At 71.6% G+C, this 57,143-nt stretch carries 50 protein-coding genes and 1 pseudogene (2 of these 51 running past the window's edge); 17 read left to right on the top strand and 34 right to left on the bottom strand.

Translation table 11 applies throughout. The features are described 5' to 3' along the window. From ACFYO9_RS29625 to ACFYO9_RS29595, 7 genes are all read right to left on the bottom strand, one after another. Positions 1-1,273, bottom strand: the 5' portion of a protein-coding gene (locus ACFYO9_RS29625) for a glycoside hydrolase family 95 protein (RefSeq protein WP_358778132.1). Its footprint begins 1,139 nt before the window's first position; the window shows 1,273 of its 2,412 coding nt (coding positions 1-1,273); it begins with the start codon at positions 1,271-1,273; its stop codon lies off the left edge, out of view. A gap of 178 nt (positions 1,274-1,451) precedes the next feature. Further along, complete coding sequence (locus ACFYO9_RS29620; protein ID WP_355809099.1) at positions 1,452-1,952, bottom strand: hypothetical protein; 501 nt, start codon at positions 1,950-1,952, stop codon at positions 1,452-1,454. A gap of 259 nt (positions 1,953-2,211) precedes the next feature. Next, positions 2,212-2,454: a DUF397 domain-containing protein gene (locus tag ACFYO9_RS29615; RefSeq protein ID WP_355809102.1), complete on the bottom strand. Its 243-nt coding sequence runs from the start codon at positions 2,452-2,454 to the stop codon at positions 2,212-2,214. Between the two features lie 109 nt (positions 2,455-2,563). After that, positions 2,564-3,730 (bottom strand): thiolase domain-containing protein, encoded by a 1,167-nt coding sequence (locus ACFYO9_RS29610; protein ID WP_358778133.1) that lies wholly within the window; start codon positions 3,728-3,730, stop codon positions 2,564-2,566. An 8-nt stretch (positions 3,731-3,738) separates the two neighbouring features. Next, the gene (locus tag ACFYO9_RS29605; protein ID WP_358778050.1) at positions 3,739-4,818 is read right to left on the bottom strand and encodes a thiolase domain-containing protein; all 1,080 of its coding nucleotides are present in this window, start codon (positions 4,816-4,818) and stop codon (positions 3,739-3,741) included. Then, entirely contained in the window at positions 4,818-5,777 is a 960-nt protein-coding gene (locus ACFYO9_RS29600; protein ID WP_358778051.1) for an OB-fold domain-containing protein, read from the bottom strand. The genes ACFYO9_RS29605 and ACFYO9_RS29600 overlap by 1 nt, the downstream gene beginning before the upstream one ends. A gap of 96 nt (positions 5,778-5,873) precedes the next feature. Further along, entirely contained in the window at positions 5,874-6,674 is an 801-nt protein-coding gene (locus tag ACFYO9_RS29595) for a crotonase/enoyl-CoA hydratase family protein (RefSeq protein WP_358778052.1), read from the bottom strand. A 264-nt stretch (positions 6,675-6,938) separates the two neighbouring features. Here ACFYO9_RS29595 and ACFYO9_RS29590 point away from each other — a divergent pair, with 264 nt between their 5' ends. From ACFYO9_RS29590 to ACFYO9_RS29580, 3 genes are all read left to right on the top strand, one after another. Beyond that, positions 6,939-8,552, top strand: a complete 1,614-nt coding sequence (locus tag ACFYO9_RS29590; RefSeq protein WP_358778134.1) for an acyl-CoA synthetase — start codon at positions 6,939-6,941, stop codon at positions 8,550-8,552. Positions 8,553-8,687: 135 nt separating this feature from the next. Beyond that, complete coding sequence (locus tag ACFYO9_RS29585) at positions 8,688-9,287, top strand: hypothetical protein (protein ID WP_358778053.1); 600 nt, start codon at positions 8,688-8,690, stop codon at positions 9,285-9,287. A 326-nt stretch (positions 9,288-9,613) separates the two neighbouring features. Then, a complete protein-coding gene (locus tag ACFYO9_RS29580; RefSeq protein ID WP_358778054.1) occupies positions 9,614-10,567 on the top strand; it encodes a hypothetical protein in 954 nt (317 codons plus the stop codon). 135 nt (positions 10,568-10,702) lie between these two features. Here the strand turns inward: ACFYO9_RS29580 and ACFYO9_RS29575 are convergent, their stop codons facing one another. Beyond that, on the bottom strand, positions 10,703-11,602 hold the full coding sequence (locus ACFYO9_RS29575; protein WP_358778135.1) for a LysR family transcriptional regulator: 900 nt from the start codon (positions 11,600-11,602) through the stop codon (positions 10,703-10,705). Positions 11,603-11,739: 137 nt separating this feature from the next. Beyond that, positions 11,740-13,242, bottom strand: a complete 1,503-nt coding sequence (locus ACFYO9_RS29570; protein WP_388666695.1) for a PLP-dependent aminotransferase family protein — start codon at positions 13,240-13,242, stop codon at positions 11,740-11,742. 136 nt (positions 13,243-13,378) lie between these two features. Here ACFYO9_RS29570 and ACFYO9_RS29565 point away from each other — a divergent pair, with 136 nt between their 5' ends. Further along, positions 13,379-14,029: a hypothetical protein gene (locus ACFYO9_RS29565; protein WP_358778055.1), complete on the top strand. Its 651-nt coding sequence runs from the start codon at positions 13,379-13,381 to the stop codon at positions 14,027-14,029. Here ACFYO9_RS29565 and ACFYO9_RS29560 read toward each other — a convergent pair. After that, the gene (locus tag ACFYO9_RS29560) at positions 14,012-14,650 is read right to left on the bottom strand and encodes a chorismate mutase (RefSeq protein ID WP_358778056.1); all 639 of its coding nucleotides are present in this window, start codon (positions 14,648-14,650) and stop codon (positions 14,012-14,014) included. The two genes, ACFYO9_RS29565 and ACFYO9_RS29560, sit on opposite strands and share 18 nt — an antisense overlap. 162 nt (positions 14,651-14,812) lie before the next feature. Continuing rightward, positions 14,813-15,658, bottom strand: a complete 846-nt coding sequence (locus tag ACFYO9_RS29555; RefSeq protein WP_358778057.1) for an alpha/beta hydrolase — start codon at positions 15,656-15,658, stop codon at positions 14,813-14,815. 209 nt (positions 15,659-15,867) lie between these two features. On the opposite strand from ACFYO9_RS29555, the gene paaK reads away from it, so the two are divergent. Continuing rightward, a complete protein-coding gene (gene paaK, locus ACFYO9_RS29550; protein ID WP_358778137.1) occupies positions 15,868-17,166 on the top strand; it encodes a phenylacetate--CoA ligase PaaK in 1,299 nt (432 codons plus the stop codon). 122 nt (positions 17,167-17,288) lie between these two features. Here the strand turns inward: paaK and ACFYO9_RS29545 are convergent, their stop codons facing one another. After that, on the bottom strand, positions 17,289-18,110 hold the full coding sequence (locus ACFYO9_RS29545; protein ID WP_358778058.1) for an ANTAR domain-containing protein: 822 nt from the start codon (positions 18,108-18,110) through the stop codon (positions 17,289-17,291). A 129-nt stretch (positions 18,111-18,239) separates the two neighbouring features. Between ACFYO9_RS29545 and ACFYO9_RS29540 the strand changes: the two genes are divergently transcribed. Beyond that, positions 18,240-18,644, top strand: a complete 405-nt coding sequence (locus tag ACFYO9_RS29540; protein WP_358778059.1) for a helix-turn-helix domain-containing protein — start codon at positions 18,240-18,242, stop codon at positions 18,642-18,644. A 106-nt stretch (positions 18,645-18,750) separates the two neighbouring features. Here the strand turns inward: ACFYO9_RS29540 and ACFYO9_RS29535 are convergent, their stop codons facing one another. Then, positions 18,751-20,268: an acyl-CoA synthetase gene (locus tag ACFYO9_RS29535; protein WP_358778060.1), complete on the bottom strand. Its 1,518-nt coding sequence runs from the start codon at positions 20,266-20,268 to the stop codon at positions 18,751-18,753. A 117-nt stretch (positions 20,269-20,385) separates the two neighbouring features. On the opposite strand from ACFYO9_RS29535, the gene ACFYO9_RS29530 reads away from it, so the two are divergent. After that, complete coding sequence (locus ACFYO9_RS29530) at positions 20,386-22,794, top strand: penicillin acylase family protein (RefSeq protein WP_358778061.1); 2,409 nt, start codon at positions 20,386-20,388, stop codon at positions 22,792-22,794. A gap of 78 nt (positions 22,795-22,872) precedes the next feature. On the opposite strand, the gene ACFYO9_RS29525 is transcribed toward ACFYO9_RS29530, so the two are convergent. From ACFYO9_RS29525 to ACFYO9_RS29480, 10 genes are all read right to left on the bottom strand, one after another. Beyond that, the gene (locus ACFYO9_RS29525; RefSeq protein ID WP_358778062.1) at positions 22,873-24,423 is read right to left on the bottom strand and encodes an acyl-CoA synthetase; all 1,551 of its coding nucleotides are present in this window, start codon (positions 24,421-24,423) and stop codon (positions 22,873-22,875) included. After that, on the bottom strand, positions 24,420-25,547 hold the full coding sequence (locus ACFYO9_RS29520; protein WP_358778063.1) for a nitronate monooxygenase family protein: 1,128 nt from the start codon (positions 25,545-25,547) through the stop codon (positions 24,420-24,422). The genes ACFYO9_RS29525 and ACFYO9_RS29520 overlap by 4 nt, the downstream gene beginning before the upstream one ends. 116 nt (positions 25,548-25,663) lie before the next feature. Beyond that, positions 25,664-26,860 carry an MFS transporter gene (locus ACFYO9_RS29515; protein ID WP_358778064.1) on the bottom strand — a complete coding sequence of 399 codons (1,197 nt, stop codon included), beginning with the start codon at positions 26,858-26,860 and terminating at the stop codon, positions 25,664-25,666. An 80-nt stretch (positions 26,861-26,940) separates the two neighbouring features. Further along, positions 26,941-27,879 (bottom strand): MerR family transcriptional regulator, encoded by a 939-nt coding sequence (locus ACFYO9_RS29510; RefSeq protein WP_358778065.1) that lies wholly within the window; start codon positions 27,877-27,879, stop codon positions 26,941-26,943. Between the two features lie 60 nt (positions 27,880-27,939). Next, a complete protein-coding gene (locus ACFYO9_RS29505) occupies positions 27,940-29,514 on the bottom strand; it encodes an NAD(P)/FAD-dependent oxidoreductase (RefSeq protein WP_358778066.1) in 1,575 nt (524 codons plus the stop codon). A 251-nt stretch (positions 29,515-29,765) separates the two neighbouring features. Then, positions 29,766-32,003, bottom strand: coding sequence for a tetratricopeptide repeat protein (locus tag ACFYO9_RS29500; RefSeq protein ID WP_358778067.1), 2,238 nt, complete (start codon positions 32,001-32,003; stop codon positions 29,766-29,768). Then, a complete protein-coding gene (locus tag ACFYO9_RS29495; RefSeq protein ID WP_358778068.1) occupies positions 31,985-32,971 on the bottom strand; it encodes an oxygenase MpaB family protein in 987 nt (328 codons plus the stop codon). Before ACFYO9_RS29495 ends, ACFYO9_RS29500 begins: the two co-directional genes overlap by 19 nt. Positions 32,972-33,098: 127 nt before the next feature. Beyond that, positions 33,099-33,836 (bottom strand): hypothetical protein, encoded by a 738-nt coding sequence (locus ACFYO9_RS29490; RefSeq protein ID WP_358778069.1) that lies wholly within the window; start codon positions 33,834-33,836, stop codon positions 33,099-33,101. Positions 33,837-34,036: 200 nt separating this feature from the next. Further along, on the bottom strand, positions 34,037-35,236 hold the full coding sequence (locus tag ACFYO9_RS29485) for an acyl-CoA dehydrogenase family protein (RefSeq protein ID WP_358778070.1): 1,200 nt from the start codon (positions 35,234-35,236) through the stop codon (positions 34,037-34,039). 204 nt (positions 35,237-35,440) lie between these two features. Then, complete coding sequence (locus ACFYO9_RS29480; protein ID WP_355809165.1) at positions 35,441-35,992, bottom strand: GNAT family protein; 552 nt, start codon at positions 35,990-35,992, stop codon at positions 35,441-35,443. A 123-nt stretch (positions 35,993-36,115) separates the two neighbouring features. On the opposite strand from ACFYO9_RS29480, the gene ACFYO9_RS29475 reads away from it, so the two are divergent. Continuing rightward, positions 36,116-36,805 (top strand): YoaK family protein, encoded by a 690-nt coding sequence (locus tag ACFYO9_RS29475; protein ID WP_358778071.1) that lies wholly within the window; start codon positions 36,116-36,118, stop codon positions 36,803-36,805. 278 nt (positions 36,806-37,083) lie between these two features. Here the strand turns inward: ACFYO9_RS29475 and ACFYO9_RS29470 are convergent, their stop codons facing one another. The 3 genes from ACFYO9_RS29470 to pstS all read right to left on the bottom strand — a co-directional run bounded on the left by ACFYO9_RS29470 (position 37,084) and on the right by pstS (position 39,445). Next, positions 37,084-37,437, bottom strand: a complete 354-nt coding sequence (locus ACFYO9_RS29470; protein ID WP_358778138.1) for a helix-turn-helix domain-containing protein — start codon at positions 37,435-37,437, stop codon at positions 37,084-37,086. Positions 37,438-37,825: 388 nt separating this feature from the next. Beyond that, entirely contained in the window at positions 37,826-38,125 is a 300-nt protein-coding gene (locus ACFYO9_RS29465; protein WP_358778072.1) for an SCO0607 family lipoprotein, read from the bottom strand. A 153-nt stretch (positions 38,126-38,278) separates the two neighbouring features. Continuing rightward, positions 38,279-39,445 carry a phosphate ABC transporter substrate-binding protein PstS gene (gene pstS, locus ACFYO9_RS29460; RefSeq protein ID WP_358778073.1) on the bottom strand — a complete coding sequence of 389 codons (1,167 nt, stop codon included), beginning with the start codon at positions 39,443-39,445 and terminating at the stop codon, positions 38,279-38,281. 359 nt (positions 39,446-39,804) lie between these two features. Between pstS and ACFYO9_RS29455 the strand changes: the two genes are divergently transcribed. Further along, positions 39,805-41,058, top strand: coding sequence for an MFS transporter (locus ACFYO9_RS29455; protein ID WP_358778074.1), 1,254 nt, complete (start codon positions 39,805-39,807; stop codon positions 41,056-41,058). Positions 41,059-41,084: 26 nt separating this feature from the next. On the opposite strand, the gene ACFYO9_RS29450 is transcribed toward ACFYO9_RS29455, so the two are convergent. The 7 genes and pseudogenes from ACFYO9_RS29450 to ACFYO9_RS29420 all read right to left on the bottom strand — a co-directional run bounded on the left by ACFYO9_RS29450 (position 41,085) and on the right by ACFYO9_RS29420 (position 49,546). Next, positions 41,085-41,837: an SDR family oxidoreductase gene (locus tag ACFYO9_RS29450; protein WP_358778075.1), complete on the bottom strand. Its 753-nt coding sequence runs from the start codon at positions 41,835-41,837 to the stop codon at positions 41,085-41,087. Beyond that, a complete protein-coding gene (locus ACFYO9_RS29445) occupies positions 41,834-43,054 on the bottom strand; it encodes an acyl-CoA dehydrogenase family protein (protein ID WP_358778076.1) in 1,221 nt (406 codons plus the stop codon). Before ACFYO9_RS29445 ends, ACFYO9_RS29450 begins: the two co-directional genes overlap by 4 nt. A 32-nt stretch (positions 43,055-43,086) precedes the next feature. Beyond that, on the bottom strand, positions 43,087-43,725 hold the full coding sequence (locus tag ACFYO9_RS29440; protein WP_358778077.1) for an HAD family phosphatase: 639 nt from the start codon (positions 43,723-43,725) through the stop codon (positions 43,087-43,089). Between the two features lie 165 nt (positions 43,726-43,890). Beyond that, a complete protein-coding gene (gene car / locus ACFYO9_RS29435) occupies positions 43,891-46,983 on the bottom strand; it encodes a carboxylic acid reductase (protein ID WP_355809187.1) in 3,093 nt (1,030 codons plus the stop codon). Between the two features lie 55 nt (positions 46,984-47,038). Continuing rightward, positions 47,039-47,272 (bottom strand): annotated as a pseudogene (locus ACFYO9_RS29430) (hypothetical protein); the annotation flags it as partial. A 271-nt stretch (positions 47,273-47,543) separates the two neighbouring features. After that, a complete protein-coding gene (locus tag ACFYO9_RS29425) occupies positions 47,544-48,788 on the bottom strand; it encodes an MFS transporter (RefSeq protein WP_355809189.1) in 1,245 nt (414 codons plus the stop codon). Next, positions 48,785-49,546 carry an FCD domain-containing protein gene (locus ACFYO9_RS29420; protein WP_358778078.1) on the bottom strand — a complete coding sequence of 254 codons (762 nt, stop codon included), beginning with the start codon at positions 49,544-49,546 and terminating at the stop codon, positions 48,785-48,787. The genes ACFYO9_RS29425 and ACFYO9_RS29420 overlap by 4 nt, the downstream gene beginning before the upstream one ends. Before the next feature lie 163 nt (positions 49,547-49,709). On the opposite strand from ACFYO9_RS29420, the gene ACFYO9_RS29415 reads away from it, so the two are divergent. The 6 genes from ACFYO9_RS29415 (at position 49,710) to pgl (ending at position 54,630) form a co-directional block, all read left to right on the top strand. Then, positions 49,710-50,660: an alpha/beta hydrolase gene (locus tag ACFYO9_RS29415; protein WP_358778079.1), complete on the top strand. Its 951-nt coding sequence runs from the start codon at positions 49,710-49,712 to the stop codon at positions 50,658-50,660. 54 nt (positions 50,661-50,714) lie between these two features. Continuing rightward, positions 50,715-51,371, top strand: a complete 657-nt coding sequence (locus ACFYO9_RS29410) for a TetR/AcrR family transcriptional regulator (RefSeq protein WP_355809199.1) — start codon at positions 50,715-50,717, stop codon at positions 51,369-51,371. Positions 51,372-51,471: 100 nt separating this feature from the next. Beyond that, positions 51,472-51,948 (top strand): GNAT family N-acetyltransferase, encoded by a 477-nt coding sequence (locus ACFYO9_RS29405; RefSeq protein WP_358778080.1) that lies wholly within the window; start codon positions 51,472-51,474, stop codon positions 51,946-51,948. Positions 51,949-52,049: 101 nt separating this feature from the next. Continuing rightward, on the top strand, positions 52,050-52,652 hold the full coding sequence (locus tag ACFYO9_RS29400; protein WP_358778081.1) for a nitroreductase family protein: 603 nt from the start codon (positions 52,050-52,052) through the stop codon (positions 52,650-52,652). Positions 52,653-52,888: 236 nt separating this feature from the next. Then, positions 52,889-53,551 carry a hypothetical protein gene (locus ACFYO9_RS29395; RefSeq protein WP_358778082.1) on the top strand — a complete coding sequence of 221 codons (663 nt, stop codon included), beginning with the start codon at positions 52,889-52,891 and terminating at the stop codon, positions 53,549-53,551. Positions 53,552-53,859: 308 nt separating this feature from the next. Then, positions 53,860-54,630: a 6-phosphogluconolactonase gene (gene pgl, locus ACFYO9_RS29390; protein ID WP_358778139.1), complete on the top strand. Its 771-nt coding sequence runs from the start codon at positions 53,860-53,862 to the stop codon at positions 54,628-54,630. Between the two features lie 16 nt (positions 54,631-54,646). Here pgl and ACFYO9_RS29385 read toward each other — a convergent pair whose 3' ends face one another. After that, positions 54,647-55,642 (bottom strand): LysR family transcriptional regulator, encoded by a 996-nt coding sequence (locus ACFYO9_RS29385; RefSeq protein WP_358778083.1) that lies wholly within the window; start codon positions 55,640-55,642, stop codon positions 54,647-54,649. Between the two features lie 205 nt (positions 55,643-55,847). On the opposite strand from ACFYO9_RS29385, the gene ACFYO9_RS29380 reads away from it, so the two are divergent. Further along, the gene (locus ACFYO9_RS29380) at positions 55,848-56,273 is read left to right on the top strand and encodes a hypothetical protein (protein WP_355809212.1); all 426 of its coding nucleotides are present in this window, start codon (positions 55,848-55,850) and stop codon (positions 56,271-56,273) included. 412 nt (positions 56,274-56,685) lie between these two features. Beyond that, on the top strand, positions 56,686-57,143 hold the 5' portion of the coding sequence (locus tag ACFYO9_RS29375; RefSeq protein ID WP_355809215.1) for a hypothetical protein. 346 nt of this gene lie beyond the right edge of the window; 458 of the gene's 804 nt are visible here — the first part of the coding sequence; it begins with the start codon at positions 56,686-56,688; its stop codon lies off the right edge, out of view.

Below are 57,143 nucleotides of genomic sequence, written 5' to 3'. Positions count from 1 at the left end.
GGTTGGCGGCCTCGGCGAGCCAGTAGTTCATCTGGAGGTTGATGTTGGTGTGGTAGTCGGCCGACCAGGGCGGGGTGGTGCTGTTGTTCCAGACGCCCTGGAGGTTGGCGGGCAGCGAGCCGGCGCGCGACGAGGCGATCAGGAGGTAGCGGCCGTACTGGAAGAAGAGCGCCTCCAGCGCCCGGTCGGCGGCGGCACCCGCCTCCGGACCCGCCTCGGCGGCCCCCGCCCCGTACTCCTTGAGCAGCCGGTCCGTGGGGACGTCGTCGGGCAGCGCCTGCCCGATGTCCAGGGCGACGCGACCGAACAGGGCGCGGTGGTCGCGCAGATGGCGGGCGCGCAACGCGGCGTGGCCCGTCGCTACGGCCTTGTCGACGGTGCGGGTGACGGCGGCGTGCGGGTCCGCGCCCCGGTAGTCAGGGTAGGTGTCGGCGTAGTCCGTGCCCGCCGCGAGGACGAACCACACCTGGTCGGCGCCGGTGACCGTGACGCGTCCGTCGTCGTGCGCGACGCGCGTCCCGCCCCGATGCACCACGCGCAGTTGGGCCTCGAACTTCAGGGCGTTGTCGGCGAGTTCGCCCCGCACGGTGATCCGGTCGCCGTGCGCGGTCGCGGTGAAGTCAGCGCGCGGCGAGGAGTAGCGGAACGTGCAGGTGAGTTGGGCGGGCCGGTCGGCGGAGAGGCGGCCGACGATCACCCCGTCGGGGTACGAGGCGAAGAACTCCCTGTGGTGGCCTGTCTGTTCCTGGCGGTACGTGACGGTCGCGAGGCCCCGTTCCAGGTCGAGGGCGCGGCGGTACGAGGCGTCGGGCGCCGCCGGGGCGCCGGGCACGTCGATGTGGAGGTCGCCGAAGGTCTGGTGGGCGCCGTAGCCGCGGCGCGGCTGACCGAGCCGCGCGGCCACCTCGTCGGGGGTCAGCCTGCCTCGCGCGTCGAGCTCATCGCGGACGGCGTCGAGGGCGCCGGGCCGGGGCGCGCGCCAGTTGCCGAAGTCGTAGCCGTCCCGGGCACCGGGGCCGCCGGTCCACAGGGTCTTCTCGTTGAACTGGAGACGTTCGGAGGTCAGGGTGCCGAAGACCATGGCGCCGAGTGCACCGTTGCCGATGGGCAGGGCCTCACGCTCCCAGTCCTCGGCGGGCTTCCCGTACCAGAGCGTCAATTCATCGGAGGTGTCGCGCCTCCCCGTTTCGGCAGCAGCCGAGGCGGGACCGGCGCCCGCGAGCGTGCCACCGCCCGCGGCCAGCGCCGCAGCACCGCCGAGCGCGGACTTCATGGTGGTCCTGCGCGTGATCCTCTGGATCCCCTGAGTCATGACCGGTCACGTTAAAAGTCCGATGACTGGCTGGCAAGGGCACGACACAAAACTGCCCCGATCCGTGCAGGGATCGGGGCAGCGCGTGGGCGGAGGTGCGGTTGCGCCGGGGCGGTCCCCGACGCGCGTGCGGTGCGGCTCAGCCCTGCTGGAAGAGCTCGGCCGGCAGCGGCTTCAACAGCGCGTACAGGTCGTCGGTGATCGGGCGGTCCCAGGCGGCGATGGTCACCAGGACGTTGTCACTGCGGTCGAACTGCACGCAGGAGATCCGGCTCTCGGAGAGCTTGAGGCGACGCACGATGAGGAGGTTGTCCCCCTGCATCACCGGCAGGTCCTCGGACGAGACGACGGTGACCTCTTCGTCGTTCTCCAGCGCCAGGAGCAGCTGGGCCACCTCGAAGGGGACCTCGCCCTCGGCGGTCTCGCGCGCGGGCGAGCCCTCGGGGAGGTTGCCGATGATCATCGCGGGGCCGCGGCCGCCGAACAGGTCGTACCGCAGGAAGACGCCCTGGCAGCTGCCGTCGGGGGCGGGCAGCAGGCCCGCGCCGAGATTGCCGGGCCAGTCACCGGGGTCCATGGCCAGGACGTCGAAGTCCGGGCCCGCGGGAGTGGCGGAGCTGCGGCGGCGGAGGAAGGACATGCGCCCATGGTACGTGGCCTTCGGCCTTTCCCGACGCGGGGGCGGGGCGCCCCGCGGACCACCGGGCACCGCGCGACCAGCCACGAAGCGCCGACGGCGGGCACGGCGGCGACGGCGTGCGGACGGCCACCTCACCGGCACGGCCCGTCCGGCACCGCGTCGGTGCCGGACGGGCCGTGCGTCGTACGTTGCCGTGCGTCTCACGCGGCCGTGCGTCTTCCGTAGCTGTGCGTCGTACGTACGGGAAGCGCGCGCCCTCCTACGTCAGGTCGAACTCGCCCGTGCGGGCGCCGTGGACGAAGGCTCCCCACTCCGCCGGAGTGAAGATGAGGGAAGGGCTCTCGGGGCGCCGACCGTTGCGCATCGCGACGAAGCCCTCGACGAAGGCGATCTCCACATCGCCCCGCCCCTCGCTGCTCGATCGCCAGTCCGCCGTGCTGAGGTCGAGCTCCGGCTTGTCCCAGCCCGCGAGTGGATGGTGCTGAATGGTGCTGTCGGCCACGTCCGTGCTCCTCCCGAATGCGTCGTCCGGCGCCAGCCTAGCTTTCGCTCCGGGCGCCGGACAGGCCGCGACGGCAGGACCTCGGCCGCCCCCGGTGGGCCGGGCGCCGTCAGGTGGTGGGTGGTTCGGCGCCGACCAGCCACATGGCGAAGAACTGCGAGCCGCCTCCATAGGCGTGCCCCAGCGCCCTTCGGGCGCCCTCGACTTGGTGCTCCCCCGCCTGACCGCGCACCTGGAGCGCCGCCTCGGCGAAGCGGATCATCCCGGAGGCGCCGATGGGATTGGTCGACAGGACGCCGCCGGACATGTTCACCGGGAGGTCGCCGTCGAGTTCCGTCACGCCGGACTCGGTGAGCTTCCACCCCTCGCCCTCCGCCGCGAAGCCGAGGTTCTCCAGCCACATCGGCTCGTACCAGGAGAACGGCACATACATCTCGACGGCGTCGATCTCCCGGCGCGGGTCCGCGATGCCGGCCTGCCGGTAGACGTCGGCGGCGCAGTCCTTGCCCGCCTGCGGGGACACGAAGTCCTTGCCCGCGAAGAGGGTCGGCTCGCTGCGCATCGCCCCACCGTGCATCCAGGCCGGCGGCCGGGGTGAACGGGCCGCGCCCGCACGGTCGGTGAGGACCATCGCGCAGGCGCCGTCGGAGGACGGGCAGGTCTCCGAGTAGCGGATCGGGTCCCACAGCATCGGTGACGCCTGCACCTTCTCCAGGGTGATGTCCTGCTCGTGGAGGTGGGCGAAGGGGTTCTTCAGGGCGTTGCGGCGGTCCTTGTACGCGACGAGCGAGCCGACCGTGTCGGGCGCGCCGGTGCGCCGCATGTAGGCGCGCACGTGCGGGGCGAAGAATCCGCCCGCGCCCGCGAGCAGCGGCTGCTGAAAGGGGATGGGCAGGGAGAGGCCCCACATCGCGTTCGATTCCGACTGTTTTTCGAAGGCGAGGGTCAGGACGGTGCCGTGGACGCGGCCCGCGACCAGGTTGGCGGCGACCAGCGTGGTGGAGCCGCCGACGGAGCCCGCCGTGTGGACGCGGAGCATGGGTTTGCCGACGGCGCCGAGGGCGTCCGCGAGGTACAGCTCCGGCATCATGACGCCCTCGAAGAAGTCCGGGGCCTTGCCGATGACGACGGCGTCGATGTCCGCCCACGTCAACTCGGCGTCCGTCAGGGCGGCTTGGGCGGCCTCGCGGACCAGGCCCGCGATCGACACGTCCCGTCGCGCGGCCACGTGCCTGGTCTGGCCGATCCCGACGACGGCCACGGGCTCCTTGCCCACCGGACTGCTCATCGTGCGTCTCCTTCCAGGACGGCGACCAGGTTCTGCTGGAGGCAGGGCCCGGAGGTGGCGTGCGCGACGGCCCGGTCCGAGGCGCCCCGGTGGATGCGGGCGGCGGCCTCGCCGAGCCGGATGAGTCCCGCCGCCATGACGGGGTTGGCGGCGAGGGCGCCGCCGGAGGGGTTGACCGCCACGTCGTCGCCGAGCTCCAGGGCCTTGCGCAGGACGACTTCCTGGGAGGTGAACGGGGCGTGCAACTCCGCGGTGTCCACGGGGCGTTCGAAGACTCCGGCGCGTTCGGCGGCCAGCCGCGTCGAGGGCGAGTCGGTGAGGTCCCGGACGCCCAGAGTGTGTGCCTCGATGCGGTGGTCGATGCCCCGGATCCAGGCCGGGCGCCCGCACAACTCCCTGGCCCGGTCTCCCGCGGCCAGGATCACGGCGGCGGCTCCGTCACCGATGGGCGGGCAGTCCCCGGTGCGCAGGGGGCGGACGGCGTACTCGCCCTGGGCGACCGAACCGCGCAGCTGTGCATGGGAGTTGCTCTCCGCGTCGGCACGGCTGCGGCGCGCGACCCCGGCCAGCGCGGGCTCGTCCGTCTCGCCCGCGTCGATCAGGGCCTGCGCCTGGAGGGCGGCGAGCGCCACGGAGTCCGGCCAGAGCGGGGCCACGTAGTACGGGTCGAGCTGGCGGGTCAGCACGTCGCGCACGGAGCCGGGCGAGGACTTGCCGTAGGAGTAGACGAGCGCGGTGTCGGCCTCGCCGGTCTGCAGCTTCACCCATGCCTCGTACAGCGCCCAGGCGCCGTCCATCTCGACGTGCGACTCGGAGATCGGCGGCCAGGCGCCCACCCCGTCGAGCGCCATGGTGAACGAGAAGGCGCGCCCGGCGAGGTAGTCGGACGAGCCGGAGCAGGTGAACCCGATGTCGCTGGTCTTGAGGCCGGTGGCGGCGAGGACCTCGTGCAGCACCGGCATGAGCATCTCGACCTCGGAGAGCTCGTCGGTGGTCCGCAGGTGGTCGCTCTGCCCGAAGGCGACGACGGCGACGTCGCGGGCGGGTCGCATCACGGTCGGCTTGCGGGGCGCCATCACACCAGCTCCTTGTACGTGTCGTAGTCGGCGTCGGGCTCACCCGTGGGCCGGTAGTGGTCGGGGTAGCGGCCGCCCTCGGTCCACACGGGTTCGACGCGCAGGCCCATGCGGACCTCGTCGTAGGGGATGCCCGCGATGCGTGCGTGCAGGGCGAGGTCGGCGCCGTCGAGCGCGATGTGCGCGTAGACGTAGGGCACTTCGATGTCGAGGTTCTTCGCCTTGATGTTGACGATGCAGTACGTGGTGACGGTGCCGCGCGGTCCGACCTCGACCCGCTCCACCGTGCCGACCCCGCAGGTGGGGCAGGCGCCGCGCGGCGGGACGTACACCTTGCGGCAGGAGGGGCAGCGCTCGCCGACGGTCTTCTGCTCGGAGAGGGCGTGGATGTAGGCGCTCTGGGCGCGGCCGGGCGAGTACGTGTAGTCGAGCCGGGCGGCGGCGACGATCCCGGTGACGGGGTCGGTGAACTCCCCGCTGTGCGGCACCATTTCGGCGTGGGCGCCATCTTCCTCGTACGGTTCGAAGCAGGCGATGTCGGTGATGGCGCCGACGCGTTCGGCGGCCCAGCGGACGCGGACGCGCATCCCGGTGCGGACGGCGTCGGGGCCCGGGGCGTCCAGTGCGTGGAGCAGCGCGGTGTCGGCGCCGTCGAACCGCACCAGGACCCAGGCGAAGGGGGTGTCGAGGGGCTGGCCGCGGCGGGGTTCGTGGTTCCAGGCCCAGGTGGTGACGGTGCCGGTGGGGGCGACCTCCACCAGGTCGCGTATCTCTTCGGCGGTCACCGGGTCGTACTCGACGGGCGGCACGAGGGTGCGTCCGTCGCCGGTCCTGACCCCGAGCAGGGTGCGCTCGCGCAGCCCGGTGAGGAAGGCGCTCTGCACGGGCCCGAGGGAACGGGTGAAGGGGAACTCGACGACCAGAGGGGCACGCAGGACTTCGGGGGAGGCGGATGCCATGACCGGGACTCCGTTTCGAGCGACGACGGGGCGCCCCTGCACGGGGCGTGGGAAACCGCACGGCCGGATACGGCGGCCCCGCGGTCGAGGGGAGGACTACTGGCGCCGGAACACGGGGGCGCGTTTCTCCGCGAAGGCCCGGGAGCCCTCCTTGGCGTCGGCCGTGTCGAACACGGGCCACCCCCGCTTCAGTTCGGCCGCGAGGCCCTCCGTCTCCGTCAGCTCCGCGGCCTCGTACACGGACGCCTTGACCGCCTCCACGGCCAGCGGCCCGCACGCGTTGATCTGCTCGGCGATGACCAGCGCCTTCTCCAGGGCCGTGCCGTCCGGCACGACGTGTCCGACGAGACCGACGGCGGCCGCCTCCGCCGCCGAGTAGGGCCGTCCGGTGAGCAGCATCTCCAGGGCGTGTGTACGCGGGATCTGCCGGGGCAGCCGCACGGTCGACCCGCCGATGGGGAAGAGCCCTCGCCGGACCTCGAAGAGCCCGAAGGTGGCCGACTCACCGGCGACCCGGATGTCCGTGCCCTGCAGGATCTCCGTCCCGCCGGCCACGCAGTGGCCCTCGACGGCGGCGATGACGGGCTTGCGGGGGCGGTGGTGGCGCAGCATCGCCTTCCAGTGCAGATCGGGGTCGGCCGCGAGGCGGTCCCGGTACTGCTCGCCCTCCATGCCCTTGCCCGCGAGGGCCTTGAGGTCCATGCCGGCACAGAACGCGCCGCCCGCGCCGGTGAGCACGATGGAGCGGACCTCGTCGTCCTCGTCTGCCGCGAGCCACCCGTCGTAGAGGCCCACGAGCATCGCGAGGGACAGCGCGTTCTTCGCCTCGGGCCTGTTCAGTGTGAGTACCAGTGTGGCGCCCTCGCGCCGCACGGAGAGGTGTTCCGTCCCACCCATGTGCCGTGCTCCCTCCATCGACGGCCACCGCGCGGGCGGCCTGTCGCCTCCGGACCTGGAACAGGTTGCAGTAGCCGGGGAGCCAGTTCAATAGTTTTCTGACACCTAGTCAGTTTTCCTCCGTGGGGCCCCTTCCCACTTGGGGGCCGCTCTGGTCTGATGACCGCCAAGCCGGACGACCCGACGAAGGCCGCCGAGGCCAACCGGCCCGACGAACCGCCGGGCCGGACGTCGCCGTGGGGCACCGGGGTCAGGAGGAGTGCGGTGGAGTACAACCTTGCCGACCTGTTCGAGTCGGTCGTCGACGTGGTCCCCGACCGTGAGGCGCTCGTCTACATCGACCATCCCGGCACCGGCGCCGAGCACCGGCTGACGTATGCCGCGCTCGACACGGCCGCCAACCGCATCGCCCACCACCTCATCGACAGCGGCCTCAGGCCCGGCGAACACCTGGGCCTGCACCTGTACAACGGCGTCGAGTACCTGCAAACCGTCCTCGGCTGCCTGAAGGCACGCCTTGTGCCCGTCAATGTCAACTACCGTTACGTCGAGGAGGAGTTGGTCTACCTCTACCGCGACGCGGACCTCGCGGCGCTCGTGTTCGACGCCGAGTTCACCGGGCGCGTGGCGGCGGCGCTGCCGCGCACGGAGAAGCTGCGGCACCTGATACGGGTGGGGGCGCCTCCCGCGGACGCTCCCCCGCTCGACGTGGTGGCCTTCGCCGACGCGGAGGCGGCGGGCTCGCCCGAGCGGGGCTTCGGCCGGCGCTCCGGCAACGACCTGTTCATCATCTACACCGGCGGCACGACGGGTATGCCGAAGGGGGTGATGTGGCGTCAGGAGGACCTGTTCTTCGCGGGGCTCTTCGGCGGCGAGCCCACCGGTGAGCCGGTGAAGCGCCCCGAGGAGCTGGCCGAACGGGTCGCGGCGGGCGGCCCCGGCCTCACCTTCTTCCCCGCTCCCCCACTGATGCACGGCACGTCGACGCTGACGTCGTTCATCGCCTTCAACTACGGGCAGCGGGTGGCCCTGCACCGCAAGTACGTCCCCGAGGAGATGCTGCGCACGATCGAGAAGGAGAAGGTGTCCAGCGTCTCACTGGTCGGCGACGCGATGCTGCGGCCACTCATCGACGCGCTGCGCGGCCCGCTCAAGGGCACGGATCTGTCATCCCTGTTCAGCGTCTCCTCGTCCGGGGCGATCATGTCCGAGACGGTCCGCGCCCAGTTCCAGGAGCTGGTGCCGAACGTGCTGCTCCTGAACAACTTCGGCTCGTCCGAGTCGGGTTCCAACGGCCGGGCGACGGACGACTCGGGCCCGGAGAAGGGCTTCCGCCTGGAGGTCAACGAGCGTACGCAGGTGGTGGATCCGGCAACGTACGAGCCCGTCCCGGTGGGCGAGCCGGGTCGGCTTGCCCAGCGCGGCCACGTACCGCTCGGCTACTACAACGACCCGGCGAAGACCGCGGAGACCTTCTTCCAGAAGGGCGAGGAGCGCTGGGTGCTGCTCGGTGACATGGCGACGGTCGACGAGACCGGCATCGTCACCGTGCTCGGGCGCGGTTCGCAGTGCATCAACACGGGCGGCGAGAAGGTGTACCCGGAGGAGGTCGAGCAAGCCCTCAAGTCCCATCCGGACGTGTACGACGCGCTGGTGGCCGGGGTGCCCGACGAGCGGTGGGGCAGCCGGGTGGCGGCGATCGTCCAACTCCGTACCAGAGCCTCGGCGTTGGACCTGTCGGCGATACAGTCGCACTGCCGTGAGCGGCTCGCGGGCTACAAGATCCCGCGCGCCGTGGTCTTCACGGACCACATCCAGCGCTCACCGAGCGGCAAGGCGGACTATCGGTGGGCCAAGAGGGTGGCGGCTGCGGGGTAGGTGGGCAGCGTTCGTCAGCTCGGCCTCCCCTAGGTGCCAGAAGCTATGCCATGTGCCGCGAGGTGCGTGGTGCTGACGTGCATGCCTGCAACCGCAGTCCGCGAGCTGCTTTACGCTCACTGAATGGGCCTCTGCATGGAACTCCTGATCGTCGACTGCGCGTACATAGAAGCGGTGTCGGCCGAGCTGCGGGCCGACCTGGTGGAAACCGCTGCGTTCGGCAGTGACGACGCGAGAGGGGCGAACCATTCGGAGGGATGGACCTGGCCTGATGCCGCGAACGGCCCCTGGTACGCACGTTACGAGTTCCGTAACACCCTCACCTCGTACAAGCCGCATTTCTGGGCCGGTGAACGCTGGGACAAAATGCGAGGATTCACCCGGCCCGAGCTCCGCACGGCCTTCGATGAGTTCAGCGCTCCACTGTTCTGGGGCGAGTACAACTGGGAGTTCGCGCAGCCTCCGTTCACCCCCGCCGTATCTGGACGGGAGAACCACTGGTGCCCAGAGGCCATGCGATGGCTCCTCCCCGAAGACGTGGCCGCCCTTCGCCACTTCTGGACTCAGGTTGAGCCCGGCCTGCCGTCCCTACGTGAACCCTTCGAGCAGCACGTCGCCGAGCCCACGGGGCAGACCAGCGACTTCTTGTCGTTTGCTGCGCTCGTCACCGAGTGGGGGGCGGTGGTCACCGAGGCTGCAGGGCGCGGCTGGGGCATCATCGGCCTGAAATGCTGACATAGACCCGAGCAGCGCAAGCGACCCCGCCCGTATGGCGGCCGAACAGCCGGACTCATTCGCGCGCACCCGGCTGGCGAGGAAGGTTGTCCCCCCGACAGATGCCGCCGAACTGCTCTGGCTAGTTGGACTGCAGTTCTTGCATGCCGGCGCACCGGCCAGCTGCACCCAGCATGCGCAGCACCACGTGCGCTGCCTTATGAGAACCGGCTGCACATATCCTTCGGCGGCTCATGAACGCCCGTAGGATCATGCGCGCGGCGTCTGAGAGCGATAAAGGATCGCGCCTCCATCGCCGTTCAGCTGTACGGGGGAAGGGATGGCGGATGAGACTGCGCATCGGGGCGGCGACCCTGCTGATGCTGAGCGTTGGGGTGGCGGGGTGTGGGTCCCCGGATCCAGCCCCCGAACCCACGGCGACCTCCAGCGCCCCGGCGGTGCAGGTCGAGTTGGAGACAGCGGGGTCTATGTCGGTCGCCGCGCCCGGGTACTTGCGCGGCACGGTGACCAACCGGATGGCCGCCGGGCGGCAGGTCACCGTGAAGGTCCAGTTCACCGTCCACCGAGGTGACGAACGCAAGCTCACCGTGGCCCGCCACGACATCTCCGCCACCGGCTGGACGCCGGTGGCGCTGACCGGCCATCCAGACTGGGTCAACTCGTTGGTGACCGGTACTTACCAGCTGGCGCTGCGCAAAGGCTCGAACCGGTTCAAGCTACGGGTCACTCCGAGGTTCAAGACCACACAGGCAAACCAGGACCTCCCCGTCTCGGTGTCCCTGCTCGACGCCACAGGGAAGACCTTGTCCGAGCACAGCGTCTCTCCCTCGCTGGACCTGGTCCACATGAGGGCCTCGCCAATGACCGAAACGCTGCGGCGCGGCAGGGAGTGGAACGAGACCACCATCACCCTGACCAATACGTCGACGACGGATTACCGCGCCATGACCGTGCGGACCTTCCAGTCCTGCTATGGGCCGAACGGCAGCGACTGCCCCAAGTCGTCGTTCAAGCTGCAGTGGTTCATCGACGGTCAGTGGCGCCCGGTGCGTACCTATATTCCTCCGCGCAAGCCTGGCGTCAATGTTGCCAAGATGACCGTGCTGACCCGGGTGGCGCAGCCGGTCGGTGCCACCCGGACGTTCCGGCTGAGAATCGCCGCGACCTCCACCGCACACCTCGACAGCAACGGCGACCTGCACGTCGGCGCGGACAGCGGACCGACCGGCGAAGAACCGTGGGCATCCGAAGGTACTTCCTCCGAGTTCACCATCCGCTAGGCCGTTGCTGAGGGTTCATGTCCCCCTTGAACACGGCGTACGGCACCATCGCCGAGTTCCTGCTGTACGACTTCAGCTGGTGCCACCAAGCCCTCACCAGCTACACATCTCGCTCCACGCGTACCCCGACAAGTCCTAGGCGGCGGACCCCGCCCCCAGCACCGCGGCCGCCACGTGGTCGCGGAACCACCGGTGTCCCGGATCCGAGGAGTTGCGCGGATGCCACGCCATGCCGAGCTCGACCGGGTCGAGGTCCAGCGGGATCGGGAACGTGCGCAGGCCGAGGGCCGAGATGGTGTCCGTGAGCCAGTCCTCCAGGGTCAGTGTGACGAGGTCGGTGTTCCTGGCGAGGACCATCGCACTGGTGTGGCTCGGCACGACGACCGCGGTCCTGCGGCGCAGGCCGAGCTCCGCGAGGGCGCCGTCGATGGGGCCCTGGCGTTTGCCGAGCCGCGAGATGCCGATGTGGTCGGCGGCGGCGAAGCGGCGCGCGTCGATCGGGCCGTCGAAGAGCGGGTGACCGCTGCGGGCGACGGCCACCACCCTCGTCGTCACGAGCCGCTGGGTCCGGATCTCCGGATCCAGATGCGTCAGCGAGCCCAGTTCGACGTCCAGCCAGCCCTGGCGCAGCGCGGGGCCGCCCTCCACCGACTCCGGCAGGAAGACCACGTCCACGTGTGGGGCCTCGGCGTGGATCCGGTCGGTCAGCGTTCCCGCGAGTCCCGCCAGGAGGAGGTCGGTGGCCTGCACGGTGAAGGTCCGTTGGAGCCGGCCCGCGGCGAACCCCGCCCCGGGGCGCAGCAAGTCGTCGCAACCGCGCAGTAGTTCGCCGACCTCACCCCGCAGCTCCAGGGCGCGCGGGGTGGGGACCATGCGCTGCCCGGCGCGGACGAGCAGCGGGTCGCCGACGGCGCGGCGCAGGCGGCCCAGCATGCGGCTGACGGCGGCGGGTGACGTTCCGAGCCGCTCGGCGGCGCGGGTCACACTGTTCTCCTGGAGCAGGGCGTCGAGCACGCGCAGCAGGTTGAGGTCCAGTGCCAATTGCGAGCTCCTGAGCTGCGTCGTCACGCTTACGTTCGGGTCATGAGGTCGGTCGATGGCGATTTTGGCACTGCCTCTGGCCACCCAGTGACTCGGCCCTGCCTCAGGCCACCCAGTGACTCGGCCCTGCCTCACGCCACCCAGTGCGACCGCGCACCGCCGCCCCGTGTCCGCACCGGGTCGTCGGCGAGTGCGGCGGCCATCCGGCGCACCGCCTCGCGCAGGGTGTCCGGCGGGATGGTGTACGGGATGCGGAGCCGTTGCTCGAAGACGCCCGGGTCGGTTGCGAAGCAGGAGCCGCTCTCGATCCGTACCCCGTGGTCGAGCGCCCGCTCGGCCAGCGCCGAGCCGATCGGCTCGCCCAGGTCCACCCAGAGCGAGAGGCCGCCGGGCGGCAGGTGCCAGCTCCAGCCCGGGAGGTGTTCGGCCAGGGCGGCGGTGAGCGCGGCGCGCCCCGCCCGTAGCTGCTCCAGCCGGCGGGGCAGCAGGTCGTCCGCCCGGTCAAGGAGGTCGAGGGCCAGGAGTTGGTCGAGGACGGAGCCGCCCATGTCGGTGGCGACGCGCTGCCCCGCGAGTTCGGTGACGAGCCGGGCGGGCGCCCGCAGCCAGCCGATGCGCAGGCCCGCCCAGTGGGTCTTGCTCATGGAGCCGAGGGTGATGAGCTGGCCGGTGCCGCCCGGCGCGGCGTGCGAGGCGAAGGGCGCGGGCGCCGGTACGTCGAGGGCGAGCTCGGCGAGGGTCTCGTCGACTACGGTCCAGGAGCCGCACCGCCGGGCGGCGTGCAGCACCCTCGCCCGCTCCTCCGGCGGCATGAGGCAACCGGTCGGGTTGTGGAAGTCCGGTATCAGATAGGCGAGTTGCGGCACCGATTGCCGGAAGGCGGACTCGACGACATCGCCGTCCCAGCCCTCTTCTGTGACGGGTACGGAGAGCGTGCGCAGCCGACCGCGGCGCATCGCCTCCAGAGCGTTCGGGTAGGAGGGGTTCTCGACCAGGATGCGGTCGCCGGGGCTGCTCAGGAGTCCCAGGACGAGGGTCAGCGCGTGCTGGGCGCCCGAGGTGACCAGGATCTGTTCGGGCACGGTGGCGAGACCCCGCCGGGTGTAGCGCTCGGCGACTGCGGCCCGGAGTTCGGGCAGGCCGTACGGGTGGTAGCCGGGGGTGTGCGCGTGCGCCGCGAGCTGGGGCGCGACCCGGGCGAGGGCGTCGGTGAGCTCCTGCTGCGGCAGCCCGGGCGCCGCCCTGGCCAGGTCGATCGCGGTGTCCTCGGCCGCGAGGAACCGGCGCACACCGTGCGGGGCGCGGCCTGCGGGCAGCGCGGTCCAGGTGCCGGCGCCCTGGCGGCTGTGCGCGTAGCCGCTCTCGCGCAGCAGGTCGTACACGGCGGTGACGGTGGTCCTGCTGGTGTCGAGCGCGGCCGCCAGCTCGCGTTCGGCGGGCAGTCTGACGTGCAGGGCGATGCGGCCGTCCAGGATCAACTCGCTGATGGCGCGGGCCAGATGGCGGTAGGCGGGCCGCATGCCGGCGGGGTCGGGCAGCAGCGCGGCGAGTTGCCGGCTGCCGAGCGTCGTCCGATCCGTCCGGCGGACCTGCTCGTCCACGGCCGGGGGCCGCTCCGGGCGCGTGTCGACCACACCATTCTCCTGAAATTGGCTGTGCTTTACGGGCCAATCACTCTACAGAGTGGCCGCAATGGCTTTGACGATGCGCGGCTTGCCCCGCGGCGGTCCTCGAAGCGCGCACACGCTCACCGGCTCGGAGGCCAGACCAATGCGGCAGGACATCTCGTACGTCCCGTTCCACGAGCGGCCCTTGAGACGTCTGCCCCAGCTCCTGCTCGGCCTCGCCCTCTACGGGTTCAGCCTCTCGATGCTGGTCCGGGCGGCGCTCGGCGTGAATCCGTGGAGCGTGCTCTACGAAGGTCTGGAGCACCGCACGCCCCTCAGCTTCGGCACCATCAGCGCCGTGCTCGGCGTGCTCGTGCTGCTGCTGTGGATCCCGCTCAAGCAGCGGCCGACGTTCGGGACCTTCGCCAACATCGCCGTCCTGGCCGTCTCTTCCGACCTCGGCCTGCTCGCCCTCCCCGACGACCTGGGCCTGCCCGCCCGGATCGGACTGCTCGCGGGCGGGGTGGTCCTCAACGGGCTCTCCGTCGCCGTCTACGTCGGCGCGCGCTTCGGGCCCGGGCCCCGGGACGGGCTGATGACGGGTGCGGCCGCCCTGACCGGACACTCACTGCGGCGGGTCCGCACCGTCATCGAGCTCGCCGTGCTCGCGGCGGGCTGGCTGCTCGGCGGAACCGTGGGGGCCGGCACCGTGCTCTACGCCGTCGCGGTCGGCACCGTCACCCAGTACTTCCTGCCGTGGTCCGTCTACCGCCGCCCCCGCGACGCACCGCGCCTGTCAGCCCGCGCAGACTGACCGCAGCGCCCGCCCCAGGGCGACGGAGTGCAGGCCGTCGAGCCGGTCCTCGTGCCGCACGCGCACGGCCGCGACGGTCAGCACTCCGCCGCAGTACGGTGCCGTCCGCGCTTCCGGCGACAGGGCGATGCCCCGTACCAACTCGGCGTTGACGCGGTTGATCTCCTCGCGGACCTCGCCGAGGTCGGGCCGGTCCTTCGGGGCCTGGGACGGGTCGGCGTCCCAGCGGCGGAACAGCCCCCGCTGGACGACCTTGTTGGCCTCGATCTGGTCGCGGAAGATCCGCACGGTGGCCTCCGGGTCGGCGCCCGCCTCCTCGGCCTGCCGGGCCACCGCCTCCAGGACCTGGCGCTCGCGGGCCGGGTCGTCGATGGGGCTGTCCGTGCCGTACTTGGCCGCGGCGACCAGGTCGGCGGTGGCCAGCCGCTGCGCGGACAGGTCGGCCAGGGAGCGCAGCCGGGCGTACGAACCCGCGTACGAGGCGGACGTGGCGGCGGCGGACGCGGCAGGCCGGGTGGGTTGAGCGGGCGCCGCCACGGCGGCCGTGCTGCCGCCCCCGAGCAGGACGGCGGCCAGCGCGCCGGCGGTGACGAGGCGGCGGGTGTCGGTGGCGAGGCGCACGGCGGTTCCCCCTGGGGGTCGTTGACGGCGGTCCGACGACCGCACACGGTCGCCGGTCATCGTACGAGCCGTCATCGTACGAGCCGAACGTCCCGCCCCGCCGTATGCGCACACCCCGCGAGCCGCACGCCGGTCCGCCGAATCCAGCGACACGTCACGCCGTCAGTGCTGCGCGAGGAACCCCTCGACCCGCCGCACGAACCACTCCGGGTCGTCGAGCCACGGGAAGTGCCCGCCGCCCGGCTGCACTTGGCACACGCCGCCGGGGAACAGCGCGGCGAACTCCTCGGCACGGGCCGGGTTGGGGCCGCCGTCGAAGCCGCCCGCCAAGACGAGCACGGGGGCCGTCAGCTCCGCGAGCGCGGCCCGGGTCGCGGGCGGGTCGAAGGTCGCCTCACCGTAGAACGCCATGGATGCCCGCGCGTTCTTCTGCGCCGCGCTCTGCGCCCGGTGCGCCTGCGCCCGCTCGTCCCAACGGCCGTACGTGAGCGGCGCGATGACGTCCCAGCCCGCGCTCGGGGCACCGCCCGCCGCGATCTCCCGCAGCGCCGTCTCGACCGCCGGATACCAGGGCTCGTCCTTGCGCAGCGCGGCCGCGCCCATCCGGTCCTCCACGGTCACGACGCCGCCCACCGCGAGGGTCGCGGGGGTCACGAGGACGAGGGTGCGGATCCGCTTCGGGTGGCGGGCCGCGTACAGCGTGACGAGGTCACCGCCGGACGAGTGGCCGAGCACGTCGACCCGGTCAAGTCCGAGGTGCTCGCGCAGCGCCTCGATGTCGTCGACGAGCCGTTCGCAGCGGTACGTCGCCGGGTCGTCCGGCTCCGCCGAGTCGCCCGTGCCGCGCAGGTCGAGCAGGATCAGACGGCGTCGCGCCGCGAGTCCCCCGAGGTCGTCGAGGTAGACGGAGGCGCGCATCGGGCCGCCCGGCACGACGAGCAGCGGCTCACCCTCCCCCTTCTCGTGGTAGGCGAGCTCCGTCCCGTCGTACGCGCTGAATGTCGGCATACGGGTGATCATCACATCCCGGGGCCCGCCCGGGCAATGCCGACGCAGGTGGCCCATGACGGTGGCCCATGCCCTTGCGCCGCAGCTCAAAGCGGCGGTGTGCGATCCCTTGACGCCCACTGCCGGGCCTGGATTACTGAGCTGCACAGAAGATCGACGACCGAATGATCGGTCGCCCGTTCAGGACGGGAGCACTCTCTATGACGCGCATGCCGCTACTGCTCGACGCGGCGGAACGGCTCGGCCCGCGTGAGCTCGGGGCCCTGCAGCTCGAACGGCTCCAGGACACCCTGCTGCACGCGTACGAGAACGTCCCGTTCTACCGGGCGTCCTTCGACAAGGCGGGGCTGCGCCCCGACGACTGCCGCAGCCTCGCCGACCTCGCGCGGTTCCCGTTCACCACCAAGGACGACCTGCGGGCCAACTACCCCTTCGGGATGTTCGCGGTGGAGCAGTCGGAGGTGCGCAGGCTGCACGCCTCCAGTGGTACGACGGGGCTGCCGACGCTCGTCGGCTACACCGAGCAGGACCTCTCCATGTGGGCGGACGTGGTCGCGCGCTCGATCCGCGCGGCGGGCGGCCGCCCCGGCGACAAGGTCCATGTGGCGTACGGATACGGCCTGTTCACCGGTGGCCTGGGCGCGCACTACGGGGCTGAGCGGCTGGGCTGCACGGTCATTCCGGCCTCCGGCGGCATGACGGCGCGCCAGGTGCGGCTGATCCAGGACCTCCGCCCCGAGATCATCATGGTGACCCCGTCGTACATGCTCACCCTCCTCGAGGAGTTCGAGCGGCAGGGCGTCGATCCCCGTACGACGTCCCTGCGCGTCGGCATCTTCGGCGCGGAGCCGTGGACGGAGGAGATGCGGCGCGAGATCGAGGAGCGCTTCGCGATCGACGCCGTGGACATCTACGGCCTCTCCGAGGTGATCGGCCCCGGCGTCGCGCAGGAGTGCGTGGAGACCAAGGACGGGCTGCACATCTGGGAGGACCACTTCTATCCGGAGGTCGTGGACCCGATCACGGGCGAGTCGCTGCCGGACGGCGAGCGCGGCGAGCTGGTGTTCACCGCCCTCACGAAGGAGGCCATGCCCCTCATCCGCTACCGGACACGCGACCTGACGCGGCTGCTGCCCGGGACGGCGCGGATCTTTAGGCGGATGGAGAAGGTGACGGGCCGCAGCGACGACATGGTGATCCTGCGCGGGGTCAATCTCTTCCCCACCCAGATCGAGGAGATCGTGCTGCGCACGCCGGGCATCGCCCCGCACTTCCAGCTGCGGCTGACGCGGGAGGGCCGGATGGACGCCCTGACGGTGCGGGCCGAGGCCCGCGCGGACACTCCGACGGCGCGGCGCGAGAGCGCGGCCCGGGAGATCGCGGCGGCGGTGAAGGACGGCATCGGCGTCTCGGTGGGCGTGGAGATCGTCGACCCGGAGACGCTGGAGCGGTCGGTGGGCAAGTTCAAGCGCATCGTGGATCTGCGCGAGAGGGACGCGCGCGGCTGACGGCGCCGAGGGGCGGGCGAGGGCGCGGGCGGCGGGCGGCGGGCGGAGACTCCCACGGCAGGTGAGGACGCCGACGGCAGGTGAGGCGTGCGCCCCGGAATGCCCGGCGTGGCCGCCGCGTGTCAGGCGATGCTGTCGGGCGGCGCCCCCGGGTCGACGGCGGTGACGGCGAAATCGGGCTGGGCCATGGCCGGCAGGCCCGAGCCCCTCGCGTTCGACTTGGCGACCGCGGCCTCCAGTTGCTTGCGGACGGTGTCGGACAGGGCGCAGCCCTGGACGGTCGCCACGACGTCCCCGGCGAGGACGTGCAGCTTGGTGTTGGTGTTCTGGGAGGCGGTGACCAGGACGTCCCAGGCGGCCTCGGGGCTCAGGTAGAAGGAGGACATCAGGATGCCGCGGGCCAGGTCGATGATGGGCCGGGTCTGCATCGCCCGCCGCAACTGGGTCACCACGGTCCGCAGATCCTGCTCGGCGTCGTCGGCCGGGGCCGCCTCGTGGACGACCGGGCAGGCCGCGTCCGCGCCGCCGCCCGTCGGCTCGGTGGGCGCGAGGAGGTGGCGGGTGCCGGTGAGGTCGATGACGCGCTCCAGGGCGGGGCTGCTCCGGGCGATGCGGACCGTCTTGCCCTGCTCCACGGCCTGGTGGCGGAGGCCGAGCAGGAGGTTGAGGCCGGAGCAGTCGCAGAAGTCCACCTCCCGCAGGTCCAGGTCGAGGCCCTGGGGCGCGTGACTCAGGGCGCCGTAGAGCTCGGACCGGAGCCGCTGGGCGGCATCGAGATCGAGCTCACCCCACACGGCCACGGTCGTCCTGCCCGCGTCCAACCCGGGGCGCAGCCGTACGGGCGGTGACAGCGAGGTCGGAGGTGCCGGGCGTGCGACCGGCGCACGGCTGTAACTGCTGCTCTCGCCCATCAGGGGCTCATGAGAGAACGCGGGCTCCGGCATGGCCTCTCCCTCTCCTCGTTGCCTACCGCCAGTCCTAAGGCTGCCCTCCGCCCACCACACACGTCAACTAATACCTGAAATCGAGTACGTGTTTTTGAAACCGTGTATGTCTCGTCATAGAGTTGGCCCATGGATGGAGTGCCCGAGTCACACACCGGATGGACGTTTCTCACCAACCACGCGCGCGTGCTGGCGGCGATCGCCGACAATCACAGCGCCCGTATCCGCGACATCGCCGCCCATTGCCGGCTTACGGAACGCGCCGTTCAGAAGATCATCGCCGACCTGGAACAAGACGGTTATCTCTCCCACACCAAGGAGGGGCGCTCGAACTCGTACGCGATCGACCCCGCCAAGGTGCTGCGCCACCCGGCCGAGTCCGGGCTGGCCGTCGCCTCGCTGCTCTCCCTGCTCGCCCGGGACGAGGCCGACCGCACCGGCCCACTCGAGGACGACACGTCCACCGAAGGCGGCAGAGCCGTCGACGGCGAGTCGTCCACCGCAAACGGAGAGCGCCGTCACGCCAGCGCCTGACCGTACGACGGGCATGGGCCGGCGCCACGCGCCGGCCCATGCCCGTCGTACACCCCGCCTTGAACGCCCGCCGTGTGCCTCACCCGGAACCGGCCGATCCGTCCCGTCAGTTGGTGCGGAAACGGTCCCGCAGTTCCCTCTTGAGGATCTTGCCGCTGGCGTTGCGCGGCAGTTCGTCGACGAACAGGACCCGCTTCGGCGCCTTGAAGTGAGCGAGTTCTGCCCGTGCGTGCGCGATGAGGTCGGCTTCCGTGAGCTCCTTGTCGCCGCGTACGACGACGGCGGTCACCGCCTCGATCCAGCGCTCGTCCGGGAGGCCGATCACCGCGGCCTCCGCGACACCCGGGTGCGTGTAGAGCGCGTCCTCGACCTGCCTGGACGCGACGAGGACTCCCCCGGAGTTGATGACGTCCTTCACCCGGTCGACGACGGTGAAGTAACCGTCGGCGTCCCGCACCGCGAGGTCCCCGGAGTGGAACCAGCCGTCGCGGAACGCCTCCGCGGTCTCCTCCGGCTTGTCCCAGTAGCCTTCGCACAACTGCGGTGACCGGTAGACGACTTCGCCCCGGGTGCCGTCCGGCACCTCGCGTCCGCTCTCGTCCACGACACGGGCCTCGACGAAGAGCACCGGCCGCCCGCAGGAGTCCATCCGCCCCTCGTGCTCGTCGGGCCCGAGGACGGTGGCGAGCGGTCCGATCTCGCTCTGCCCGAAGCAGTTGTAGAAGGCCAGCCCCGGCAGCCGTGCGCGCAGCCGCTCCAGGACCGGCACCGGCATGATCGACGCCCCGTAGTAGGCCTTGCGCAGCGCTCCCAGATCGCGGCGGGCGAAGCCGGGGTGGTTGGCGAGGCCGATCCACACGGTCGGCGGCGCGAACAGGCTGTCCGCCTCCCCCGCCTCCACCAGCTCGAAGATCCGCTCCGGAGCGGGTTCGTCGAGGAGCGTGTTCTCGGCGCCGACCGCGAGGTAGGGCATGAGGAACACGTGCAGCTGCGCCGAGTGGTAGAGCGGCAGCGAGTGGACGGGCCGGTCGGTCTCCTTCAGGTCCAGTGCCGTGATGGCGCTGGCGTACTCGTGGAGCAGGGCGCGGTGCGTCATCATGGCGCCCTTCGGCAGGGCCGTGGTGCCGGACGTGTAGAGCAGTTGGACGAGTTCGCCCCCGTCGCCCGTACTCACGGACAGGTCCGCCTCGCCGGCCGGGCGCGGGCGGCACACGTGGGTGAGGAGGGAGTCCGTGGTGTCGCGCAGCGAGAGCACCCGGGTGGGGTCCGGCAGCCGGTGCCGCAGGTGCGGGTCGGCCAGGACGGTGGCGCTGCCCGACTGTTCGACGATGTACCTCAGATCGTCACCGGTGAGGTTGTGGTTGATCGGCACATGGACGAGGCCCGCCCGTGAGCAGGCCAGGAAGGCGATGACGTACGCGTCGGAGTTGTGCCCGTACGCTCCGACCCGGTCACCGTCGCGCAGCCCCTCGTCCATGAGGAGGCCGGCCGCCGCGGTGACCGCCGCGTCGAGTTCGGCGTACGTCCACGCGCGCTCCTTGTAGCGGAGCGCCACCCGCCGCGGTGTCCGGCGCGCGCTGCGCGCGAGGACGTCGTCGACTCTGTTGCCACCCGCACCCGTCATGGCGTGATCCTGAGTCCCCCGGGCCCGCGGGTCAAGGGACCGGCGAACGGACGGACCAAATGACCGACCGCTTGGTACGCTCAACCGCCCCTTGCCTGACTCCAGTTGGGAGGCACGATGCGCATCCGCACGAGACGCACGGCGGCGGTGGGGATCACCCTGCTGACGGCGGTGGCCCTGCTCCCGTCGTCCGGCGCGGGAGCCGCGCCCCGGGACGCCCGCCCCTCCGACGGCGGCCTGCACGCCACCATCCGCTACACCGAGTACGGCATTCCGCACATCCTCGCCGAGGACTACGAGAACCTCGGCTTCGGCACCGGCTGGGCGCAGGCCGCCGACCAGGTCTGCACCCTCGCCGACGGTTATCTGACCGTCCGCGGTGAGCGTTCGCGCCACTTCGGTCCCGACGCCTCCCCCGGCGGCGCGCTGTCCTCCGCGGCCACGAACCTCAGCAGCGACCAGTACTTCCGCGGCGTGCGCGAGGCCGGGACCGTGGAGAAGCTGCTCGACCGGCCCGCGCCGGCCGGTCCGGGACGGCGGACCAAGGAGCTCATGCGGGGCTTCGCCGCGGGCTACAACGCGTGGCTGAAACAGAACCGGATCACCGATCCGGCCTGCGCGAAGGCCGACTGGGTGCGGCCGATCACCGCACTCGACGTGGCCCGGCAGGGCTTCGCGGTCCAGGTGCTCGGCGGACAGGGCCGCGGCATCGACGGCATCACGGCCGCGGCGCCGCCCGCGACCGCGGGCGATCACCGCGCGCCCGATCCGGGCCGTACGGCGAAGGCCGCCCGCGAGCTGTTCTCCGCGCAGGACGCCGACATGGGCTCCAACGCCGCGGCGTTCAGCGGCAGGACCACCGCGAACGGCCGGGGTCTGCTGCTCGGCAACCCGCACTACCCCTGGCAGGGCGGGCGCCGCTTCTGGCAGTCGCAGCAGACCATTCCGGGTGAACTGAACGTGTCCGGCGGCTCGTTGCTCGGCACGAGCGTGGTCAACATCGGCTTCAACGGCGATGTGGCGTGGAGTCACACGGTCGCCACCGGCGTCACCCTCAACCTCCACCAGCTCACACTGGACCCGGCCGACCCGACCACATATCTGGTGGACGGCAAGCGGCGGAAGATGACGAGGCGCACGGTCACGGTGCCGGTCAAGGACGGCGCCCCCGTGACGCGCACCCAGTGGTGGACCCGGTACGGCCCCGTCGTCACCGGTCTCGGCCCCCAGCTGCCGCTGCCCTGGTCCTCGACCACGGCGTACGCGCTCAACGACCCCAACGCCGCGAACCTGCGCGGCAGCGACACCGATCTCGGCTTCGGCAGGGCGCGTTCGACCGACGACGTCCTCAAGGCCCTGCGCACCACCCAGGGGCTGCCCTGGGTGAACACCGTCGCCGCCGACCGCCGCGGTCACTCGCTGCTCAGCCAGTCCCAGGTGCTCCCCCGGATCACCGACGACCTGGCGCGGCGCTGCAGCACCGCGCTCGGCAAGGTCACCTACCCGGCGTCGGGCGTCGCCGTCCTCGACGGCTCGCGCGGCGCGTGCGCGCTCGGCTCCGACGAGGACGCGGTGCAGCCCGGCATCTTCGGCCCGTCGAGGATGCCGACCCTCAAGGACGCCCCATACGCGGAGAACTCCAACGACAGCGCCTGGCTGACCAACGCCGACAAGCCGCTCACCGGCTACGAGCGGATCTTCGGCACGATCGGGACCCAGCGTTCGATGCGCACCCGCGGCGCCGTCGAGGACGTCTCGGAGATGGCGGCGAAGGGCGGCCTCACGGTCCGGGATCTGCAACGGCAACAGTTCGCGAACCGGGTCCCTGCCGCGGACCTCGCGGCCGAGGACGCGGCGAAGGCCTGCGCGGCGCTGCCGGGCGGCACCGCGACGGGCAGTGACGGCAAGGTCGTCGACGTGTCGGGCGCGTGCCGGGTGCTGGCCCGCTGGGACCACCGGATGGACACCGGCAGCCGGGGTGCGCTGCTCTTCGACCGCTTCTGGCGGAAGGTGACGGCGGCCGTGCCGAACGCGCAGCTCTGGAAGGTGCCCTTCTCGGCGGCCGATCCGGTGCGCACGCCGAACACCCTCGACACCGCGCAGCCCGGCTTCAGGACCGCCCTGGCCGACGCGGTGACGGAGCTGACGGCCGCGGACATCGCCCTGGACGCGCCGCTGCGGGACAACCAGTACGTGGTGCGGGGCAGCGAGCGCATCCCCGTCTCCGGCGGCACGGAGTCCCTCGGCGTCTGGAACAAGGTCGAGGCCCAGTGGGATCCCGCGCGCGGTTACACCGAGGTCGTGCACGGGTCGAGCCACATCCAGGCGGTCGGCTGGAACGGCGGCCGCTGCCCCGAGGCCCGTACGCTCCTGTCGTACTCCCAGTCCTCCAACCCCCTCTCGCCGCACTACAGCGACCAGACGAAGCTGTACGCGAAGGAGCGCTGGGTGACCTCGCGCTTCTGCGAGAAGGACATTCTGGGCGACCCGGCACTGAAGGTGGTGCGGGCGCACGAACGCCGTTGAGGCGGTGGGTACTTCGGGTGGTGGTATGGGCGAACCCCTTGCCCGTACCACCACCCGCGACCCAATCCTGACGCCCCGTCACACGGCGCGCTCGCGGCCCTCCCAGTACGGCTCGCGCAGCCGCCGCTTGTACAGCTTGCCGTTGGGGTCGCGAGGCATCGTCTCGATGAAGTCGACGGTCTTCGGCCGCTTGTAGCCGGCGAGCCGGTGCTCGCAGTGGGCCAGGATCTCGGCGGCCAGGACGTCGTCGGCCGCGCGGCCCTCGGCCACCTCGACGACGGCCTTGACCTCTTCGCCCCAGTCGTCGTGCGGGATCCCGAACGCGGCGGCGTCGGCGACCGCGGGGTGGGTGAGCAGCGCGGACTCGATCTCGGCGGGGTAGATGTTCACCCCACCCGAGATGATCATGTCGATCTTGCGGTCGCGCAGGAAGAGGTAACCGTCCTCGTCGAGCAGTCCGAGGTCGCCCACGGTGAAGAAGTCGCCGATGCGGTTCTTCTTCGTCTTCGACTCGTCCTTGTGGTACGAGAATCCGCCGGTGGACATCTTCATGTAGACGGTGCCGAGTTCGCCCGGCGGGAGGCGGTCGCCGTCGTCGTCGAAGATGGCCAACTCGCTGATGGGCCAGGCCTTTCCGACCGTCCCGGGCTTCTTCAGCCAGTCCTGCGCGGTGGCGAAGGCGCCGCCGCCCTCGCTGGCCGCGTAGTACTCCTCGACGCACTCGCCCCACCACTCGATCATGGCGCGCTTCACGTGGTCGGGGCAGGGAGCGGCGCCGTGGATGGCGTGCCGCATGGAGGACACGTCGTACGCGGCCTTCGTGGCGTCCGGGAGTGCCAGCAGCCGGTGGAACTGGGTGGGCACCATGTGGGTGTGCGTGCACTTGTGCGCGTCGATGAGGCGGAGCATCTCCTGTGGCGTCCACTTGTCCATGAGGACCAGCGGGTGGCCGATGTGCAGGGCGGCGCCCGCGAACTGCAGGACGGCGGTGTGGTAGAGCGGTGAGCACACCAGGTGGACGTTGCCGTCGAAGGGCTTGATGCCGAAGATGCCGAGGAAGCCGCCCAGGTAGGACTCCTCGGGGAGCTTGCCGGAGAGCGGGCGCCGGATGCCGCGGGGGCGTCCGGTGGTGCCCGAGGTGTAGTTCATGACCCAGCCGAGGGTGCGCCGGTCAGGCACCGACTCCGGGTGCCCGTCCAGGAGTTGGGTGTAGGGACGGAAGCCGGGCACGTCTCCGACGGCGTGGCGGTGGCTCGCCGGGAGGCCCGCCTCATCGGCCGCCGCTACGGCGGCGTCCGCGAACTTCTCGTGTGCGATCAGCACCTTCGCGCCGGAGTCGGCGACGATCCAGGCGATCTCCGGGCCGACCAGGTGGTGGTTGACGGGGACGAGATAGAAGCCGGCCTGGGACGCGGCGAGGTAGGCGGTGAGGAACTCCACGCCGTTGGGCAGGACGACGGCGAACGCGTCGCCCCGTTCCAGTCCCGCGGCCCGCAGTCCGTGCACCAACTGGTTGACGACGCCGTGCAGTCGGCCCGCCGTCCACTCCTCGCCGTCGGGCGCCACGAGGACGGTCCGGCCGGGGTCGGCGACGGCCTGGGCCCAGAAGCCGTTGGGGGGTGTGCTCACGACTGACTTCCCCTTTCCGCGATGCGGATGACTCGGTCGACGGCCCGCTCGAAACCGCGGGTCAACTCGTCGAAGACGGCCTGGACGCTGCGTTCGCTGTTCATCCGGCCGACGATCTGGCCGACCGGAGTGCCGAGCAGTTCCCGCACCTCGTGCTTCTGGATGCGTGACACGGCTTCGGCGACCAGCAGGCCCTGCAGCGGCATCGGCAGCGTTCCGGGCCCCTGCGGGTCGTCCCAGGCGTCGGTCCACCGGGTGCGCAGCTGGCGGGCGGGTTTGCCGGTCAGGGCACGGGAGCGGACCGTGTCCCCGGAGCCGGCGGCGAGCAGTTTTCGGGTGAGGGCGGGCGAGTGGAGGTCGGCCTCCGTAGTGGTGAGCCACAGGGAGCCGAGCCAGACGCCCTGCGCGCCGAGCGCTAGCGCGGCGGCGATCTGCTGACCGCTGCCGATGCCCCCGGCGGCGAGCACCGGCAGCGGCGCCACCGCGTCGACGGCTTCCGGCGTGAGCACCATGGAGGCGATCTCGCCGGTGTGGCCGCCCGCCTCGTACCCCTGGGCCACCACGATGTCGATGCCCGCCTCGGCGTGTTTACGCGCGTGGCGGGCGCTGCCCGCGAGGGCGGCGACGAGGATGTCGTGCTCGTGGGCGCGCCGGATGACGTCGGGCGGGGGCGAACCGAGCGCGTTGGCAAGGAGTTTGATCGGGTAGTCGAAGGCGACGTCGAGCTGATTGCGGGCGACCTGTTCCATCCAGCCGGTGATGCGCCAGCCCGACGCCTCGCCCTCGTCCAGCTCGGGAACGCCGTGCTTGGCGAGGGTCTCCCTGACGAACTCCCTGTGCCCCTCGGGGATCATCGCCTCGACGTCGGCCTCGGTGAGCGGCCGCCCGTCCGCGGCCTCGACCTTCTTGGCGGGCATGACGACGTCGAGCCCGTAGGGCCTGCCGTCGACGTGCTCCTGCATCCAGTCGAGGTCCCTGGCCAGCTCGTCCGGCGCTGTGTAGCGCACCGCCCCGAGCACCCCGAACCCACCCGCCCGACTGATGGCGGCGGCCACCGCGGGGAAGGGCGTGAAGCCGAAGATGGCGTGCTCGATCCCCAGTTTCCTGCTCAACTCCGTCTGCATGGGCGCAGGATGCCGCAGGGGCGTGACCGAGGGAAGAGATTTTCTGATGCAGTGTCAGTTTCCTGCCGCCCACGGTCCGCCGCGGTGACGGTTCCCTGCTGCTCGCCGTCTCCGGCTTACGCCTGTCGGCCTGCTCCCTGTCGCCGTCCCGCCCCGTCCCCGTGCTGTGGGGCACGCCTGCCGACGGTGGCCGCCCGCGAGCTCCAGCCGACGGCAGCCACCACGGCGCTCAGGGCGACAACTGGCGCCAGGAGCAGCGCGGTTCCACTCCCCCGCGCGGCGATGACCTGTGTGACCGTCGCGGCGCCTACGGCCGCACCAATCGTGTCGAGCGTCGCGAGCCAGGACATGGTCTCCACGACCTGCCCCTCGGGCGCGAGATCCCCGCCGAGGGTACGCAGCACGCCGAAGGTACAGCCGATGGTCAGGCCCGCCACCGGACCGACCAGGAGTACGACGACCGGGGAGAAGCGGCCGGCCACCACCAGGGCGCAGGCCCCGGACGCGAAGACGCCGAGGAGCAGGGGAAGTCTCCGTCCGCCGTCCGCGAGCCTCGGGGCCGCCCCGAGCGCGAGACTCCCGAGGACGCTGCCGAGGGACAGGGCCGCCAGATACAGGCCGGCGAACGAAGCCGCGTGATGCTCCTTCGCATAGATCGGCAACGCCACGTCGAGGGCGGTCACGGCGGTGACGAAGAGGCCGTCGACAACCAGGAGACGACGCAAGGGTGTGGAGGCCAGAGGACCGAACAGGGTCCGGCGTGAGCGCGGCGACTGTCCCGAACGGGGCGGGGGCAGCGCGTCCGTGGGCACGTTCAGCAGCAGGACGACCACTCCGGTGCTCACCACGGCGAGGACGACGAATGGTGCTGCCGCCGACAGGGACAGGCTGAGCCAACTCGCCACCACCGGGCCGGTGATGAGGGCGGCACCCGTCATGGCCGAGTCGAGGGCCATCGCGGTGGCCAGGGTGTCGCCGTCGGTGCGCGCGTGCCACACCGTACGCATCATGACGCCGACCGGAGGGGTGGTGGCCCCCAGAGCCGCGGCCAGAGCCACCGGCGCGCCGGCGGATCCGCCCGCGTCGGCGGTCGTGGTCAGCGCTGCCATGGCCGTCAGGTGCCCGACGAGGCAGCAGAGGAGGACGGCGCGCGGGCCGTGACGGTCGACGAGCCGGCCGCGCAGCGGTGCGGTGAGCCCCTGCCCGAGCGCCAGACTGCTCACGGCCAGCCCCGCGGTGCCGTACGCGTGGTCCCGGCCGACGAGAAACAGCAGGCTCAGCGTCAGCATGCCGAGCGGAAGTTTCGACGCCATGCCGATGGCTGCGACCCGCCAAAACCCCGGAACCGCCCTCAACCCGCGGTAACCGTTGGGCAGTCCGAGCGATGGCGCCGTCACACCGTGCTCCGGGCCCGCAACGCCCGGACCGTCCAGTCGAGTACGGGGGCCAGACTGTCCGGGGCGGGCCAACCGTTGACGACGGCGAGCAGGTGCAAGTAGCGATCTCTGCGTGGGTCGTTCATGCCGACGAGACGGGTCACCAGGCGTCGGCGCAGCGCGGCGTCGTCCGGGCCGCCGACGATGTGGGCGTAGTGGGCGGCGAGCTCCGCGACGACGGCCCCGGCCTCCGGCCCTGTGGGGTCGAGGCCCTTCGCCAGCGCCGGTTCGGCCAGGCAGTGGATGGCCTTGGCGAGGATCCGGGGCAGGCCGGTGGCGTCGTCCGGTGCCCGGTCGGCTGCCAGGTCCTGTGCCATTCCCTGCACGCTGATACGGAAGTCGGCGTCCTGCAGCAGACCGGCCAGCTCCACCCAGGCCTCGACCTGCTCCGCGTCGGGGTCGTCGGGCAACTCGGGTGTCATGGAACGGATCACGGCAGTGAACGCGGGGTGCCCGTGCAGTCCGTCGAAGACGGTGTCGAGGAAGCCGCCGATCAGCCGGCGGCGCTCCTCCGCCGAGAGTCCGGCGAGCCGGCGCAGGGCGTCCAACTCCCCGGGGCCGGAGTCCCGCCCGGCCGCGAGGGACAGGACGGCCCGCCGCATGCGCAGGGTCCGTATCTGTACGTCCAGGGCGTCGACGTGAGCCGCGGCGACCTCGGCGAGGGATGCCTCCTGGTCCACGACCGTGCGGATGGTGGGCAGGGCGATCCCGAGATCGCGCAGGGTCCGTACGAGATCGAGGCGGGCCACGGCGTCGGTGCCGTAGAGCCGGTATCCCGCCGGGCTGCGGTCCGCCGGTGTCACGATGCCGGTGTCCGAGTAGAAGCGGATGGTCTTGACGGTGAGCCCGGTCTGACGGGCCAGCTCGCCGATCGAATAGAGGGTGTCGCCGTTCATGCCCCCACCCTCGCGTCTCCCCCTACTGGAGACGCAATCCCCCGCCGAAGCCTCTTCGCCCTACCCGTCCATCGCCCCCAGCCCATCCCTCTCCATCGCGGCCATCGCCGCGTTGTGCCCCGGGATGCCGCTGACGCCGCCGCCGCGTACCGCGCCCGCGCCGCAGAGCAGGATGTTCGGGTGTCGCGTCTCCACTCCCCAACGGCCCGTGCCCTCCTGGGCGTAGGGGAAGGCGAGGTCGCGGTGGAAGATGTTGCCGCCCGGGAGGCGCAGGTCGCGTTCCAGGTCCAGGGGGGTCTTCGCCTCGATGCAGGGGTGTCCCTCCGCGTCGAGGGCCAGGCAGTCGGCGATCGGTTCGGCGAGGTGGGCGTCGAGTTGGGCGAGGGTGGCGGTGAGGAGGTCGGCTCGTACGGCGTCGTTGTCGTGGGCGAAGAGGCGGGCGGGCGTGTGCAGGCCGAAGAGGGTGAGGGTGTGGTGGCCGCTCTCGACGAGGTCGGGGGCGAGGATCGTCGGGTCGGTCAGTGAGTGGCAGTAGATCTCGGAGGGCGGCGCGGCGGGCAGCCTTCCCTCGGCGGCCTGGGCGTAGGCGGCCGCCAACGCCTCGTACCCCTCGGCGATGTGGAAGGTCCCGGCGAACGCCTCGTACGGGTCGACGGTCGTGTCGCGCAGCTTCGGCAGCCGCTTGAGCAGCATGTTGACCTTGAGCTGGGCGCCTTCGGCGGGCGCGGGCGGCTCATCGCCGAGGAGCGCGGCGAGGGCCTGCGGCGAGGCGTTGACCAGGACGTGGCCGGCGGCCGCGGTGTGCACGCCGTCCTCCGTCGCATACGTGACCTCGGCGCGCCGCCCGTCGGTGTCGATGCGCGTCACCTCGCACCCCGTGCGCAACACGGCGCCCGACATCCGCGCCGAGTCGGCGATCGCGGCGGTGAGGGCGCCCATGCCGCCGACGGGCACGTTCCAGTCGCCGGTGCCGCCGCCGATGACGTGGTACAGGAAGCAGCGGTTCTGCCGCAGCGACGGGTCGTGGGCGTCGGCGAACATGCCGATGAGCGCGTCGGTGAGGACGACCCCGCGGACCAGGTCGTCCTCGAAGCGCTCCTCGATCGTGGCGCCGATCGGCTCCTCGAAGAGGGTCCGCCACGCGGTGTCGTCGTCGACGCGGGCACGCAGTTCCGCGCGCTCGGGCAGGGGTTCGGTGAGGGTGGGGAAGACGCGCCGGGCGACCTCCCCGGTCATGGCGTAGAACTCCCGCCAGGCGTCGTACTCGCGGTGCCCTCCGGTCAGCCGCTCGAAGGCCTGCCGGGTACGGGCCTCGCCCCCGCCGACCAGCAACCCGGTGGCCTGGCCGGCCCGTTCGGCCGGGGTATACGAGGAGACGGTGCGGGTGCGGACCCTGAAGTCCAGGTCGAGGTCCCGGACGATCTTCTTGGGGAGCAGGCTGACGAGGTACGAGTAGCGCGAGAGGCGCGCGTCGACCCCGGGGAAGGGCCTGCTGGAGACCGCGGCGCCACCGGTCCCGGCGAGCCGCTCCAGCAGCAGCACGGACCGCCCGGCGCGGGCGAGATAGGCGGCGGCGACAAGACCGTTGTGGCCCCCGCCGACGATGACGGCGTCGTACGCATCACGATCAGGCATGGCTCTTCCTAGCACGGAGCGTGCGGGCCCGCGGCCCTCCGCGGTCGGGGCAGGCGTGGCGATCCCGCGCCGTGGCGTCGCCAAGCCGTGCCGATTCCCTCCCGGTCGCTTGGGCGCGCCGATTGTCAGTAGCGGCCGCCACCTTCGCACTTGGGCCCAACGTCACCCCCCTGCTCTGGCGCCTCTCAGAGGCGGCGGCACGGGTGCGAAGGACACCATCGGCGGGCCACACGTCATGCGCCCCGCCGTGCTCAGTACCCGCCCGTGGCCCACCGCTGCCGGCGTACCGCCACGCTGCGGTAGAGGTCCACCGCCTCGGGGCCGCGGCCCAGTTGTTCCAGGCAGTGGGCCTCGTCGTTGCGGCTCGCCAGGGCGTCGGGGTGGTCGGCGCCGAGGACCCGCTCCCGGGCCGCCGCGACCCTGCGGTACTCGACGAGCGCGTCGGCCCAGCGGCCCAGCCAGCCGAGGCCGACGGCGACCTCGCGGCGGCTCACCAGCGTGTCGGGGTGGTCGGGGCCAAGGGCCCGCTCGCGGGCGGCGCACACGTCGCGGGCCTCCGCCAGCGCCTCCTCCCAGCGGCCCTGGCGGCCCAGGTTCACGCCGAGCCCGTGCCTGGCCCGCAGCGTCTCCGGGTCGGCGGGACCGTTCACGCGCGTACGGTCGTCGATCAGGTCGCTGTACAGGTCGAGGGCGTCCGCGCTGTGGCCGAGCCTGCCGAGGCTGATGCCGACCTCGTAGCGGGCGGCCAGCGTGTCGGGGTGGTCGGCGCCGAGCGCCCGTGTCCGCGCCTCCGCGACCTCGCGATAGGTCTCCAGCGCCTCGGGCCAGCGCCCCAACTGACCGAGCGCGTACGCCACTTCGTACCGCGTGACGAGCGTGTCGGGATGCGTCGGTCCGAGCACCCGGGCGCGGGCCGCGGCGACCTCCTCGGCCAGCCGGTGCGAGTCCTCAAGGCGGCCGAGGCGGCTCAGGTTGTACGCGAGGTTGTGGCGGCAGCGCAGCGTGTCCGGGTGGTCGGGCCCCGCGGTGCGCTCGCGGGCGGCGAGCACCGAGACGTACGTCTGGTGGGCGTCGAAGTGCCGGCCGAGCTGCCCCAGGACGAAGGCCATCTCCTGGCGGGCGGCGAGCGTCTCCGGGTGCTCGGCGCCGAGCGCGCGCTCCCGGCCCCGCGCGACCCGGCCGTACTCGCGCAGCGCGTCGGCGGCGCGGCCGGTGCGGGAGAGTGTGAAGCCCACCTCGTAGCGGCTGGCCAGCGTGTCGGGGTGGTCGGGGCCCAGCGCGTGCTCGCGCTCCGCGGCGACCGCGCGGTGCACCTCGCCCGCCTCGTCCCAGCGGCCGAGGCGCCCCAGGCTGAGGCCCGCGTTGTGGCGGCTGGTGAGGGTGGCGATCACCTCCGGCGGCGGCGCGGGCCGTTCGGGCCCGCGTGGGGCCGCCGCCCGGCGCGCGTCGACGCGGGGGATCCACTCGCCGGTCAGGCCGGCCGCCGCCGCCTCGGGCGTGGTGGTGCGCAGCGCGGAGGGGCCGCTCGCCTTGTGCCCGGTGGTCATGCCGCGGGTCCAGGAGGGCAGGTGGTCCTCGGGGGACGGCGGCTGCCCGGGGCGGCGCGAGGAGGGCGCGGGGGTCGTGACGTACGGCGGGGTGCCGCGGCCCTCGGCGATGCGCCGGCCCAGCTCGTGGGCGTCGCGGGGCCGGGCGGCCGGTTCCTTGGCGAGCAGGTCGAGGACGAGCCGGTCGAAGTAGTCCGGCAGCTCGTCGCGGTGGGCGCGGGGCGGCTCGGGCTCGGTGTCGCGGTGCCCGACGAGCACGCCCCAGGCGTCCTCCATGTCGAACGGCGGGGCCCCGGTGGCGATCTCGTAGAGCACGCACCCGAGGGAGTAGAGGTCGCTGCGCTGGTCGACGGTGTCCCCGCCGATCTGCTCGGGCGACATGTAGTGCGGTGTGCCCATCGCGATGCCCGTGCCGGTCAGGCGCGAGCTGAAGCCGATGTCGGCGCCGAGGTGGGCGATGCCGAAGTCGCAGATCTTCACCGTGCCGTCGGCGAGCCGCATGATGTTCGCGGGCTTCAGGTCCCGGTGCACGATGCCCTGTTCATGGGTGTACGCGAGGGCCGCGGCGACCTGGTCGGCGATCTCCACGACGTCGGCGACCGGCAGGGGCTGCCGCTTGCTCTCCTCCATGAGCTCGCTGAGGTTGTGGCCCTCCAGGAGCTCCATGACCAGGTACAGCACGCCTTCGTACTCACCGAAGTCATGGACGACGGTGACCCCGCGGTGCTGCAGCGACGCCGCGACGCGCGCCTCGCGCCGGAACCGCTCGCGCAGCACGCGCGCGAAGGACTCGTCGTGCTGCGGCCCCATCGGCTTGAGGCATTTGACGGCGACCCGGCGGCCGAGCGACTCGTCGCGTGCCCGCCACACCTCGCCCATGCCGCCACGGCCGATCAGATCCAGGAGCCGGTACCGGCCATGGATCAGCCTCGTGTCCGCCATCTCCCGCTGTCGCCCCCGTCGCTTCGCTGCGCCCTCCCCGGTCCGTCCAGTATGGCGTTCCGTCTGCGGAGGCCGTACGGCGCCGGGCGGCTGCCCGGCCCGAGTCTGGCCATGGCCCGCAGAATGTGCCGGGGCGGAAGTTGCCAGCGTACGCGGGCGGGGACGCGGCGCAGCATGGTGCCCGTGAGGACCAGCCGACGGGTCACCGCGGCGGGCGGCGGGGCTGCCCTGCCGTACAGCGCGTGGGCGTACGGCGGCAGCGAGGCGTACGCGAGGTTCGCCACGCGCCGCCACAGCAGGGCGCGCGCCGGGACGAGCAGCGGGTGCGTGGGCGGGCACTGCAGGAAGTCGTCGACGGCGCGGGCGTCGGCGCCGACGGCGAGCTCGGGCCGCACCTTCGCGAAGTAGGCGGCGAGCTCGGCCGTCGACGCGGGTACGTCGTCCGGGTCGAGGCCCACGAGCCGGGCGCTCTGCCGGTGCTCGTCGACGTAACGGTCGGCCTGCGCGTCGGTGAGGCGGATCCCCGAGCGGCGTACGACGTGGAGGTAGGAGTCGATCTCCGCGCAGTGCACCCAGAGGAGCAGCTCGGGGGCGTCCACCCCGTACCGCTCCCCCGTCTGCGGGTCGGTGGCCTTGAGCATCGTGTGGATCTTCCGCACCCGGGCGCCCGCCTTCTCGGCCACCTCGGTCGTGCCGTAGGTCGTCGTGCCCACGAAGCCGGCGGTCCGCATCAGGCGTCCCCAGGCGTCCCTGCGGAAGTCGGAGTTCTCCATGACGCCGCGGACCGCGCGGGGGTGCAGGGCCTGCAGGTAGAGGGCCCGGATGCCGGCGACCCACATCATGGGGTCGGAGTGGAGGTGCCAGGTCACGGAGTCCGGCCCGAAGAGCCCGGGGTCGGGGGTGGGAGTGGGGGCGAGGGCGGAGTGGGGGGCGGGACCCGGCTCGGGAGGGGGTATGTGCTCGGGCATGGTGAGACCATCTCCTGACGCGCGGCGGTGCTCGGGGCAGGACTTCAAGTGTGGCGAGGTTTCCCCCTCGGTTCCAGAACGCGGCCCACCCCCTGGGGCCGGCCCCTACGGGACTCCTGCGGAGCGGCTAGCCGCTGTCCCGCAGCCGTACCACGGCCCGCCCTGACGCCGGATCGCGCTCCAGCACCACATACCGGCCGAGTGCGGCGAGGGCCACGAGGCAGCCGCCCATCTCCAGCCCCTCCTCGACGACCGTGCCCAGCATGAGTACGGTGTTGTAACTGTGCTCGTGCGCCCAGCCGTTGAACGCCTCGGCCAGCAGCGCGCCCCCCAGATAGACGGCCAGCGCGCCCAGGAGCCCGCGCCGCAGCGCGGGCGGCAGCCTCCGCGCCCACAGCACGGCACACACGGTGCCCACCGCCGCGAGGACCGCGCCCGGCAGGATCCAGGCGTGCGTGGGCAGCGAACCTCCGGCCCACCGCTTCCACGACCGGCCGACCTCACCGAGGCGCTCGTGCAGCGAGACGGTCTCGTCGACGCTGAGCAGCGCGGTCGCGGCGGTGAGCCCCAGCCAGGACAGCCGCCCGGGCCGCGCCGCGCCCCCGCTGAGCAGGGCGGCGATCAGCGCCATGCCCGCAACGGCCAGCAGCAGCGTGCTGTTCCACCACGTGGCCAGATTGGCCTCGACGTCGACGTTCACCAGTCGGCGGATGGTCGGGATGGAGTCGTAGTGGTTGTACGCGCGGGTGGCGAGGTCGGCGACGAGCAACGACGCGGTGATACCGGCGGCGAACCATAAGACGCGGCGGGCCGGCGGTCTCGCGATCTCGGCCGCGCGGCTCTCAGCCGTTGAGGATTCGGTCATGCGTACGAAGATTAGTGGGGTGGAGGGGGGTGGCGATGATCGGGGGGTGGCGGACAGCCGCGCCCACCGGAAGCAACCAGCCCCGTCCGGCCGGGAGTTGCCGACGGCCGTGGCGCGGCGCGGAAGTCCGCGGCGATGGCGACCCGGCGGCACCCCAGGGGCTGGCGCCCTCGGGAAGGCGGCCGACCACGCGCGATCCCTCAGCGGCGGACCCTCGGCATCCCCAGGCCGATCCACGAGATGATCTCGCGCTGGATCTCGTTGTTCCCGCCGCCGAAGGTGAAGATCACGGCCGAGCGGTAGCCGCGCTCCAACTCGCCGTGGAGGACCGCGCCCGCCGAGCCCTCCTTCAGGGCGCCGGCCGCGGCCACGATCTCCATGAGCCAGGCGTACGCGTCACGGCGCGCCTCGGAGCCGTAGACCTTGACGGCGGAGGCGTCCTGGGGAGTGAGGGTGCCTTCGTGGACGGCGTTCACCATCTGCCAGTTGAGGAGCTTCATCGCGTCGAGCTTGGTGTGGGTGCGCGCGAGGCGCTGGCGGACCCAGCCGAGGTCGATGACGCGGCGGCCGTCGGCGAGCTTCGTGTCCATGGCCCAGCGCTGTACGTCGTGGCAGGCGCGGATCGCCATGGTGCCGTGGGCGGCGAGGGTGACGCGCTCGTGGTTGAGCTGGTTGGTGATCAGGCGCCAGCCCTTGTTCTCCTCGCCTACGCGCCGGGACGCGGGTACGCGGACGTTCTCGTAGTAGCTGGCGGTGGTGTCGTGCGAGGCGAGGGTGTTGATGACGGTGCAGGAGTAGCCGGGGTCGCTCGTCGGGACCAGGAGCATGGTGATGCCCTTGTGCGGCGGTACGCCCTCTGCGGGCACGGTGGTGCGGACGGCGAGCCAGACCCAGTCGGCGGTGTCGCCGTTGGTGGTCCAGATCTTCTGCCCGTTGACGACGTAGTGGCCGGTCTCCTCGTCGCCTTCCCTGACCGCCTTCGTCTTGAGGGACGCGAGGTCGGTGCCGGCGTCGGGCTCGCTGTAGCCGATGGCGAAGTCGAGTTCGCCGGAGAGGACGCGCGGCAGGAAGTACGCCTTCTGCTCGTCCGTGCCGAACTGCATGATCGTCGGGCCGACGGTGTTCAGGGCCATCAACGGCAACGGGACACCCGCCTGGGCCGCCTCGTCGAAGAAGATGAACTGCTCCATCGGCGTGAGCCCGCGCCCGCCGTACTCCTTGGGCCAGCTCACCCCGAGCCAGCCGTCCGACCCGAGACGCCGGATGGTCTCCCGGTAGAAACGCTTCTGGGCGGCCGGTTCCCCGTACCGCGCGTACGCGTTGTCGGGCACCAGCTCGGCGAAGTACGCACGCAGCTCGGTGCGCAACTGCTGCTGCTCAGGCGTGTATTCGAGGTGCACGGCCCCTCCAGGTCTCCTGGTGCGTCTGACACTGCGCTTTCGGCGACCAGCCCCCGCCGGCCGCCGGCCCGTCCGGCGATCAGCCCCTACCGGCCGCCGGCTCGCCGCGCGGTCCCGGATCCGACGGCGCACACAGTAGAACCCGTTCCAGAAATTGGGAATGGCGGCGGCGCGAGGCCTTCCACCCTTCCCCGCCTCGCGGAGTCACCGCAGGGCGTGCCGGCCGGCGAACTCGTCGGCGAGCATGCCCATCATCACGAGGTCGTGGTACTCGCCGGCGAAGAACACGTGATCGCGCAGACGCCCCTCCTCGACGAAGCCGAGCCGGCGGTGCAGGGCGAGCGACGCCTCGTTGTGGGCGAAGATCCGCACCTGGCACCGGTGGTAGCGCCGTTCGGCGAACATGTAGCGCAGCAGGGTCACCACCGCCTCCGTCGCGTAGCCCTTGCGCCGATGTTCCGCGCCCAACGTGATGCCGTACTCGAACCAGCCCGAGCGCGGGTCGGCCATGCGCGAGCCGATGACGCCGACCGCCTCCCCCGTATCGACGGCTTCGACGGCCAGCCCGAAGCAGTCGCCGTCGGAGCCGGCCACGGCCTGTTCCCTCACCCACGCGCGGAAGCTCTCGGCGGAACGCGGAGGCTGGATCACATCTCCGAGCCCCTCCTCGTCCGCGGTGAAGCCCATGAACGCGGTCCAGTCGTCGGGTTCGATCCCCCGCAGCCGTATCCGCCCGCCCCTCCAGAACGAAGTCATCCTTCATTCGAGCACGCCCCATCCCCGTTCCGTGTCCGGATGTGCGGCGTCCCGCGCCGGATCCACCGTGCACTCGGTGCGCCGCACCGGAGCCGCCGCGGACCGTCGAGGTAGAACGTCGACATGACGACTCAGCGCGGCAGCCGCGACGTACCGACCGCGGAAATCGGCGACGGACACCCCTTGTCGCTGGCGCTCATCGCCCTGACGGTGGTCAGCGGGCTCGTCGACGCCATCTGCTACTTGGGGCTCGGCCGGGTCTTCACGGCCAACATGACGGGCAACATCGTCATCGTCGGCTTCGCCCTGGCCGGTGCGCCCGGCTTCTCCGTCAAGGGCTCCCTCGTCTCCCTGGCGGCCTTCCTCGTCGGCGCGGTGGCCGCGGGCCGGCTGGCCAACGCGTTCCGGGGCCGGCATCGGGTGCCGTGGGTCCGCGCGGCGGTGTGGTGCGAGGCCACGCTCCTCGGCGTCGCGACGGCCGTCGCCTTCGCGGCCGGGGGCACACCGCCGTACCCGGTGATCGCCCCGATCGCCCTCGCGATGGGGATGCGGAACGGCACGATGGGCCGGCTGGGCGTGCCGGGCATGAGTACGACGGTCGTGACGCGCACGCTGGCAGGGCTCGCCGCCGACTCCCGGCTCGCGGGCGGCACCGACCGGCGGGCGGCTCGCCGGAGCATCGCCGTGAGCGCGATGATCGTGGGCGCGGTCCCGGGCGCGTGGCTCGTCCTGCACCACGGCATCGGGTGGCCCCTGCTGGCCACCACGCTGGTCGTCGTGGCGACCGCGTCGACGTACCGCGAACGCGCCTGACAGCGTGGCGCGGCGGGCTCGCCCGTCGCGGCCTGACGCCACCGTCCCGACCGCCCCATGGCACGCAGCGGGCCCCGCCGCGACGGGGGAGACACGGCGGGACCCACCTGTCGAGTGCCCGCTGAGGAGACGCTCACACCCACGAGTCGCACTGAGTTGCGAACCTCGGCATACGGCGAGTGCTTCAAGCCTGCCGCCGAGCAGTGCGGGGTGCGGCCCCCGCAGGCTCTGGTCCGCCCCCCCCACCCCGAAGGGCGGGCGGCCCAGCACGCGCTCGCTCACCCGGCAGGCGCGCCCCCACCCCGGTCGTACTCGACCCGTGCGTCGGCGATGGCGGACCGGTGGCGCTCGGCCCATCGGGCGAGGCCCACCAGCGACTCGTACAGCTCAAGGGCCATCGGTGTCGCCCTGTACTCCACCTTGGGCGGCACCACCGGATAGACCGTCCTGGTCAGCAGGCCGTCCCGCTCCAGGTTGCGCAGCGTGAGCGTCAGCATGCGGCGGCTGATGCCCTTGACCGCGCGCTCCAGCTCGGTGAACCGGCGCGGACCGTGCGTGCACTCCAGCAGGATCCCGATCGCCCACTTGCCGCTGACCCGTTCGAGGACCTGGAGAGAAAGCAGGTCACCCATGGCTGCCGACACGGCCGACACAGCCGGCACGACCGACCCGAACGGCAGAACCGACCCGACCGAGCGCAAACGCTGGCCCGCGCTGTACACGCTCTGCGCCGGCGCGCTGATCATCGTCCTGGACGGCAGCGTCGTCACCGTGGCACTCCCCACGATCGGAAGGGAGTTGGACTTCACACCGTCCGACCTCTCCTGGCTCGTGTGCTCGGTCTCCTCCTTGCCGCCGTCGTCCTGCGCTCCCCGAAGGCCCCAGGCGCCGGAGGCCTCGCCGTCTCGGCACGCACGGACCTACGAGGCACCCCGCGTGGAGGGAACGCCGGAGAGATCACCGCCCCCGCATCCCGTCAGGGTTGAACGACCGGCCCAAACCCGGCCCCGCGCCCGCCACTCACTGGCCGTCCTTCAGCTTGATGGTCTTGTCGTCCTTGTCGACCGAGTGCGTCTCCCAGTACGTGTCCCACTTGTCCCCGACATGCTCCGGGACCTTGCCCTCCGGATAGCGTGCGTACCCCTTGGGCGGCTCCTCGCCCTTGGGGGCGCACGCGGATCCGCTGCTTGCCACCCTCAGGACCGGGTACTCCTCGCCGCCGCAGATCGCGTCCTGCGTGGAACAGCCGGTGAGCACCGCGGCCGTCACGCCCGCCAGCGCGAGCCCCACGACGGAGCGTGCCGGGCGGCTTCCGATCACGCGCGAGACCGGACGAATTCGATTGCCCCTAATCACTGCCCTGGTCACTGTTGGCTCCCTCTCCTCGACTTCGGCTTGTGACCCCAGCCTGCGTGAACCGGGCGAGCCGATCATGAGTACGGGTACTCAAACGCACCCGTGCGACCTCACCGGTCAGGAAAGCGTGCCCACCACGTCGCGCACCTGCCCCGCGACGGACTCCGGCAGCGGCGCGTAGTGCAGCCGGGCCAGGTCCTTCTGGCCCTCCTCGCTCGCCGTGTAGGTCAGGAACGACTTCAGCGCGGGCAGGGTCTGCCGCTGGTTGCCCTGGTCGCAGACGATCTCGTAGGTGACCTGGACGAGGGGGTACGCGCCCGGCGTCGAGGCGTCGTAACGGAACTTCAGCGTCATGTCGTTGCCGCGGCCCGCGACCCTGGCCTGGGCGATCCCGGCGGACGCCGTCGCGGGCGTGGGCTCGACCGGGGCGGGCGCGCCCGTGTCGAGGGCGACGGTCTTGATGTCGCGGGCCCGCGCGAAGGACAGCTCGAAGTAGCCGATGGCGCCGAACCCCGACGTCACTTCCGACGCCACGCCGCTCGATCCGCTCGCCGAGGCGCCGCCCGTCCCCTGCCAGGCCTTGCCCGCCGGGTGCGGCCACTCCTTGGGGGCCGCACCCGCGAGGTAGGCCTGGAAGTTCTGGGTGGTCCCGGAGTCGTCGGACCGGTGGACGGGGCGTACGGGCGTCGACGGCAGGTCGGTGCCGGGGTTGAGGCGCCGGATCGCCGGATCGTCCCAGGTGGTGATCTTCCGGTCGAAGATCCTCGCGAGCGTGGGCGCGTCGAGAACCAGGTCGTCGACGCCGGGGACGTCGTACCCGATGGCGATGGGCCCGCCGACCATCGGCAGGTCGATCGCCCGCCCACCCCGGCAGACGTCCTTCGAGAGCGCGGCCTCCTCGGGCTTCAGCGCGCTGTCGGAGCCGCCGAACGCGGTGGCGCCGCGCAGGAACTGGGCGCCGCCCGCCCCGGACCCGATCGGGTTGTACGCGATCCGCACGCCCGGGCACGCGCCCTGGTACTGCTTGATCCAGTGCTTCATCGCGTTCTGCTGGGCGCTCGAACCGGTCCCCTGCACCCTGCCCGTGTCGGCGCAGTCGATCCCCGCGACGGCGGCCGCCCCGGCAGCGCTCCGCCCCTCGCCGTCACCGCCGTCCGTGTCGTCGCCCCCGAGTCCCGCGACCCCGCATCCCGTCAGGGACAGCGACAGCAGGGCCGCCAGGGAGAGGGCGGCCGTGCGTGCTCTCCCTCTTTGGTACGTACGTCCTGGACGTGGGCGTTGCAACGTTGTCCCCTCGGGGTACCGCGACATGGATCTCAACCGGAATGAATGGTCGCCGATCCGGGGTGACGTCAGATGACGCCCGGGCGAACAGCGGGCGACGCGCCCTCGTACGCGGGGGGCGTTATTCGCTTCGCCCGCGCCACCCATACGGGTAGTCTCACGGCAGCACCGCCCCTGCGAGGAGTCGAGATGCCCGGTCGCCCGAGCACGCGCTGACGTTCAGGTCGTTCGACCCGTCACCGCGTGCTGCCCTTCATCCGCGGCACCCGCGCAGACCCGCGCGGCACCTGCCCGGTCCCGTACCCACGGCGGCACAGCGAGCCCTTCTCCGCTTCTCCCAGCTCCCGCAAGGGGTTGTCGTGCCGTCCCGTTCCCGTCCCTTCCATGCCCTGCTGCGCGATCCCGACTTCCGCCGGCTCTGGGCCGGTCAGACCGCCTCGCAGCTCGGCGCGCAGGCCACTCAGATCGTCCTGCCGCTCATCGCCGTCCTCTCCCTCGACGCCTCCACCGGCCGGCTCGGCGCGCTGCGCGCGGTGGAGCAGGCGCCGATCCTGCTCTTCTCCCTGTTCGCAGGCGCGTGGGTGGACCGTCGCCGCGCCCGTGACGTAATGGTCCTGGCCGACGTCGGGCGCGTGCTGGTGCCGGCCGTCGTCGCCCTCGCGTATCTGCTGGGCACGCCGGGGCTGCCGGTGTTGTTCGTCGCCGCGTTTCTGGTGGGTGTGTTCGGGGTGTTCTTCGACGTGGCGTACCAGGCGAGCCTCGTACGCCTGTTGCCCCGCGCCGAGTTGGCGCGGGGCAACAGTGCCCTCGAAGGCAGCAGGTCCGCCGCGCAGATCGGTGGGCCCGCGCTCGGCGGCGCGCTGGTCTCGCTCCTGTCGGCGCCGGCCGCGGCGGCGGCGAGCGGCCTCTTCTTCGCGCTGTCCGCGCTGTCCCTGGGGCGCATCCGACGCGAGGGGGCCGTGCCCACTCCCCCGCAGCCGTCGGTCACCGTCCGGCGGCAGATACGCGAAGGCCTTCGTTTCGTCGTCCGTCACCGCGCGCTGCGGGCCGTGGGGCTGGCCTCGGCCGTCTTCCAATTCTCGTTCGCCGCCCTGATGACCGTGTATCTGCTCTTCCTGCCGCGCGAACTGCGGCTGCCGGGCGCCGTTGTGGGCCTGACGCTCGCGGCGGCGGGGCCCGGCGCGATCCTTGGTTCGCTGCTCGCCGCCCGGCTCCCCGGCCGGTACGGCTACGGGCGGGTCCTGCTGGTCGCGGCCGTGCTCGCCGACGGCGTGATGCTCTGCGTCCCCCTCGCACACGGCTCCACCGCGACGACGGTCTGGCTGCTCGTGGGCGTCAACTTCGTCTTCGGCGCCTGCGGTCAGCTGGTCGACGTCGCCCTCATGGCCGTGCGCCAGGCCGTCACGCCGGTCCGGCTCCAGGGCCGGGTGGTCGCGACCATCAACGTCGTCGGGATGGGGCTGACTCCGCTCGGGTCGCTGCTCGGCGGCGTCCTGGCCGACGCATGGGGGCTGCGGCGCGGCCTGCTGGTGGCCGCCGCCGGGCTCGCGCTGTCCCCGGTGTGCATGGCCCTGTCCCCGTTGGCGCGCCTGGGGCGGCGGCTGCCGGTCTGACGCCGCCCGTCACCCGCCGCCGCCCCTTAGAGCGGTCCCGACTCAAGGAGCTGCCCGCCGTCGACCACCAGGGTCTCCCCGGTGATCCAGCGCGCGCCGTCACCCGCGAGGAACGCCACGGCTTCCCCCAGGTCCTCCGGTTCGCCGATGCGGCCCAGCGGCGTGGCCGCGGCGACCTTCGCCTCGTTCTCCTGCCACAGCGCCTCGGCGAGCCTGGTGCGTACGACGCCGGGGGCGATGGCGTTGACGCGGACCTTCGGGCCCAGTTCCAGGGCGAGTTGGCGGGTGAGGTGGATGAGTGCGGCCTTGGAGACGTGGTAGATGCCGACGTCCCGCGCCACCGAAAGGCCGCCGATCGACGCGGTGTTGACGACGGACCCGCCGTGCTCCCCCATCCACGCCCTCACCGCGAGCGACGTCCAGAAGATCGGCGCCCACAGGTTGACGTCCATCGTCTTGGCGAAGCGCCCGTGGTCCTGGTCGATGACCGGGCCGTACGCCGGGTTCGTACCGGCGTTGTTGACCAGGACGTCGAGCCGTCCGTATGTCGCGAGGGTGTGGTCGACGCAGGCGCGGGCGGCGTCCTCGTCGGTGGCGTGGGCGCCGAACCCCGTGACGCCGCCGCCGAGTTCGAAGGCCGCCTCCCTGGCGCGCTCCTCGCTGCGCGAAGTGATGACGACCTGCGCACCGCGGTCCCGCAGGGCGGCGGCCGCGGCGAGTCCGATGCCCCGCGAGGCGCCCGTGACGACGGCGACCTTTCCGTGCAGGGAGTCGCTCATCGTGCGCTCCGCTCGGCCTCGCGGCGCCGCAGTTCACGTACCGCGATGGTGCGCTTGTGCACCTCGTCGGGACCGTCGGCGAGGCGCAGCGTGCGCAGGTGGGCGTACATGCTCGCGAGCGGGAAGTCGTCGCTGACGCCCGCGCCGCCGTGCACCTGGATGGCCCGGTCGACGACCTTGAGGGCGGCCTCGGGGGCGGCCACCTTGATCGCGGCGATCTCGGTGCGGGCCTCCTTGTTGCCGACGGTGTCCATCAGGTGGGCGGCCTTGAGCGTGAGCAGGCGGGCCATCTCGATCTCGACGCGGGACTCGGCGATCCAGTCCTGGACGTTGGCCCGGTCGGACAGCGGCGCGCCGAACGTCGTACGTGACTGAGCGCGGTCGATCATCAGGTCCAGGGCGCGTTCCGCCATCCCGATGGTGCGCATGCAGTGGTGGATGCGGCCGGGGCCGAGCCGGGCCTGGCTGATCATGAAGCCGTCGCCCTCACCCGCGAGCAGGGCGGTGCGCGGCACCCGTACGTCTTCGAAGAGCACCTCCGCGTGGCCCTCGCGGTCCTGGTAGCCGAAGACGGGCAGCCCGCGCAGGACGGTGACGCCCGGGGTGTCCAGCGGGACCACCATCATGCTCTGCTGGCGGTGGCTCGGCCCGTCCGGGTCGGTCTTGCCCATGACGATCAGGACGCGGCAGTTCTGGTGCAGGGCGTTCGAGGTCCACCACTTGCGGCCGTTGAGGACGTACTCGTCGCCGTCACGGACCATCCGCATCTCGATGTTGCGGGCGTCGGAGCTGGCGACCGTGGGCTCGGTCATCGCGAACGCGGAGGCGATCTCGCCGGCGAGCAGCGGCTTGAGCCACTTCTCCTTGTGCTCCTGCGTGCCGAAGAGGGTGAGGACCTCCATGTTGCCGGTGTCCGGCGCGTTGCAGTTGGTCGCCTCGGGGGCGAGGTGCGCGCTGCGGCCCATGATCTCGGCGAGCGGCGCGTACTCCAGGTTGGTCAGGCCGGGACCCCACTCAGGGTGCGGGTGGAAGAGGTTCCACAGGCCCTGCCGCCTCGCCTCGGCCTTCAGCTCCTCGAGGACCGGCGGCTGGAAGTGCGGGTCGCCCGCCTGCGCCATCTGCTCCTCGTACACCGCCTCCGCGGGGTAGACGTGCTCGTCCATGAAGGCGAGCAGCCTCTCCTGGTACTCCTTGGCGCGATCGGTCACGTCGAACACGGGTCCTCCAGCGGTCGGGTCGGATCTGAGTCTCACAGGTGGGCCTTGGGCCCGAGGAGCCGTGCCAGCTCGGCGGTCGTGGTGGCGGCGTCGCGGTGCACCACCCCGGCGATGCCGAGCCGTTCCGCCGCCACGATGTTCTGGGGCAGGTCGTCGACCATCACGGTGTCTTGCGGGCGTACGCCAAGGTGCTCGCAGGCCAGGGCGTACGCGCGCCGCGAGGGTTTGCGCACCCCGATCTCCCGGGAGACGGTCACGGCGTCGAACATCGCGGGGAGGTCGAAACCGGCGTAACAGTCGTCGCCGAGGGAGTTCGAGAGGAGCCCGGCCCGGTAGCCGCCGGCCCGGACCCGGGCCACCAGGGCGATCACGGCGGGGTCGGGGCGGAGCCGGGCCTGGAGGCGGCGGACCAGGCCAGGTCCCTCGACGGTGGCCCCGTGTGCGCGCAGGCGTACGGCGAGGCCGTCCTCGAACTCCCGTTCGCCGATGCGGCCCTCTTCGTGCGCCACGAGCAGCGCGCCGCCCTCCTCGTCCTTGGCGAGTACGCGGAGCAAAAGGCCTGGTTCGTCGGCGAGTTCACGGCCGAGCTCCTCGAAAGCGGCGACGACACTCGTGGTGAGCACCCCGCCGAAGTCGAACAGGACCGCACCGCGCGTTTGCACGCCAGTCATCGCACCGCACCTTCGCTCGCCTCGGGTCCGGTCAACGTAATTGAATCCGGGTTCAGGTTCAAGGGTTCGCCGGTGACGGCGGCCCTCGCGGCGCTCCCGGGTCGCGTCAGCGCGTCAGCACGTCGTCCCGTCCTCCCGTCCCCCCGCCGTCCTCCCGTCCTCCACTCAGATCAGTCGCCGCGCCCGGAGGTCGGCCACGTATTTCGTGATCAGTTCCCGTGAGAGGTGCGGGATGCCGTCCTCGCCGTCGGGGGACGCGGCCCGTAGCGCCGCGCGGAACCGGTCCGCCGGCAGGGCGGAGCCGTCGAACGGCGGTTCCGGTGTGGCGAAGGCGTGCAGCAGTGGGAGCAACGAATGCTGCCTCTGGCGATCGGGCAGGGCGGCCAGGGCGGCTTCGAAGCGGCCGAGCCACTCGGCGTGGTCCGCCACGCGGGTCAGTGGGTGACCGGCCGCCGCCAACCAGTCGACGACCGTGTCGAGCGAGATGCCGTCGTCGTGCGGGTTGACCACGTTGTACGTACGGAAGCCCTCCCGTACGCCGTCGCCCAGCGCGGTGACGGCCCGCGCCGTGAAGTCCACGGGGAGCGCGTCGTAGTGTCCGCTGCCGTCACCTGCGCCCCGGTCGTAGAAGCTGCCGGGGACGATCCCGGTCGCCAGCAGGCTCAGCAGGAGGCGGGTGAAGACGTCCGAGACGTTGAGCTGGCCGGCGTAGCGCGGGTGGGCGAGGATCAGGTTCGAGCGCAGCACGGTGACCGGCAGGCCGAACGCGTCGTGCGCCTCGCGCAGCAGCACCTCGCCGGCCCATTTGGCGGCCGCGTAGCCGTCGGCGTAGTCACCCTGGAGGTCGCGGGTCGCGCAGGCGGTGCGGATGTCCGCGGACTCGTCGGCCGCCGCCCGGTTGCCGAAGACGACGGCGACCGTCGACAGGTAGGTGAACTGCTTGATCCGGGATGTGGCGGCCAGCCTGATCAGTTCGGCCGTTCCCCGTACGTTGGGCCCGAACAGCTGGCCGTAGGGCAGGACGTGGTTGACCTGGGCCGCCGGATGGACGATCAGATCCACGGTGGCGGCCAGTCGCTGCCAGGTCTCCCCGTCGAGCCCGAGGCCCGGCTCCCCGATGTCGCCGGGGACCACTTGGAGATTCCGGTCGGCGAACTCGCGGTAACGGGCAAGGAGTTCCGGGTCGTCGCTGTCGAACGCCGCGTCGAGCCGTGCCCGTGCCGCCTCGGCGGAGGAGCCGCGGACGACGCACACCAGTGTGCCGTCGCGTGCGGCCAGGCGCTCCAGCCATTCGAGGCAGAGGAAGCGGCCGAGGTAGCCGGTGGCGCCGGTCAGGAGGACGGTCCGGGCCTCGGGCAGCGGGCCGTCCGGCTTCACGGCGGGCGCGACGGTCCGCGGGTCGAAGAACGCGTCCAGCCGTAGATCGCGCGCGTCGAGTCGCGTCGCGGCGGGGCCGTGGACGCTGTCGGCGGTAGGGCGACGGTGCTCCGACGCGCGGGTCCGCTCGATGTGGTCCGCCACCTGGCGCAGCGTGTTGACCGGGTTGACGAGCACATCGACGGGGACGTCGACGTGGAAGATCTCCTTCAGCGTCTGGGAGAACGACAGTGCCACGAGGCTGTCGCCCCCGAGGTCGAGGAAGCGCATGCCGGGCTCCACGACGGCGTCCTCCTGCCCGAGAAGCGCCCCGGCCGTCCGCAGCACGGTGTCCACGGTCGACTGGTCGGCGCCGGCCCGGCGCAGGGCCCGCAGTTCGGTGGTCTCGCGGTCGGACAGCTCGGCGTACAGGGCTTCGAGCCGCTCGCCGTAACACCTCGTCAGGGCGGGTCGCAGCGGCTTGCGTACGCCGGAGAGCAGCCCGTTCTCCTGACTGAACGGCTCGGTCTCCACCAGAAGTTCCCGTGGCGCCTCGTAGGAGTTCAGCCCCGCCTCGGCCGCGTGGCTCCGCAGGGATGCGCGCAACCGCGTCCTGAGGCGCCGGGTGTCCCCGGCGACCCCGTCGAGGGCGTCCTGCGTGGGGACGACGACCGCGAGCAGGTAGGGGCGGGAGCTGTTGCCGTACAGGAAGATCTGCCGGACGTCCTGACTGCCGGTGAAGAGCGCCTCCAGGCGGGAGACCGCCACGAATTCGCCTTGTGACAGCTTGAGGACGTTGGCGCGGCGGTCCACGTACCTCAGCTCGTCGCGGCCGACGCGGGCCATGATGTCGCCCGTGCGGTAGAAGCCGTCCTCGTCGAAGACCTCGGAGGTGGCGTCCGGGCGCCGGAAGTAGCCGGGAACGAGCCGCTCGGACCTGACGAGCAGTTCACCCCTGGGGTACGGCGAGTCGGTGCCGTAGTACCCCAACTCCGGTACGTCGGCCAGCTTGTGGCCGGTCACCGGCGGACACAGGACGTGGCCGTCGAGGAGGACGATTCCCGCTTCCGTCGATCCGTAGCCGTCGAGCAGCTTGACGTGGAGGCAGCTCTCGACGAACGCCCTGGTCTCCGCGGAGAGCGGGGCCGAGGCGCTGACGGCCCACAAGAGGCGCCCGCCCATGACCTTTTCCCGCAGTTCCTCCTTCACCCGCTCCTCGGGCTCGGCGCCCTCGCCCGCCGTCTCGTCCCGGCGTGACAGCGCGTCCCGGTAGTGCCGCAGGAGCATGTCGGCGACGCGGGGCACCATGACGATCTCGGTGGGGCGTACGAGGGAGAGGTCATCGAACAGCGTCGACAGGTCGCCGGCCCCCGCGAAGCAGGCCAGTCCTCCCTTGGCGAGCGTGCCGAACAGAACGCCCCTGCCCATCATGTGACTGAGCGGCAGATAGTTCAGCGTGATGGAGGGCCGCAGCTCTTGGCCGGGCACGAAGTCGACCCAGAACTGCCTGACCACACTCTCGGTGTACATCGCACCCTTGGGGGTGCCGGTACTGCCCGAGGTATAGACGAGTGTGCTGAGCGTGTCGGCCGCCGACCCTTCGGGCACCCGCGGAACCGGGGGCAGGGCCTTTCCGCGGTCGATGACGGACGCGAGGGTCTCCAGGGTCACGCCCTGCCCCTGCCCCTGCCCCTGCCCCTGCGACGCGAGCCGCCCGCGCGCGGACTCCAACTGCTCCTGATGCGCGGTGACTTCGGGGCGGTGGCCGAGGACGATGATCCTGTCCAGCGAAGGCGCGTCGGCCGCTGCCTCGATCGCGACATCCAACAGCTCGACGTCCACCACGAGCAGCCGCGGTGCGGTCTGCTCGATGATGGGGGCCAGGGTGCTGGGCGGAGGCACCGGTAGGCAGCGGAACGGATACCGCCCCGGAGCGGACACAGGCCAGATCCACCACGGTGTACTCGGCGCTCGGACGACCGAGGACGGCCACGAATTCGCTTTGCTGGGGGGCGTGTTGAGGGTGGTACCGCCATTCGGCGGCCACGGCGCCGACCTGCTCCCAGAGTTCGCCGTAGGTGAGCGTGTCGAACCGCTTCAGGAGGCGCAGCGTGGTGCGGCCCGTCTTCGGATCGGTGAACGGCTCCGTGGCCCGCTCGCCCAGAGCGGGGCGGTCGGCGTACGCCTCCATCACCGTGGCCACCAGGGCGGCGAGGGGTAATCCGGGCCGTCGGACCGCCTCCGTGACGGCGTCCAGGGGTGCGGTGGCGCGGAACTGCTCGTCGGTCGCGTACAGGTGGGCGCCTCGTCGACCGGTGCGTACGAAGAGTTCTGCGGCGGGGAGTTGGTGGGGGGACACGGGCTGTCTCCTTTGTGTCAGGGGGGCGTTCGGGGTGGCGTCGGGGTTACGTACGACTTGGGTCCGGCGGAACCGGCTTACGTGGGCGAAGGGGGGGGCCGGGTCAGTGGGTGGGCCGGCCGAGGTGGCGGTCCCGTCCCGCGCCGTGTCCGGCGACGGCCGTGGCGATGCCGAGGGCGGCCAGGACGGTGAGCGGAAGCGTCCAACTCTCCGTGGTGTCGTGCAGGATGCCGAGAAGCAGGGGGCCGGCCGCGGCCACGAGGTAGCCGATGGACTGGGCCATGCCCGCCAGCGCGGCGGCCTCTCCGGCGCTGCCGGCACGCTGGCTCTGGAAGGTCAACGCGAGCACGAGGCAGGCTCCGCCGCCGAGCCCGAGCAACGCGCAGGCCAGGACGGACAGTCCGGGCGCGGCGGCCAGTACGGCGAACCCGCCCGCGACGAGCAGCGAAGCCCCGGCCGCCGTCCAGCGCTGGTCGACCCGGCCCCGAGTGAGCAGGGGCAGGAGGCTGCTGGCCGCCAAGGACACCACCTGGTAGTAGAACAGCATCCACCCGGCGGCCGTGCTGCTCGTGCCCCGGTCGATCAGAACGCTGGGCAGCCAGGCGACGGCGGTGTAGAAGGCCAGGGACTGCAGGCCCATGAAGACGGTGACCTGCCAGGCGAGCGGCGAACGCCAGGGCACCGGGCTATGGGTCCCGCCGGTGGACGTCTTCGGTCCTGCGCCCCGCATCCGGGGCAGCCAGGCGAGGAGCGCCGCGACGGTGAACGCCACGCCCCAGGCCAGTGCGGTGCGCCAGGAACCCGGCACCGTGTGGGCGAGCGGCGCGGAGATCCCCGAGGAGACCGCGGCCATGAGGCCCATGACGGTCACGTAGAGAGCGCTGATGCCCTGGACGCGGTGGGCGGGCACGCTGCGTCTGATCATCGCGGGCAGCAGCACGTTGCCGAAGGCGATGGCGGCGGAAAGGATCACCATTCCCGCGAACAGACAGATGACGGAGGGGAGGGAACGGACGACCGTCCCGACGGTCAGCACGCCGAGCGCCGCCACCAGCAGCCGGGAGCTGCCCCATCGGTGGGAGGCCCGGGCGACCAAGGGCGACGTCGCGGCGAACGTAAGGAGCGGCAGGGTGCTCAGGAGGCCACCCCAGCTCGACGTCAGGCCGCTGCCGCGCTCGATCTCCGGCAGCAGTGCACCGACGCCGGTGAGCGTGGTGCGCAGGTTCGCCGCCACCAGGCAGATCGCGATGACGAGGCCGACGGACGTGGCGGGGCGGGTGGGATCGGCGACGGGATTGGCACTGGGGGCGGAGTGCTGACGGGATATCGAATCCGGCTGCAAGCTCACTGGCCGTCCGCCTCCGGTGAGGTCCCGGCGCCAGTGGCGACGGTCCCGGGCCCGACCCCGCTCTCAAGGCCCTCATGGCCCTCGTGGTCGCGGGTGAGCCCCACGATCGCCGCCGCCGCGTCCCGTGCCTCGCCCACGTCCTGGGCCTCGATCGCGTCGACGAGCCGCCGGTGCAGCCGGGCGTGCTCGTCGGCGTGACCGGTGCCCCAGGCCAGACCCCCCAAGGACGAGGTGAGGGCCGTGCCGAGGTAGTCGTACACCTCGACCAGCAGGTCGTTGCCGCTCGCGCGGACCACGGCCCGGTGGAACAGCGCGTCGACGCTCGTCGCCGCGGACGTGTCCGCACCCGCGGCGGCCGCATCGGCGTCGGCCAGCAGCTCCCGCATCTGCCGCAGCTGCGCCTCGTCGCGGCGCAGGGCCGCCGCTCCCGAGGCGTACTCCTCCAGTACGGTCCGCAGCTCCAGCACCTTCTCCCGCTCCGCGGAACTCGCGCGGCGCACCATGACCGACTGGAGCTCGCTCGACGAGCGGACATAGGTGCCGTCCCCGGCGCGGGGTTCCAGCAGCCCCAGGTGCACCAGCGCGCCGATCGCCTCCCGCAGCGTGCTGCGTCCGACCCCGAGTTCCTCGATGAGGGCCTGTTCCGGCGGGATCCGTGTGCCCACCGGCCAGCCCCCCGCCTCGATGTGTGAGCGGAGACTGTCGACGAGCTGGGCGGACAGGCTGGCGGTCCTACGCGGTGCGTTGATGCGCTTCATGGCAGCACCATATACAAACATCAGACGTTTGGACATCATGCCGATCGCTAGGGGGCTGAGAGTGAGCCAGGACGTGAGCCAGGACCTTGTGTTCGACGATCTTGGTCGGCAGGGTGTCCGGAGTGGCGTACGTCCTGACGCGACCAGTTGAGGAGCTCCGCGCATGAGAAAGCACATTTCGATCGCCGAGTGGGAGCGGGTCGCGACCCGCGAGGTGACCTCGGGCGATGTCACGCTCCGGGTCTACGACCACGGGGAGGGGCGGCCGGGCCGGCCTCCCGTGGTGCTGTGCCACGGCTTCCCCGAGCTGGCCTTCTCGTGGCGTCACCAGCTCTTCGCGCTGGCGGAGGCGGGGCACCGCGTCCTGGTCCCGGACATGCGGGGATACGGAGGGAGCTCGCGGCCGGCCGACGTGGACGCGTACGACATCCTGTCGCTCTGCGGCGACCTGGCCGCGATCCTCGACGACGTGGGCGCGGACGACGCGGTGTTCGTGGGGCACGACTGGGGCGCCAACGTGGTGTGGCAGATGGCCCTGGCCCACCCGGAGCGGGTGCGGGCGGTGGCCGGGATGAGCGTGCCGGTGAGCCGGCGGGCCCCGGCGCCGCCGCTGCCGATCCTGCGCGAGCGGCTCGGCGACGACTTCTACATGGTGTGGTTCCAGGAGCCGGGAGTCGCCGACGAGGCCCTGCGGCGCGATGTGCGCCGGACCCTCGTGACGAAGGAGATCTACTCCGCACGGTGGGCCGCGAGGACCGAACTCGAAGAGGGCGAGTTGACTCCCCCGCCGTGGCTCGACGCCGACGAACTCGCCTACTACGTCGACACGTTCGAGGCGACCGGCTTCAGCGGCGGCCTCAACTACTACCGCAACCTGGACCGCAACTGGACCCTCACCGAGCATCTCGCCGAGCGCCGCGTCACGCAGCCCTCCCTGTTCGTGACCGGCTCCAAGGATCCGGTCGCCCAGTTCATGCCGGCGAAGGATCTGGACCGGATGCTCACCGACCGGCGCGGCACGCTCGTGATCGACGGCGCGGGCCACTGGATCCAGCAGCAGCGGCCCGACGAGGTGAACGCCGCTCTCCTGGAGTTCCTCTCCGAGGTCGGCTGATAACATCCGCTGCCACCGATACGTACAGGTTCGACCGACAGCGAATGGATAGCGGTGGCTGCCCAGGCCCCGGCCGCGGACGGCGGTCAGAAGCAACCGATCACACCCCGCAGCGCCCGCGGCGTCAGGACGCGCAACGCCCTGATCGCCGCCGCCCGCGAGGTCTTCGAACGCGACGGGTACCTGGACGCGCGCATCGCGGACATCTCCAAGGCCGCACATGTCGCCTCCGGGTCGTTCTACACGTACTTCAACAGCAAGGAAGAGATCTTCCAGGCGCTCGTCGAGCAGGTGCAGGAGGAGATGCTCCACCCGCACCTGCGCGAGCGGACCGGGATCACCGATCCGCGGGAGCTCATCGACGCGTCGAACCGCGAATACTTGCGGGCGTACAAGAAGAACGCCCGCCTCATGGCACTGTTCGAGCAAGTCGCCCAGGTCGACGAGCAGTTCATGGCCCTGCGCATCGAACGCGGCAACGCCTTCGCCCGGCGCAACGCCAAGCTGATCCGGACCCTGCAGGAGGACGGCCGCGCGGACCCGAGCCTGGACCCGCTGGTCACCGCGCACGCCCTGTCCGTGATGGTGAGCCGCATGGCCTACATGGTGTTCGTGCTCGGGCAGCGGATTCCGTACGAGCGGCTCGTCACGACGCTCAACACGATCTGGGAGAACGGGCTGCGGCTGAAGGATCCCGCGACACCCCTGTAAGGGTTGTCGCACACAAGGTACTTACACGAGGCTGATCGTCATGAGAGATCACGGAGATCACGCGAGCGATCAGCAGCCGGCTTCCACTGGGCAGCTCACCATGTCCCGCACGTGTGTCCGCCCGGCCGTGGAGGCCGACCTTCCGGAGCTCGTGCGGCTGCGGGCGCTGCTCTTCGAGACGCTCGGCGGCGATTACTTCAACCCCTCGCCGGAGGAGAGCGCGTGGCGCCGCGAACTCGCCTCCGTACTGCGCGAGAAGCTCACGTCGGACTCCGCGTGCATCCTCGTCGTGGACGGCGGGGAGGGGCTCGCCGCGTGCGGCATCGGCACGGTGGACCAGTGGTTCCCGGGCCCCCACAACCACAACGGCCGCGTCGGCCACGTGATCGGCGTGGTCACCGATCCGGCGTACCGACGGCGGGGCCACAGCCGCGCGATCATGGGGGCGCTGCAGAACTGGTTCCGCGAACGAAAAGCTTCCCGCGTGGACCTGTACGCCTCACCCGAAGGCGAGCCGCTCTACCGGGACTTGGGTTTCGTCGACCATCCGGATCCGGCACTGTACTGGCGCCCCTGAGCTCGCGCCACACCGTCCGGGTCCCGAACGGTGTGCTCGGGTGACCGGCATGGGAACTGCTGAGGCTCTTCCACCGAAGGTTCGTGGCAGGATCTGCCGACATGGAATTCTCCGAGGTGCTCCGCCGTCGGCGCATGGTCCGGCACTACACCGACGAGCCGTTGGCCCCTGAGGTGGTCGAGCGGGTCCTCGCCTCCGCGCTGCGCGCCCCCTCGGCCGGCTTCTCCCAGGGGTGGGCGTTCCTCGCCCTGACGGATCCGGCCGACCGCGCTCGCTTCTGGCCCTTCGTGCCCAGTCGCGTCGACAAGACGCCGACCATGCAGAATGCTCCGCTGGTCGTGGTGCCCATGGCCCACAAGGCGGCCTATCTCGCACGTTACGCGGAGCCGGACAAGGGGTGGGAGGACCGCGCCGAAGCCCGCTGGCCCGCACCGTACTGGCACATCGACACGGGGATGGCCGCGCTGCTCATGCTCCTGAGCGCCGTGGACGAGGGGCTCGGGGCCTGCTTCTTCGGCATCATGCCCGAACATCTGCCGTCCTTCCGCGGGGAGTTCGGGGTACCCGATGAGTACGACCCCATCGGCGGGATCACGGTCGGCCACCGCGCCGACGACATGCCCCCGCAAGGTGCTCGTATCGCGGAGCGCAGGCGTGGGGCTGTCGAGGTCATTCACCGCGGACACTGGGGACGCCACGCCTGAGCTGCGAGCTCACCCCTCGGGTCCATCCCGTGTCGCGTCCCGACGTACACCCGTGCGGTGATCTATGGGGCGCCGTTACACGATCTACGACTGTCTGTAATGAGCGGCGATTTACCCTTATTCCGCACCCACCGGACCGCAGAGAGCAAAAGGGCTGCACCGCGCGGAGCCATTCGACCAGTGATTCCGCTTCGGCGGGTGCACACCACCGCATCGTGAAGGGGAACACCGCCGTTATGCGCACCAACACCCACCGCCGCAGCGCTCTGCGCACCGCCACCGTCTCCGTCATCGCCGGCACCGCCCTGCTGGCTCCGGCCGCGGCGGCACTGGCGAGCACGTCCGCCCCCGAACGCCCCGCCGCCGTGCAGCCCGCCGCGGCCGCCGCCCACACCACGAAGATCGACATCGGCGACGGTGTCGTCATCACCGTCAAGGACGGCCACCCGTACTACGACGGCAAGGTCATCAAGCCGGGCCAGACCATCGACGACGGCATCTACGTGCACCTGAGCGCCGACGGCAAGCGCCTGTACAGCAAGACGCAGGGCGGCGGTGTGCCGTACACGATCTGGGACGTCAAGACCGGCAAGGCGATCGGCACGCAGAAGACCAGCCCGACGGCGAAGGCCACGCTGACCGCCAAGCCGTCGGCGACCACCGTGAAGGCCTGGCAGGAACTGCGCGTCAGCGGCAAGGCGACGGGCATCAACGCCGGCAGCAAGGTGAGCCTTCAGCAGAAGCAGCGCGGTTCGTGGAAGACGCTGCCCGCCTCCACGAGCGTCAACAAGTCCGGCGCGTACTCCCTGCGCGTCAAGCTCGGCCTGAAGGGCAAGAACGACCTCCGCATGAAGAGCGGCGCCACCCTGTCGCCGGTCTTCCAGGTCACCGTGCGCTAGAAGAACGCCTTCTCCGACCGGTCCCGTGTGCCTACGTCCAGGCACACGGGACCGTTGCGTGCATCCGCTAAAGCGGACATCGACACGTCACTTCGGGTCAATGAGCGAATGCGTATTCACTCGTACGATGATTGATCGTTGCGCCTTCGCAATCCGTTTTGGTCGGTAATCCGATCGTCATGAACCCCTATGCCGTGGCGGCATAGAGACGCTGCCGAATTGGCCCGTTCACGGGGTACGAATGCCGCAGTAGCCTGGCGCGGAAGAAACCTTGAACACCATCCCGCCAGGAGGATTCAGTGGCTGAAATGCGCGTCTTCGCGAACCCCGCCGAACTCGCACGCGCGGTCGCGGACCATGCGGTCCGCTCCCTCGGTGCGACCGTCCACCGGGCAGGCGGCGCCACCTGGGTCCTCGCGGGCGGCAGCACTCCGGCGGCCGCATACCGTCTGCTCGCCGAGGAGCGGTCCTCCGACGAGCAATCCTCTGAGGGGCAGTCCTCCGAAGGGCGGTCCGCCATCGACTGGTCCCGGTTGCGCGTCCTGGTCGGCGACGAGCGCTGTGTGCCCGTCAGTCATCCCGACTCCAACTGGGGGCAAGCCGCGGCGGCGCTGCTTGACCGGGTCCCGGTCGAGCCGGGCGGGCTGATGGTGCCGGAGGGGACCCTGCCGCCCGAGGAGGCCGCCTCGCGCTACGAGGCCGCCCTCGCCCGGCTGCCGAAGGACGCCGACGGGCTGCCCCGGCTGGACCACGTGTGGCTGGGCGTCGGCGAGGACGGCCATACGTTGTCCCTGTTCCCCGGGCTGGATGCCGTCGAGGTGACGGATCGCCTCGTCGTCGGGGTGCACGATTCACCGAAGCCTCCCCGGGAGCGCATCACGCTGACCCTGCGCGCGCTGCGGGGCGCTCAGGACTGCCTCGTCATCGCGGCCGGCGCAGGCAAGGCCGAGGTGATCGCCGACGCTCTGGAGGGGGACGAGAAGCTCCCGGTGGCGCGTGCGGCGCGAGCGGTGGAGGCGGCGGGAGGACGGGTCACCTGGCTGCTCGACGAGGCCGCGGCCGGAAAACTCGCCGGGTGAGGGTGTATGCCCGTACTCAATTCTCCTCGTCCGAGAGCTGCTGATTCTCCCCGTCCGAGAGTTGCTGATTGCCCTCCTCCGTGAGCTTCTCCTCGCTCGGTGATTTCTCCCTGCCGAGGGATGCGGCACGGATCATTTCGGCGAAAATCCTCGCGGCGGAGGAAAGGCTGTCCGGTTTCCAGTGCAGCCACACGTCCGTGTAAATGGCGCCGTCCGACGCGACGAGCACGCTGCCGCGGTCCGCTTCGGACGGGTCGATGTTGTCCCGGGCCACGATCGGGATGCCCACGCCGCCGCGCCCCAGGGCCAGGAGCGACAAGGGACTCGAACTCTCGACCAGGACGTGCGGGCTGAATCCGCATTTGGCCGCGCCCCGTTCCAGCTCGACCCGGGAGAAGTAGCCGAGCGGGGCGGCGAGCAGGGGGAAGCCCCGCAGCGCGGCCAGTTCGACCTCGGCGGTCCCGTGGTCCGGGTGGTGCTCCGGCAGGACGGCCACGATGTCCGCCCGGTACGCCTTGAACCCGTCGAAGTCGTTCCTGGGGCCCGGCGCCATGGCCAGGTCGAGCGCGCCGAGGCGCAGGTCCTCGTAGAGCCGCCGCGCGACCTCGGCCCGCCGGCTGTCCGCGAGTCCGGTGAACTCCATTCTGATGGTGGGGTGTTCGGCGAGAAAGGCGCCGATGACGGGCGCCAGGAGGTATCTGATGTGCACCGGAAAACAGCCGAATCGCACCAGGCCGGTACGGCCCTGGCTCAGGTCGGCCGCGATCTCGCAGAGCCTGCCGTTCGCACTGAGTACCCGCTGGGCCTCCGCCAGCAGAAGGGTGCCCGCCGACGTCAGCACCACACGGTTGCCCGACCTCTCGAAGAGAGGAACTCCCAACTCCCCCTGCAGGCTCTTCACTTTCCGCCACAGAGCCGGCTGGGAGACATGCAGACGCTCCGCGGCCAATACATAGGAACCCGATGTGGCCACGGCCGTGAAGTAGGTCAGCTGTTGCAGTTCGATGGTCATTCCGACCCCCGTCTATGCCGCCGGAACATAGGCTTCTTACGAACTTGTGCCATTGACCGGCGCTCAACCCCTGCCGGGATAATGGTGCATGAGCCCACGACACACAGGGGTGTCCGGCGGAATTCGGGAGTCCGCGGTGACCAACAGGAGGCAGCCGGCAGGCGGAAGGCAGTCGTCGGCATCGGCACGGGGACGGAATTCCGCCATGGATCCCGTACCGCAGCGCCGCGCCCTGAACACCGGACTCGTGGCCGTCGGCTGCGGGGCGACCTCGCCCGCGACGGCCCTGCTCGTCCAACAGGCGGGCTGCCCGGCCTGGTTGCTCGTCACCCTGGTCATCGGCGCCCCGGTCAGCGCGTCCCTCGTGGCCGCCGTCACGTACACCCTGATGCGCCGCACGGACGCCGCCGTGCGCATGTGCGAAGAGGCCGCCGGCGCCGCTCGCGACTCGGTCGTGGAGACCGCCCAATTGAGCACCCTGGAAACGCTACAGCAGATCACCTCGCACGGCGGCCAGTTCGTTCTCACCAGGTCGGCGGATGGAGCGATAAAGATCGAATGCACGGCAGCGGCACGGGAATCCCGCGCCATCGGCCAAAGGGATACCGGGCGCCGCCCCTCGGCAGCATGATGTAAGGAGGCGAAACGGGGGTGCCGTCATGGCTATTCGCTTCGGTTCGGGGCCCGTTCGAGTCCCGGTATGGGCTTATGCGGTCATGGGGTTCGTTCTTGTGGTGGGCCTCTTCCTGGGCATAAAGGGAGTCGCGTCACCGGAAGGCGGGGCGCGGGGTGGCGGGGGCAGTGGGGGCAGTGGGGGCAACGGAGGCTCGCTGAGCGGCGGCTCGGATACGGGTGCGAGTACGGGTACCACGGGGAGTACGAGCACGGGTGCCGCGGGTGGCAGCGGCGGCTCTGGCGGGGGCACCACGACCGGCGGGACGACGGACGGGGCCTGGCAGACGGGCGGCGGGGACGGCAGCGGACACGGGGGCGGAGGCGCCGGCGGGGGCGGCGGTCACGGGGGCGGGACGCCGCCCGGCTGGTTGCCCTGGGGGCCCAAGTCACCCAACACCGACGAGGCGTTCGAGCCGGACAGCCTGTACGACCTGCTCCAGCGCGGCGAGTGCGAGCAGGCGTACCACAGCGCGACGTCACCCGGGGAGTGGAACAGCAACACCGGGACCCCGCAGTCCTGGAAGGTGATCGAGGGACTCGCCGGGATCTGCAAGGCAGCACGCGGTGAGGCCACAGGCATGGGCATCGCCACCCGGGCCGAAGCGCGGCTGCGCGCCGCGGGTTACCGGCCCGCGAACACCGCGTACCTGTGCAAGGACGGCGACGCCTACGCGGTCCTCCGGCGTTTCGTCGCCTACTACGGGCAGCATCCCGGTGAGCGGGTGGCGTTGCGGTCCGCGCCGGCGGGCGTCGCGGCCTGCGACATCAAGCTCGCCGCCACGGCCCCGAGCTTCGCCCCCGGCTCCACCGCCGGCTTCGACGGCAC

Source organism: Streptomyces sp. NPDC005863 (assembly GCF_042871345.1).
Lineage (GTDB): Bacteria > Actinomycetota > Actinomycetes > Streptomycetales > Streptomycetaceae > Streptomyces.
Note: the sequence above shows the minus strand (reverse complement) of the source record. Positions and strands in the feature narration are given on the sequence as shown.

Coding starts and splice junctions, on each gene's coding strand:
- ACFYO9_RS29400 (WP_358778081.1), top strand. CDS start 52,050: ATGGAATTCTCCGAGGTGCTCCGCCGTCGGCGCATGGTCCGGCACTAC.
- ACFYO9_RS29505 (WP_358778066.1), bottom strand. CDS start 29,514: ATGCCTGATCGTGATGCGTACGACGCCGTCATCGTCGGCGGGGGCCAC.
- ACFYO9_RS29405 (WP_358778080.1), top strand. CDS start 51,472: ATGTCCCGCACGTGTGTCCGCCCGGCCGTGGAGGCCGACCTTCCGGAG.
- ACFYO9_RS29450 (WP_358778075.1), bottom strand. CDS start 41,837: ATGAGCGACTCCCTGCACGGAAAGGTCGCCGTCGTCACGGGCGCCTCG.
- ACFYO9_RS29605 (WP_358778050.1), bottom strand. CDS start 4,818: ATGGCGCCCCGCAAGCCGACCGTGATGCGACCCGCCCGCGACGTCGCC.
- ACFYO9_RS29555 (WP_358778057.1), bottom strand. CDS start 15,658: ATGCCGACATTCAGCGCGTACGACGGGACGGAGCTCGCCTACCACGAG.
- ACFYO9_RS29420 (WP_358778078.1), bottom strand. CDS start 49,546: ATGAAGCGCATCAACGCACCGCGTAGGACCGCCAGCCTGTCCGCCCAG.
- ACFYO9_RS29470 (WP_358778138.1), bottom strand. CDS start 37,437: ATGGGTGACCTGCTTTCTCTCCAGGTCCTCGAACGGGTCAGCGGCAAG.
- ACFYO9_RS29565 (WP_358778055.1), top strand. CDS start 13,379: ATGCGGCAGGACATCTCGTACGTCCCGTTCCACGAGCGGCCCTTGAGA.
- ACFYO9_RS29395 (WP_358778082.1), top strand. CDS start 52,889: ATGCGCACCAACACCCACCGCCGCAGCGCTCTGCGCACCGCCACCGTC.
- ACFYO9_RS29585 (WP_358778053.1), top strand. CDS start 8,688: ATGGAACTCCTGATCGTCGACTGCGCGTACATAGAAGCGGTGTCGGCC.
- ACFYO9_RS29475 (WP_358778071.1), top strand. CDS start 36,116: ATGACGACTCAGCGCGGCAGCCGCGACGTACCGACCGCGGAAATCGGC.
- paaK (WP_358778137.1), top strand. CDS start 15,868: ATGCCGCTACTGCTCGACGCGGCGGAACGGCTCGGCCCGCGTGAGCTC.
- ACFYO9_RS29530 (WP_358778061.1), top strand. CDS start 20,386: ATGCGCATCCGCACGAGACGCACGGCGGCGGTGGGGATCACCCTGCTG.
- ACFYO9_RS29620 (WP_355809099.1), bottom strand. CDS start 1,952: ATGTCCTTCCTCCGCCGCCGCAGCTCCGCCACTCCCGCGGGCCCGGAC.
- pgl (WP_358778139.1), top strand. CDS start 53,860: ATGCGCGTCTTCGCGAACCCCGCCGAACTCGCACGCGCGGTCGCGGAC.
- ACFYO9_RS29515 (WP_358778064.1), bottom strand. CDS start 26,860: ATGGCGTCGAAACTTCCGCTCGGCATGCTGACGCTGAGCCTGCTGTTT.
- ACFYO9_RS29545 (WP_358778058.1), bottom strand. CDS start 18,110: ATGCCGGAGCCCGCGTTCTCTCATGAGCCCCTGATGGGCGAGAGCAGC.
- ACFYO9_RS29440 (WP_358778077.1), bottom strand. CDS start 43,725: ATGACTGGCGTGCAAACGCGCGGTGCGGTCCTGTTCGACTTCGGCGGG.
- ACFYO9_RS29595 (WP_358778052.1), bottom strand. CDS start 6,674: ATGGGTGGGACGGAACACCTCTCCGTGCGGCGCGAGGGCGCCACACTG.
- ACFYO9_RS29380 (WP_355809212.1), top strand. CDS start 55,848: ATGGATCCCGTACCGCAGCGCCGCGCCCTGAACACCGGACTCGTGGCC.
- ACFYO9_RS29535 (WP_358778060.1), bottom strand. CDS start 20,268: ATGACGGGTGCGGGTGGCAACAGAGTCGACGACGTCCTCGCGCGCAGC.
- ACFYO9_RS29510 (WP_358778065.1), bottom strand. CDS start 27,879: ATGAACGGCGACACCCTCTATTCGATCGGCGAGCTGGCCCGTCAGACC.
- ACFYO9_RS29520 (WP_358778063.1), bottom strand. CDS start 25,547: ATGCAGACGGAGTTGAGCAGGAAACTGGGGATCGAGCACGCCATCTTC.
- ACFYO9_RS29600 (WP_358778051.1), bottom strand. CDS start 5,777: ATGGCATCCGCCTCCCCCGAAGTCCTGCGTGCCCCTCTGGTCGTCGAG.
- ACFYO9_RS29385 (WP_358778083.1), bottom strand. CDS start 55,642: ATGACCATCGAACTGCAACAGCTGACCTACTTCACGGCCGTGGCCACA.
- ACFYO9_RS29480 (WP_355809165.1), bottom strand. CDS start 35,992: ATGACTTCGTTCTGGAGGGGCGGGCGGATACGGCTGCGGGGGATCGAA.
- ACFYO9_RS29540 (WP_358778059.1), top strand. CDS start 18,240: ATGGATGGAGTGCCCGAGTCACACACCGGATGGACGTTTCTCACCAAC.
- ACFYO9_RS29490 (WP_358778069.1), bottom strand. CDS start 33,836: ATGACCGAATCCTCAACGGCTGAGAGCCGCGCGGCCGAGATCGCGAGA.
- ACFYO9_RS29500 (WP_358778067.1), bottom strand. CDS start 32,003: ATGGCGGACACGAGGCTGATCCATGGCCGGTACCGGCTCCTGGATCTG.
- ACFYO9_RS29415 (WP_358778079.1), top strand. CDS start 49,710: ATGAGAAAGCACATTTCGATCGCCGAGTGGGAGCGGGTCGCGACCCGC.
- ACFYO9_RS29495 (WP_358778068.1), bottom strand. CDS start 32,971: ATGCCCGAGCACATACCCCCTCCCGAGCCGGGTCCCGCCCCCCACTCC.
- ACFYO9_RS29580 (WP_358778054.1), top strand. CDS start 9,614: ATGAGACTGCGCATCGGGGCGGCGACCCTGCTGATGCTGAGCGTTGGG.